Source organism: Amycolatopsis sp. NPDC004625, assembly GCF_040609695.1.
Lineage (GTDB): Bacteria > Actinomycetota > Actinomycetes > Mycobacteriales > Pseudonocardiaceae > Amycolatopsis.
The window spans coordinates 1-42,089 of record NZ_JBEXKX010000065.1 but is presented as its reverse complement, the minus strand read 5'-3'; the positions used below and the strand labels follow the sequence as shown (position 1 = coordinate 42,089).

Genomic DNA, 42,089 nt, shown 5'->3' with positions numbered 1-42,089 from the left:
CATCGACGACCGGGTCACCGTCGAACACCTGCTGACGCACACCTCCGGCATCGGCGACTACTGCGACAGTGAGTGGTAACGCGGGTTAGAACGCGCCTTACCACTCACGACCGCTTCAGTCCGCGATCAGCACCGGCTTCCGGAAGCCGGCCCCCAGCTCCCGCTGCCGCCGCACGAACCACCTGCCCGGCGCGATCCCCGTTGCCCCGTGCTCGGGATGCACCAACCACGCCGGTGCCGTGTTCTCGAACGCCGCGATCGCCAGCCGTTCGGGGTCGCCCAGCCACGTCGTCATCCGGCACGTACCCGGGTCCGCGACCAGCGTGTGCGGGTTGTTGCCCGCCTCGCCGCGAACCAGCTCGCGGCCTTCCGGCGGCAGCTCCCACCAGTCGTGGAGCACCCAGCCGAGCCACGCCAGCGGCAGCACGACCAGGTCACCCTGGGCCTGGAGCCCGTCGATCACCGGCACCGTCACCTGGCGGTCCAGGTGCTCGAGGACGTCGAGTCCGGTCCGGTCCAGCAATTCTGCAAGAAACATGTGATCACCTGTCCAAGCTCAAGTCCGGCGCTGCAGGCGCGCGTACTGGGCCCCGGTGAGCCCGTACGACCAGCCGGCCGCGTCGAGGGGATGGTCGAATCCGGCGGGGACACGCAGCCCGTAGCGACGGCGGGTGCCGTCGCGCTCCGCCGAGCCGTTCACCGCCAGCAGCAGCCGCGAAGGCGGGTGTCCCGGCAGGTCGTAAAGCTGCAGCTCACAGCCCGGGTTCCCGGGATCGGGTGCTTGGCTCAGGACCCGCAGCCCGGCCTGCTCGATGTATGCGGCCCAGCCCAAGTGCTCGATCGCGCACCGGCGCACCTCGGCGTTCACCGAACCGTTGATCCGGTCCGCGGTGGGGTCTTCGATCACCCAGGACGGCACTCGCGTGCCGTGCCAGGCGTGCACGCCCCAGCCGTCGGGGTAGACCATCGCGAGCCCGGTTTCGCAGTGCAGCCGGTGTTCGCCGTCGGTGCGGATGGCCAGCGGTCGTTCGGAGACGACGCAGACGCCGTCGCGCGGCCACCACCAGCCGCAGGAGCGGACGAGGGTCGCCCACAGCTCCAGCTCCGGGTCACCCGAGTCCGGCGTCACCCAGTAGGCGTCCTGCTGGCCGTACCAGTACAGGCCGAGTGACTGCCGGATGCCGGACCGGACCAGGGTGGTGATGGCTTCCTTGATGGTCTGCCGCGCCTCGGGAGAGACATCGCGCTGACGTTTCCGCAGCGCGGCCGCGCGGGTCGCCATGCGGGCTGCCACCGGTTCCGCGAAAAGGTCCGGTGACGATCGCAGCGGTGGCACGGCAGCGTTCGGGGAAGGGACCCACACGAACCGCGGGGGTGGCTCGGCGAGCAGGGCGTAGAGCCGGGTGATGGCGGCTTCGGCCGCGGAGCGATCCGCGGGCTCGGTGCTCAGGGCATGGCTGTGCCACCGGGAAACATCAAAGGATCGGCGGTCCGGCCGCCGGGAGGCGCTCAACGCGCGAGGGCGCGCACGCCCTTTCGAATCGACATGCTTCGATCATGACAGGCCCTTCGCCGATCACGCAACCCTGGACCTGAAGCCCCTTCCCCGCCTAAAGTTCGTCGTGCCCGTGGTCCGTACCGCGGTTCCGCCGTCGCACTCGTCTTCCCCCGAAGGAAGTGTCCATGGACGGCAGGTTCACCCGGCGGCAGCTGATCAAGGGCGGGCTCGCGGTGGCGGCGGTGCCGCTGCTCCCGGCCGTCGCCTCGGCGGCGCCCCGCACCGATGTCCCCACGCTGCCGTGGCCGGCGGCGAACGACATCGTCGCGAACACCACCATCCCCACGTTCCCGGACCGCAGTTTCCCGATCACCGGTTACGGCGCGAAGAACGACGGCAAGACCGACAACACCGCGGCCATCGCGAAAGCGATCGACGCCTGCGCCGCGGCCGGCGGCGGTCACGTGGTCGTGCCGGGCGGCGGCAGTTTCCTCACCGGGGCCATCGCGCTCAAGAGCAACGTCGACCTGCACCTGGAAAAGGGCGCGGTCCTCAAGTTCGGTGGCGACGCCTCGAAGTTCCCGAACGTCCTGACGCGCTACGAAGGCATCGAGTGCGTCAACCACTCGCCGATGATCTACGCCTACGGGCAGAAGAACATCGGCCTCACCGGCAGCGGCACGCTCGACGCGGCGGCGACGTCGTCGTGGAACAAGGGCAGCGACCGCGCCTACCTGGAAACGCTGGTGGCCAAGGGAACCCCGCCGGAGAAGCGGGTCGTGCCGGGCTCGGGGCACAGCATGCGCTCGGCGTTCGTCGAGCCGTACGCCTGCGAAAACGTGCTGATCCAGGGCGTCACGCTGAAGAACTCCATGTTCTGGCAGCTGCACCCGACGTTGTGCCGCAACGTCACGGTCGACGGCGTCAGCACCGACCCCAGCACCGCGCACAGCAACACCGACGGCTGTGACCCCGAGTCGTGCGACCACGTCGTCATCGCCAACTGCACCCTCGGCGCGCACGACGACAACATCGCCATCAAGTCCGGCCGCGACGCCGACGGGCGCCGGGTGAACGTGCCGTGCCAGAACCTCGTCGTGGTGAACTGCGTGATGAACGGCAACTGGGGCGCGATCACCTGCGGCAGCGAGCAGACCGGCGGGATCCGCAACGTCTACGCCTACCAGCTCACCGTGAAGGGTGACACGAAGTTCGCGCTGTACGTGAAATCCAACACGCTGCGTGGCGGGTTCTCCGAGAACATCAACCTCGACAGCGTTTCCGGCACCTTCGCGCGCAACTTCGTGTACGTGACGTCCACCTACAACAGCCAGACCGGCAGCGACGTCCCGTCGTTCGGGCCGTTCACGATCAGCAACTGCTCGAGCACGAAGATCGCCGGCAAGACGTTCGACGTCAGTGGCCTTTCCGGCGCCCACGTGCACGGCCTGGCCGTGACGAACTCCACGTTCAAAGGCGTGGCCGACACGGCGAACACGCTGAAATACGTGGACAACGCCCGCTTCACGAATGTGACGGTGAACGGGAAGCCGATCTGAACCTGCGGGATCGGACGCGCTGCGGCAGGCTTACTACCAACGAGTAGGAAGCCTGCCGTTCGTCCTTTCCGGAGGTAGCCGTGGACGTCCCAGAAGTGCCCTCGAAGGTGGACCCGGACGCCCTGACCGCCGTCCTCGACGGTCGCTGGGCCGAACTGCGCCGCGGGGTGCGGGCGCAGATGGCCGGCGCGCAGTTCCGGGACCCGGTGGACCTCGGCATCGAGGCGCACCGCGCCCAGGTGCTCGACCAGCTGCGCGCGCTCGCCGAAACCGACCGCCCCGGCCTGGGTTTCGACCCGGCGTACGGCGGCGGTGGCGACGTCGGCGGCTCGGTGACGTCGTTCGAGCTGCTCGGCTACGGTGACCTGTCGCTCATGGTGAAGGCCGGCGTCCAGTGGGGCCTGTTCGGCGGTGCCGTCCAGCTCCTCGGCACGCAGCGCCACCACGAGCGGTACCTGCCCGCGATCATCGACCTCGGCCTGCTGGGCTGCTTCGCGATGACCGAGCACGGCCACGGCTCCGACGTCCAGCACCTGCGCACCACGGCCACCTTCGCCGACGGCGGGTTCGTCATCCACACGCCGGACGCCATGGCGCAGAAGGAATACATCGGCAACGCGGCCCGGGACGGCCGGATGGCGGTGGTGTTCGCGCAGCTGGTCACCGACGGGGAAGGCCGGGGTGTCCACGCGTTCATGGTGCCGATCCGCGACGAGAGCGGCGCACCGATGCCCGGCGTGTCCATCGAGGACTGCGGGCCGAAGGCGGGCCTCAACGGTGTCGACAACGGACGGCTGAGCTTCGACCACGTCCGGGTTCCGCGCGAAGCCTTGCTGAACCGCTTCGGTGACGTCGCCGAGGACGGGACGTACTCGAGCCCGATCGAAAGCGACAGCCGCCGGTTCTTCACGATGCTGGGCACGCTGATCCGCGGCCGGGTGAGCGTCGGCGGCAGCGCGGGGAGCGCGACCAAGCGTGCGCTGGCCCTGGCCGTCCGCTACGGCGAGAAGCGGCGGCAGTTCATGACGCCGGACGGCGACGAGGTCGTCATCCTCGACTACCTCGGGCACCAGCGGAAACTGCTGCCGGCGCTGGCGAAGACGTACGCGCTGCACTTCGCGCAGGAGGAGCTGGTGTCGAAGCTGCACGACATCGACTCCTCGGCGCCCGAGGAGGAGCAGCGCGAGCTGGAGTCGCGGGCGGCCGGGCTGAAGGCGCTGAACACCTGGCACGCGACGGCGACGATCCAGGCCGCGCGCGAGGCGTGCGGCGGCTCCGGGTACCTCGCCGAGAACATCCTGCCGGGCCTGAAGGCCGACACCGACGTCTTCACGACGTTCGAAGGCGACAACACGGTGCTGCTGCAGCTGGTCGCGAAGGGCCTGCTGACCAGCTACAAGCAGGACTTCGAGGACCTTTCGCCGCTGGCCACGGCCCGGTTCGTCACCGACCAGGTGGTCAGCGCGATCCTGGAGCGGACCTCGGTGCGCAAGGCGCTCGAGTCGCTCACCGAAGGGTCCGATTCGGACGTCTTCTTCCGCCGCGAGTGGCAGCTGAAGTTGTTCGAGGACCGCGAAGAGCACGTCGTCGAAGGCGTGGCGAAGCGCCTGCGCAGGGCGGCCGACGACCCGTTCGGCGTGTTCAACGCGGCGCAGGACCACGTGCTGCGCGCCGGCCGCGTCCACGTCGAGCGGCTGGTGCTGGAGGCGTTCGCCGCGGCCGCCGAGCGCTGCGAAGACCCGGACGCCCGCACGCTGCTCGAGCGCGTCTGCGACCTGTACGCGCTGTCGGCGATCGAAGAGGACCTGGCGTGGTTCCTGGGCCACGGACGTTTGACGGCGTCGCGCGCGAAGGCCGTCACGTCGGCGGTCAACCGGCTCTGCGCGGAGCTGCGCCCGCACGCCCGGACGCTGGTGGACGCGTTCGCGATCCCGGAGCAGTTCCTCGCGGCGCCGATGCTGGCGTCCTGATCGGCCGTTTTGGGCGTTTTCCCTGGTGGGGTGCGGGAGAGCGGTTCGCGTACGTCGTCTAGCGTTGCGCGTCCGCTCCCCGCTCTCCCCGAAGGAAGTCCCCATGGGTGCACGCCGTGAAAGACGCCTGCTCGAAACCGCCGCGCCGATGATGCAACCGGGCGAAACGCCCGAAGTGGTCGCCATGGCCAAGGTGGGTTCGCTGCGGAAGGTGCTCGGCCGGCACTTCGCGCTCGCCGCCGCGACCGCGGTGCTGAGCGGCGGCACGATGTTCTCGATCACCACCCAGCGCGAGCTCTACCTGCTCCTGACCGACCGCCAGCTGCTGTTCTTCGAGGCCGACGCCTACACCGGCGGCCCGGGCAAGCCCCTGTTCGGCGTCCCGCGGACGCACGTGGCGATCACCGAGCCGCGCGGCGGCGTCCTGCTGAAGTTCGAGCTGTACATCCACGGCTGGGACCAGGCGATGACGTTGTCGATGCCGCCGTTCCCGCCGTCGCTGCGGAAGAAGGGTCGGCAGCTGGTCGCCGGCCTGCCCCGCCTGCAGGCGGAGTGACCCGGGTGGGTGGCCGGTATCGGGGACCGGCCACCCACCCGGGAGCCGTCACGGCCGCCGGTGCTCGCGGTCGTCGTCGGTGATGTCGAACTGCTCCTTGCGCACCTTGCCGGAGACGGTCTGCTCGTCGGTGACCGTCTCGGTCCGCAGCCGTGCCCGCTCGACCGGCACGGTTTCCTTGCGCACGACCGGCTTCTCGGCGTGCAGGACGACCTCCTGCTCGGCCTCGCCGATCTCCACCCGGCCGTCGGCCCGGGTGACCGGCTCCCGCTCGATGCGCACCTCTTCGTGCCGCACCGGCACGGTGACCTGCTGCTCTTCGGTGACGACGTACTTGCGCAGCCGCACGTGCCCGGTCTCGACCTGCTCGGTCCCGACGTTCAGCCGTTCTTCGGAGCGCGTCATGCTGCGGTCGTCACGCTTCTCGCGCCCGCCCATGGCGGCCTTGCCCTTGTCCATCCGCCCGTCGGCCGAGGTGCGCGGCACCGGCAGGCCGTAGTGCTGGTAGAGCTGGGTGCTCTCCTCGGGCGAAAGGTGCCCGTCGGCGTCGATGCGCGGCGCGTCGGAGACGCTGTCCTTGCCGACCTGGACGTGCACGCCGTCCCGGTCGGTGTGCGCACCGGAGAGCGGGACGAAGCTTTCCTTGGTGCCGAACAGCCCGGTCCTGACGGTGATCCACTCCGGCTGGTGCGTCGCGTCGGCGAGGTAGACGTTGCCGACCTTCCCCAGCTTGTTGCCTTCGGGATCGACCACGGCGCTGTCGATGAGTTCCTGCGGCTGCATGGTGCTGGCCATCGCGGTCCTGCTCCTTCCACGCGGGGGTTCCTGGTGCGGCCCACGTTCGGCCGTCCCGCGCCGGGCGGCAACCGTCGTGGTGTTCCCGTGGGTGACCCCTGAACGTGATCGTTTGAAGCGCCCGCGGCTGGCCAGGCCCGGGCCGGTGTCCTGGTGGAACCCGGTGCCCCCGGCGTGACCGGCCGCGGCGGCGGTGGCGCGAAGGTGTGGACCTGGATTCCGGGTGACCGGCGTCACTCGCGGTGCTGTCACAACGCCGTCGCCCGGGTCGTCAAGGGGGTGAAGCAGCCGAGGAAAGGGGAACACCATGGAAGCGCGGCTCAACATGTTCGAGAACGAGATCACCGCCAAGTTCGTCAAGCGCCTGATCGCGGCCTCCCGCCCGGTCGAGGAGTCGTCGCTGCCGCACGCGACGCAGGAGCTGGTGAAGATCCGCGCGAGCCAGATCAACGGCTGCGGGATGTGCCTGGACATGCACACGAAGGACGCGGCGGCGGCCGGCGAGACGGCGGTCCGCCTGGCGATGGTGGCGGCGTGGCGCGAAGCGGTGGTGTTCACCGAGGCCGAGCGCGCGGCCCTGGCGCTGGCGGAGGAAGGAACCCGCCTGGCGGACACGCACACGGGTGTCACCGACGAAACGTGGGCGGCGGTGCGCAAGCACTACGACGACGAGCAGATCGGCGCGCTGGTCGCCCTGGTGGCGACGATCAACGCGTGGAACCGGCTGAACGTGATCGCCCGCAACCCGGCGGGCGAGTACCAGCCGGGGATGTTCGGCTGAGTCCGGCGGCGATCACGGTGAAAACCGCCCGGAGGCGCGGCCCCTCATCCGAAACCCGAGTGGGGGGCCGCGCTTCTTTCGGCAGAAAACGCTAGGCGTACATGGCCAGCCAGATCGCGATGTAATGCGAAACAGCGGCCAGCACCGTGCAGGCGTGGAAGTACTCGTGGTACCCGAAAGTCTCGGGCCAGTGATTGGGCCACTTGACGGCGTAGAACACCGCTCCGAGCGTGTAGAACAACCCGCCCACGCACAGCAGCACCAGAGCCGCGATCCCGGCGTGCGAAGCCAGCTCGGGGAAGACGAACACCGCAACCCAGCCCAGGGCGATGTAGATCGGCACCCCCAGCCACCGGGGAGCGTGCGGCCACAGCATCTTCAACGCCACTCCGGCAATCGCCCCGCCCCAGACGATCGACAGGATCACGTACCCGGTCGGCTTCGACATCGCCAGCAACGTGAACGGCGTGTACGTCCCGGCGATGAACAAGAAGATCATCGAGTGATCGGCGCGCTTCATCCACTTGTACGCCCGCGGGCTCCAAAGGCGCCGGTGGTACAACGCGCTGACCCCGAACAGCCCCAGCACGGTCAGCCCGTACACCGACGTCGCCAGGGCGGCCACCGGCGACACGGTGGACGCAGCCAGGCTGATCAGCGCGGCAGCGGCCGCCACCGCGCCGAAGAACGTCCAGAAGTGGATGTGCCCGCGCAGCCGCGGGCGGAGGTCCACCACCGGCTCGGGTTCCGTCGTCACGCTCACCCGTCCAGGTTACGGGACCGTAGGTTCTCCGGCAGCGGTCGAGTCACACGCCTCACACCGGGTGCGTACGCTGGCTCGACGTGAGTGTTCGCTCCTTCTTGTCCGACGTCGTGTACAGCGCCTACGGTAGGCGCCTCATCCAGCAGGCCGCCGGCCGGCATCCGCGGCACATCGCCATCATGCTCGACGGGAACCGCCGGTGGGCCCGTGAAGCGGGCTTCACGGACGTTTCGGACGGTCACCGGGCCGGCGCGAAGAAGATCGCGGACTTCCTGAGCTGGTGCCAGGAAGCCGACGTCGAGGTCGTCACCATGTGGCTGCTGTCCACCGACAACCTCAACCGCGACCCCGACGAGCTCACGCCGCTGCTGAAGATCATCACCGACGTCACCGACGAGCTCGCCGCGCCCGGGACGCCGTGGCAGCTGCGGATCGTCGGCGCGCTCGACCTGCTGCCCGCCGACGTCGCGAAGCGGCTCAGCGAGGCCGCCGCCCGGACCGAGGGCCGGACCGGGACCGAGGTCAACATCGCCGTCGGGTACGGCGGGCGGCAGGAAATCGCCGACGCCGTGCGCAAGCTGCTGCGCCAGCACGCCGACGAGGGGACGTCCATTCAGGAACTGGCGAAGATCCTCGACGTCGACCACATCTCCGAGCACCTCTACACCTCGGGCCAGCCGGACCCGGACCTCATCATCCGCACCTCCGGTGAGCAGCGGCTTTCCGGCTTCCTGCTGTGGCAGTCCGCGCACTCGGAGTTCTGGTTCACCGAGGCGTACTGGCCCGCGTTCCGGCGGGTCGACTTCCTGCGTGCGATGCGCGACTACGCCTGGCGGCACCGCCGGTTCGGCTCCTAGCGGACCGGAAAACCGCTGCTCACGACCCCTGGGTGGCACTCGGAGTTGATTTCGGACGACCGACGGTGAGATGACGATCTGGCGAATCACCGTGTTGGCTCCCTGCGCGCCGCCGGATTCGTGGGTACCTTCCGAGGTGAGGGCACGCGTTCCGTGCGGGTCCTCGCGGGAGGCCCTGGTCGTGGCGGTGATCGAGGGGGCGGCTCAGCCGCCCACGAGACGCTCGAGGGGGCCGGCACCCGGCCCTCGTGGCCGCGCCACCTGACCCCGGTCAGGAGGAGTGGTCCAGCCAGGGAGGTGCCCGGCCCAGCGAGTGCGGGCGTGAGGTGCACACGCCCTCGAGGGAGATGCCGTCGTGACTGCGCAGCGTTTGCCCCGCAAGGCCTCTGGCCACTCTTCGACCGGTGCCGTTCCCGGCCCGGAGAAAGCGCCCGAATCCCAGCCGCACATGTACGTGCTCGACACGTCGGTCCTCCTTTCGGACCCGTGGGCCGTCACTCGGTTCGCCGAGCACGCCGTCGTGCTTCCGCTGGTCGTCATCAGTGAACTGGAGGCGAAGCGCCACCACCCGGAGCTGGGCTGGTTCGCCAGGGAATCCCTGCGCATGCTCGACGACCTGCGCCGGCAGTACGGCCGGCTCGACGCGCCGCTCCCCATCGGGGACCACGGCGGCACGCTGCAGGTGGAGCTGAACCACTCGGACCCGTCGGTGCTCCCCTCCGGGTTCCGGACCGACTCCAACGACCACCGCATCCTCGCCTGCGCGCTCAACCTCGCGGCCGAGAACCAGGCGGTCACGCTGGTGACGAAGGACATCCCGCTGCGGGTCAAGGCCGGGGCCGTCGGCCTCGAGGCGGACGAGTACCGCGCGCAGGAAGTGACGCCGTCGGGCTGGACGGGCATGGCGGACGTCGACGTCCAGCAGGAAGTGCTGGACGCGCTGTTCGGCGGCAGCACCGTCGACCCGGTCGAGTGGGGCATGGACGAGCTCGCCGAACTGCCCTGCCACACCGGGCTGCGGCTGCTCGCGGGCAGCTCCAGCGCACTCGGGCGGATCACGGCGGACAAGCGCATCCGGCTGGTCCGGGGCGATCGCGAGGCGTTCGGCCTGCACGGCCGCAGCGCCGAGCAGCGCGTCGCGCTCGACCTGCTGCTCGACTCCGACGTCGGCATCGTCTCGCTGGGCGGCCGGGCCGGAACGGGCAAGTCGGCGCTCGCGCTGTGCGCCGGCCTCGAGGCGGTGATGGAACGCCGTCAGCACCGCAAGGTCGTGGTGTTCCGGCCGGTCTACGCGGTCGGCGGCCAGGACCTCGGCTACCTGCCCGGGTCCGAGAGCGAGAAGATGCAGCCGTGGGCGCAGGCGGTGTTCGACACCCTCGGCGCGCTGGTCAGCCAGGAGGTCCTCGACGAGGTCTTCGACCGCGGCATGCTCGAGGTGCTCCCGCTGACCCACATCCGCGGCCGGTCGCTGCACGACACGTTCGTGATCGTCGACGAGGCGCAGTCGCTGGAGCGCAACGTCCTGCTCACGGTGCTCTCGCGGCTCGGCACGGCGTCCCGGGTGGTGCTCACGCACGACGTCGCCCAGCGTGACAACCTGCGCGTCGGACGGCACGACGGCGTCTCGGCGGTGATCGAGAAGCTGAAGGGCCACCCGCTGTTCGCGCACGTCACGCTGACGCGCTCGGAGCGGTCGCCGATCGCCGCCCTGGTCACCGAAATGCTGGAGGACCACGGCTGATCCTGCGCTCCCGGCTGCCCGGCAAACGTTTCCGCGTTTGCCGGGCAGCCGGTGAAAAACCCGCTCGGCCGCTATGCGGTCGATCCGGGCCTGGGCATAGTGGGCCGGATGGGGCCGGAAAATCTCTCTCGTCGTGAGCTTCTCGTCCGCAGTGGTGCCGTCGCCGCCGCGCTGACCGTGGCCGGGACGGGGGTGGCTGAGGCGGACGCCGGACGCGACGGCGTGGTGCTGCGGCAGGGCACGAACATGTCGGCCGCGCTGTCGCCGGACGGCCGGTGGATCGCGGTCGACCTGGTCACCGGGATCTGGGTGCTGCCCGCCGCCGGCGGCCGCGCCCGCCGGCTCACCGACGACCTGCAGGACGCCACGCTCCCCGGCTGGTCGCCGGACGGGCGCCGGATCGTGTTCCAGTCCTACCGCGACGGCAACTTCCACCTCTACGTCATCGACGCCGCCGGCGGGACGCCCCGCAAGCTCACCAGCGGGCAGTTCGACCACCGGGAGCCCGTGTTCTCGCCGGACGGCACCAAGATCGCCTTCAGCAGCGACCGGGACGGCAGCTACGGCATCCACCTGCTGGACATCGCCTCCGGAGCGATCAGCACGGTGGTGTCCACCGCCGACGAAGAGGCGTCGCCGCGGTGGTCGCCCGACGGCACCATGATCGTCTTCACCGTGAACGACACCGCCGTCGACGTCGTCACCCCGGCCACCGGCGCCCGCACGCGCCTGGTCACCGCGACCGGCGCCGACAAGGTCTACGGCCCCGCGTTCGGTCCCGGCGGGCAGCCTTCCTACCTGCGGCTGCGCGGTGCCGAAGCCGACCTCATGCTCGGCGACCGGCAGCTGACCCAGGGCGAGGACGTCTTCGGCTTCGCCGCGAACTGGTCCGGGAACGACGTGCTCTACACCGCCGACGGGCACATCCGGCGCCGGGACCAGGCCGGCGCGGTGAAGGACATCCCGTTCGAGGCGAGTGTGTCCACGGCGACCCGCGACTACCGAAGACGGGTCCGTGACCTGGACTCGGCCGCGCCGAAGCCCGTCCGGGGCATCGCGAGTCCGGTGGTTTCGAGGGACGGCAAGCAGATCGCGTTCCGCGCCCTCAACGCGATCTACGTCGTCGCGGCGAGCGGAGGCCGGCCGCAGCGGCTGATCGGCGACGGTTACTTCACCTCCGACCCGGACTTCCACCCGGACGGGACGAAACTGCTCTACACGAGCGACCGGCTCGGCACCGCCGCCCTGTGGCTGCGTGACCTCGGAACCGGCGAGGACACCGTCCTCACGCAGCTGCCGGGCGCCCAGGTCGCGCCGCGGTGGTCGCCGCACGGCGGCCGGGTGGCGTACGCCGACCAGGACGGCGCCACCTGGGTCCACGACGTGGCCACGGACACGGCCCAGCAGGTGACGCCGCCGCTGTTCATGCCGGGCCGGCCCACCTGGTCGCCCGACGGGTCGGTCCTCGCGCTGGCCGCGGTCAAGCCGTACTCGCGGCGCTACCGCGAAGGCACCAGCCAGATCCTCACGGTCGGCCTGCGGACCGGCGAACTCCGCTACGCCGAGCCGATGCCGTTCCGGTCGCTCGCCACCCGCGGCGACGACGGTCCACTGTGGTCACCCGACGGCCGGTACCTCGCGTTCACGGTCGAAAGCGTCGCCTGGATCGCCCCGGTCGACGGCACCGGACGGCTGATCGGCGCGCCGCGGCAGGTCACCCACGACGTCACGGACTCCCTGGCGTGGCAAGGGAACGACACGCTCGTGTACCTGTCGAAGGGGCAGCTCAAGGCGCAGAAGATCACCGGCGGCGAACCGCGCACGATCCGGCTCGACTTCACCTGGGCCCGCCCGCGCCCGCCGCGTCCGACCGTCATCCACGTCGGCGCGGCGTGGGACGGCGTCGCCCGGACGCTGCAGCGCAACGTCGACATCGTCGTCGACGGCGGCCGGATCGCCGACGTCCGGCCGCACCGGCACGCCCCCGGGACGGTCGACGCGCGCGACCTGACCGCCATGCCCGGGCTCGTCGACATCCACAACCACTGGCACCTGCGCGGCCGGCAGTGGGGTGACCGGCAGGGCCGGCTGTGGCTGTCCTACGGCATCACCACGACCCGCTCGCCCGGCGACCCGGCGTACCAGATGCTGGAGACGCGCGAGGCCCTGGAGTCCGGGAACCGCGTCGGGCCAAGGTATTCCGGCACCGGGGAAGCCGTCGACGGCTCGCGGATCTACTACAACTTCATGCGGCCGACGCTGTCGCCCGCGCAGCTGGACCTCGAGCTGTCCCGTGCGGTCGAGCTCGAGTACGACCTGATCAAGACCTACGTCCGGCTTCCGGTGGGCACCCAGCAGGCGGTGGTCCGGGCCGCGCACCGGGCGGGCATCCCGCTGTCGTCGCACTACCTGTACCCGGCGGCGGACATCGGCATGGACGCGATGGAGCACACCGGCGCCACCAACCGGCTCGGGTACTCGCACACCGTCAGCCGGACCGGCCGGTCGTACCAGGACGCGGTCGCGTTGTTCGTCCGCTCGGGGATGTCGATCACGCCGACGTTGTTCACCTCGCGGGCGTTGTACGCGGACGACAAGTCCCTCGTGACCGACGAGCGCACCGAGGTCCTGTTCCCGCCGTGGGAGTACCAGCTGCTCAGGACGACGGCGGACACCGTGGGCCACCCGGAGAACGCCTACCTGCGCCGAGTCCTCGCCGGGAACGTCGACATGGTGCTGCGCATCCACCGCGCGGGCGGGTTCGTGGTCACCGGCACGGATTCCCCGCTGGACAACGTGGCCGTGTCCACCCACCAGAACCTGCGGGCCATGGTCGCGTTCGGGTTCACGCCGTACGAGGCGCTCACCACCGCCACCCGCAACCCGGCGCGGTGGCTGGGGCTCGAGGACCGGATCGGCGTGCTCAAGCGGGGTGCGTACGCCGATCTGTCGCTCGTCGCCGGCAATCCGTTGCTGGACGTCAAGGCGGCCGCGAACGTCCGCAGCGTCCTGGTCGGCGGGGTGCTGCGGACGGTCGGCGAGCTGCTGGCGCCCTACCGGAACCAGCCGGGCGCGCGGGCGGCCACCAAGGTGGCGCCCGCGGCCCGGTCCGCGGAGAAACGGCACTGGTGGCACGTCCCGGAGTGGTCGGAACACATCTGCTGCGCGGGCTGAGCAGCCTGCCGCAGTGGTCGTGAGTGGTAAGGCGAGTTCTAACGCGCCTTACCACTCACGAGCCGTTACCAGCCCGAGGGGAGGGGACGGCCTTCGGCGAAACCGGCGGCCGACTGGACGCCCAGCAGCGCGCGCTGGTGGAACTCCTCCAGGGTCCGCGCGCCCGCGTAGGTGCAGGACGAGCGCACGCCGGAGCCGATCGAATCGAGGAGGTCCTCGACGCCCGGGCGCTGCGGGTCCAGCGACATCCGCGACGACGAGATGCCCTCCTCGAACAGCGCCTTCCGCGCGCGGTCGAAGACGTTGTCCGTGCGCGTCCGCGCGCCCACGGCACGCTTCGACGCCATCCCGAACGACTCCTTGTACGGCCGGCCCTGCTCGTCGAACCGCAGGTCACCGGGGGATTCGTAGGTGCCGGCGAACCACGAGCCGACCATCGCCGCGGACGCGCCCGCGGCCAGCGCCAGCGCGACGTCACGGGGGTGGCGCACCCCGCCGTCGGCCCAGACGTGCTTGCCCAGCTCGCGCGCGGCGGCCGCGCAGTCGGCGACCGCGGAGAACTGCGGGCGGCCGACGCCGGTCATCATCCGGGTCGTGCACATCGCGCCCGGCCCGACGCCGACCTTGACGACGTCGGCGCCGGCTTCGATCAGGTCGCGCGTGCCCTCGGCCGTGACCACGTTCCCGGCGACCACCGGGACCTGCGGCGACACCGACCGGACGGCCCGCAGCGCGGTGATCATCTTCTCCTGGTGCCCGTGCGCGGTGTCGACGACCAGCACGTCGACGCCCGCCTTCAGGACCGATTCGGCCTTCGCCGCGACATCGCCGTTGACGCCGATCGCGGCGGCGACGCGCAGCTTGCCGTCGCCGTCGACGGCCGGGGTGTAGATGTCCGCGCGCAGCGCCCCGACGGCGGTCAGGACGCCCGCCAGGCGGCCGTCGGCGTCCAGGCCCAGCGCCAGGGGGGCGCCGTGGCTGTGCAGCCGCTCGAAGACCTCGCGCGCCGGCGTGTCCAGCGGCACCGCGACGCTCGCGGGCTGCGCGACGTCGGCGAGCCGCGCGAAGCGGTCGACGCCCGCGCAGGCCGCTTCGTCGACGATGCCGACCGGGCGGCCTTCGCCGTCGACGACCACGACAGCGCCGTGGGCGCGCTTGTGGACCAGGTTGAGGGCGTCGGCGACCGCGTCACCGCCGGTCAGCACCAGCGGCGTGTCCCACACCGTGTGCCGGCTCTTCACCCAGCCCACGATCTCGGTGACGGCGTCGGTGTCGACGTCCTGGGGCAGCACGACCAGCCCACCGCGGCGGGCGACGGTCTCGGCCATCCGGCGGCCGGCGACCGCGGTCATGTTCGCGACCACGATCGGGATGGTCGCGCCGGTGCCGTCCGCGGTGGCGAGGTCGACGTCGAAGCGGGACTCCACGTCCGAACGGTTCGGCAGCAGGAACACGTCGTCGTAGGTCAGGTCGTGGGCGGGCCGGTGGCCGTCGAGGAAACGCACGAGTCACCAGACTACCTGCCGGGCCCGTGGCAGGATCGAGGGCATGAGCCGCCGCGACCGGGACGCCGAGGGACGGGCACGCAACGCACGGCCGCGCGACGGCCTCGGCCGGCCGCTGCCGTACGGCGCGGACGGCGTCGAACGGCAGCCCGAAGGCATCGCGCGCACCCCGGCGCAAACGCTTGCGGAGGCTCAATGGCTGCTCGACGACGGCAAGCCGTTCCACGCCCACGAGGTCTTCGAGGACGCGTGGAAGACGACCGACGGCCCGGACCGCGAGCTGTGGCGCGGCCTCGCGCAGCTGGCGGTCGGGCTGACGCACGCGGCCCGCGGCAACAACGTCGGCGCGGTGTCCCTGCTGGAGCGCGGCGCGGCGAACATCGAGCCGTTCCGGACCGAGCCGCCGCACGGGATCGACGTCACCGGGCTGCAGGAGTGGGCGCGCTCGCTGGCGGAAGAGGCGAAGCGGCGGGTCCGGGTGTCGCCGAGCCCGCCGCGGCTGACGCGGCTGACGTACTGACGTGCCGGCGGCGAGGTTGCGGCCCGGCAGCACGTCTCAAGGCCGGTCCCAGCCGTCCGACGCGGCCTTCTCGGCGCCGATCGTCGTGCCTTCGCCGTGTCCCGTGTGGACCTTCGTCGCGTCCGGGAGGGTGAACAGCTTCTCGCGGATGGACCGCACGATCGTCGGGTAGTCCGAATAGGACCGGCCGGTGGCGCCCGGGCCGCCGTGGAACAGCGTGTCGCCGGTGAACAGGACGCCCAGCTCCGCCGCGTACAGGCAGACCGCGCCCGGTGCATGGCCCGGCGTGTGGATGACCTGCAGGGCCGTGCCCGCGATGGTGAGCACCTCGCCGTCGGCCAGGTCGCCGTCCGGGGCGCGGTCCGGGTGCGTGAGGTCCCAGACGACCCGGTCGGCCGGGTGCAGCAGGATCGGCGCGCCGGTCGCCGCGGCGAGCCCGGGGGCGGCGTTGACGTGGTCGTTGTGCGCGTGGGTGCAGACGATCGCGGCCAGTTTCCGTTCGCCCACGACGTTTTCGATCGCCTTCGCGTCATGGGCCGCGTCGATCACGATCACTTCCGCGTCGTCGCCCACGACCCACACGTTGGTGTCGACGTCCCAGCTGCCCCCGTCGAGCTCGAAGACGCCGGAGGTCACCAGGTTCTGCACGATCGCCGTCATGCGCCCGACCTTAGTGGTCATTCGACGGGTAGCTGACATACCGTCGGTATGCTACCGTCGAGTCATCTTACCGTGAGTAAGTTCGAGAGGTGACGCGATGACGCTGCTGGCGGAGCCGCTGAAGCTGCGGTGCGGGACGGTGCTGCCGAACCGCCTGGCCAAGTCGGCGCTGAGCGAGCAGCTCGGCGACCGCCGCAACGCCCCCACCCGGGACCTCCACGAGCTGTACCGGACGTGGGCCCGCGGCGGCGCGGGCGTCCTGGTCACCGGGAACGTCATGGTCGACCCGGCCGCGCTCGGCGAGCCGCGCAACGTGGCGGCGGCCGCGGACCCGGCCGGCTTCCGGGCCTGGGCGCGGGCGGTCGAGGGCACGGACGCGCAGCTGTGGGTGCAGCTGAACCACCCCGGGCGGCAGAGCCCGCGGTACCTCTCGCGCGAGCCGGTGGCGCCGTCCGCCGTGCCGTTCGGCAACCGGGGCATCCGGACCGCCTTCGCGCCGCCGCGCGCCCTGACCGGCGACGAGATCGAGGCGATCATCGAGCGCTTCGCGGTGGCCGCGCGGACGTTCGTCGACGCCGGCTTCCACGGCGTCCAGATCCACGGCGCGCACGGCTACCTCGTGTCCCAGTTCCTTTCGCCGCTGACGAACCGGCGCACGGACGCGTGGGGCGGCGACGCGGCGCGCCGCCGCCGGTTCCTGCTGGAGGTCGTCCGCCGGGTCCGCGCGGCCGTCGGCGACGACGTGCCGGTGGCGGTGAAGCTCAACAGCGCCGACTTCCAGCGAGGCGGCTTCACCGAGGACGAGTCCCTGGAGGTCGTGCGCGAGCTCGGCGAAGCCGGGCTGGACCTGCTGGAGGTGTCCGGCGGCACGTACGAGAAGGCCGCGATGATGGGCTCCGGACGCGCGAGCACCCAGGCGCGCGAAGCGTACTTCCTGGACTACGCGGCGAAAGCGCGTTCGGTTTCCGACGTGGCTCTGATGGTCACCGGCGGCTTCGCGACCCTGGGCGGGATGGAGGAGGCGCTGCGCTCGGGCGCCCTGGACGTCATCGGGCTCGGCCGGCCGCTCGTCGTCGACCCGGCGTTGCCGTCCCGGCTGCTCGGCGGCGAGGACGTCCGGGCCGAGCGGCTCTGCCCGAAGACCGGCATCCGGCTGGCCGACAGCCTGCTGGAAATCCAGTGGCACACCCGGCAGATGCACCGGATCGCCACGGGCAAACCGGCCGACCGCCGCGGCGCGCTCCCGACGCTGGTGCAGGCCGGGCTGACCGACGGCCTCAACGCGTTCCGCCGCGCCCGCGGCTAAGCGGGTTCGACCCGCGCGAGCCGTCGGTCGTACAGGAACGCGCCGGCGGCCAGCGCCGTGAAGAACAGGCCGATGAAGACGCAGTTCAGCGCCACCTGGCCGTAGCCGAGGGTGCCCGCGTCGACGAACGGGTACGGGTAGAAGCCGGTGATCGCGCCGCGGGGGAGGGTGAACGCGAGCCAGGCGAGCGGGTACAGCAGCGACCACCAGACCGTGCGCCAGCTCAGCACGCCCCGCGGGGCGGCGAGCAGCCAGCCGAGCACGAACAGGATCGGCGTCACCTTGTGCAGCATCGTGTCGGCGAACAGCGAGAGGCCGTGCAGTTCGTAGAGGCCGGCCAGGGCGACCTGGTAGACGATGCCGGTCACGATGATGCCGACCAGCGCGTCCAGCCAGAGGACGGTGAACAGGCGGCCGCGGGCCACGCCCAGCGCGACCAGCGCCGAGGTGAGCGTGACCAGCAGGTTCGAGTCGATCGTGAAGAAGCAGAGCAGGTTCGCGACCCGCCCGTCCGGGGCACTCGCGGTGACGGCGACCTGGGTGCCGAGGCCGGTCAGGGCGACCAGCGCGGTGACCGCGAACCAGGCGCGGGTGAGCTTCTCGCTGCGCATCGGGGGAGCTTAACTCCACTGTGGACCGACTGCGCCCCGGCGCCGTCCGCACCGGGGCGCCCGGTCGTCAGGCCGTGAGCAGCGAGTCCCGGAGGGCGGTGAACGCCTCGTACTCCGCCTTCTGCTCGACCGGCAGCTGGTAGGCGGCGGCGAGGAGCTTGTTCACGGAGGGGAGGATGCTGAGCCGGAACGTCCGGCCGTCAGTCGTCTTGATGACGAACCGGCCCTGCAGGTCACGCTTCTTCACCGACGCGCGGTTGGCGTCGGTGATCGTCAGCGGCGTGCCCGCCGTGACGGTGCCGTTCTTCTCCTCGAGCGGGACGAGGACGAGATCGGTCTGCCCGGGCTTGAAGCCCAGCGCGAAGTTGGCGACGCTGGTGGTGCGGAAGACCAGGTAGTTCTTCTGCCGGATCTCCACGGCGTACACCTTGGTGTAGCCCGCTCCGCCGTCGACGGCGCCGTCGAAAGCGGCGTGGATGGCCGCCTTCATCTGTTCCTTGCTGACCACTGCTTGCTCCTGCCGTGACCGCTCGGGAAGTGAGCGGAATCCCTGTGAAGGAGCGCACTTTAGGGAATCTTCGGCACCGGCCGTGTCGGGAAAATTCTCGTCACGGCGCGTCGAATTCGTCGAACGGCAGCCCGGGCCCGGTCTCCCTCCACTGTGGCCGGTGGGCCGAGCGGGCACCAGCTACTTTCGTCGGTCAGCTCCCTTCCGACCGGTCGCCGTGCAGCAGGCCGCGGACCGTGTCGATCGTGTCGGCCTCCGCCGGGTCCTTGTCCGGGCGGTAGCGGACCACCCGCGCGAACCGCAGCGCCAGGCCACCGGGGTAGCGCGTCGAAAGCTGGGCGCTGTCCAGCTCGATCTCCACCACGACCTCCGGCCGCACGTACACCGTCCAGTCGTCGCGGTGGGTTTCGATCTCCTGGAACGTCCTCGTCTGCCACGCCAGCAGTTCGTCGGTCATGCCCTTGAACGTCTTGCCCACCATGATCGGCGGGCCGCCGTCCGGGTCGCGGGCGCCCAGGTGCAGGTTGGACAGCGTGCCGGTGCGCCGGCCGTGCCCCCACTCCGCGCCGAGCACCACCAGGTCGATCGTGTGCACCGGTTTGACCTTCAGCCACGCCCGCCCGCGCCGCCCGGCCGCGTACGGCGACGCGAGGTCCTTGACCATCACCCCTTCGTGGCCCGCTTCCATCGCCGCCTCCAGCACGGCTTCCGCCCGCGAAGTGCCGACCTCGCCGGGGATCACGTGCGCCCCGGCGACCTTGCGCAGCGCCGCGTTGCGTTCCGACAGCGGCGCGTCCAGCAGGTCGACGCCGTCGAGGTGCAGGCAGTCGAAGAAGTACGGCCGCAGCAGCAGGGCCTTGACCTGTTCTTCGCGGGTGCTGCCGAACCGGCTCTGCGTGTCCTGGAACGGCCGCGGCCGCCCGGCGTCGGTCAGCGCCAGCGTCTCGCCGTCGAGGACAACCGACTCGCACGGCAGCGCCCGCACGAGTTCCACCAGCTCCTGCACGCTGGCGGTGATCTCGCGCAGCGTCCGCGTCCAGATGTGCACCTCGTCGCCCTGGCGGTGCACCTGGATCCGTGCACCGTCCATTTTGTACTCGACGATCGCCTCGGCGTGCTCGGCGACGGCCTCGTCGAGCGACTCCGCCGGGGACGCCAGCATCGGCTTGACCGGTGTGCCCAGGGTGAGCCGGAACTCCGCCAGCACCGCCTGCCCGCCGGTCAGCGCCGCGACCGCGGTGACGCCGAGCTTCCCGGACAGCATGAAGGCCCGCCGCACGTCCGCGGCCGGCACCTCGGCCGCCGCCGCGACGGCGTCGACCATCACGCCTTCCAGCGCGCCCTGCCGCAGTTCGCCGGTGACCAGCCGGAACAGGAACCGCTGCTCCTCCTCGGTCAGCCGCACGAACAGCGCGCGCAGCACCTCCTGCCGCCGCGCGTTCGACCCCGTGCCCGCCGCCACGCCCGCGGCCGCGGTCAGGGCCGCGTCGACCTCGGTGACCGTGGCGACGGGCTCCTCGGCCGGTGACGCGCCCAGCGCGGCCAGGGTGCGCCAGCCCGCACCCAGCCTGTCCTGGGCCGTCTGCCCGGTGAGGTAGGCGACCACGGCGGGCAGCTCGGCGATCTCCGCCGCGCGCAGCACCGCGGCCAGGACGGCGATCTTCGCCTTCCTGGACCGGGTCGCCGCCAGCTCGGCGGACGCGCGGACCAACTCGTTCAGCAGCACCCGGACATCATGACCCGGACCACCGACAATTTCCGAACGGCTAGACGAGTAATGCGTAAGTCTGGGTGGTGGCCGGAGACGGACAAAGGGTGTCCAAGATCCGTTTGTGACGACAGACCTGAACACCCTTCTCACCGTGCTCTACGTCAAGATCGACGACCACCTCGCGGGTAGGCGCCGGGTGGGCCGGCCACCGAAGCTGACCGACGCGGAGCTGGTCACCCTGGCCGTGGCCCAGACGCTGCTGGGGTTCACCTCCGAGGCCCGCCAGCTGCGGTACCTGCCTGCCCGCATGCCTGGAGCGTTCCGCTACCTGCCCGGCCAGTCCGGCTTCAACCGCCGCCTGCGTGCCGCATTGCCGCTGGTCAAGCACGTGATGCGCTAGTTCGCTGCCGATACCGACCTGTGGACCGACACCACCTGGATCGCCGACTCCACCCCGGTCGAGTGCGGCCGGTCCCGGCCGACGGTCAAGCGTTCGGAGCTGGCCGGGTGGGCCAAGTACGGTTTCTGCCGCTCCCACTCGCGCTGGTTCTTGGGACTGCGGCTGCACCTGGTCTGCACTCCGGCCGGGCTGCCGGTCGCCTGGGCGTTGGCTGACCCGAAGGTCGACGAGCGACAGGTGCTCATGGCCATCTGCAACAACGAACCCCGCCTGCTCGCCGACCGGCCCGGTCTGCTGATCATCGCCGACAAGGGCTACGTCTCCCGCGAACTCGACCACTACCTCACCGAACGCGGAGTTCGGCTGATTCGCCCGTCCTGCCGCAACCGCCGACCTCATCCCGGTGAGCCGCTGCTCAAGTCCATCCGCCAGCTCATCGAATCGGTCAACGACACCCTCAAAGGCCAGCTCAACCTGGAACAACACGGCGGACGCACCATCGAAGGCGTCGGCGTCCGCATCGCCCAACGCCTCATCGCGTTGATCGCCGCCATCTGGCACAACGGCGCCACCGGCCAACCCGTCACCCGATCCCGGACCACCGACAATTTCCGAACGGCTAGCTGTCCGCCCTGGTGCAGAGGGGGTCGAGCAGCCCGTCCTTGGCCACGCAGGGCGTGTACCCGGCGTCCTGGAGCTCCGCCCGCGCGGCCGGGCTCGCCAGGTAGTCCAGGAACCGCTTCAGCACGCTCTCGCCGTCCGGTACGCCCTTCGTGTAGAGGTATTCGACGGTCCAGAACCCGTAGCCGGCGTCGATGGCCGTGACGTCGGGGTAGCGGCCGTCGAGCTGCACGACGCCGACCTGCGGGTTCCGGGCGGCTGCCGTTTTGGCCGCCGGGACGTCGGCGTACCCGATCGCGCCCGGTACCGCGGCGACCTCGGTGAGCACCTCGGCGGTCGTGCCTCGCTCGCAGCGGGTGGTCGCCGCGGCCGGGTCGCGTTCGGGCCGCCGGCAGGAGTCCGACGTCAGCCGGTCCTCCGCGCCGCCCAGCACCTTCTGCTCGAACGTCTTGCGCGTGCCCGACTCCTGCCCGCGCCCGACGATCCCGATCGGCACCGACGGCCCCGGCCGCAGCTGGTCCCAGTTGCGCACCCGGCCGCTGAAGATGTCCTTGACCTGCTGGGTCGTCAACCGGTCGACACCGGCGGCGCGGTTGACGACCAGGCTGTAGACGACCACCGCTACGGCCTTCGCTTCGAGATCGGGGCCCGCTTCACCCGACCGGCCGTCCGAGAGCACCGCCAGCCCGTCCTTGCCCGCCGCGTCGAGCGGGGCGAGCGCGCGGACGCCGGTGACGCTGCCGGTCGCGCGGGTCGTGATGGCCGCGTCGTCGCACTGGGCGTGGTACTCGGCGGCGATGTTGTCCATGATCGGGACGAACGCGCTCGACCCCTCGACCGACAGCTTCCCGGCGGCGCACTGCGCGGTCCCGCCGGACGGCCGCGACCACGACACGAGCAGCGTCGCCAGCAGCGCGCCGGTCAGCAGCACCCCGACCGCCGTCGTGACGATCGGCCAGGTGATCCGGCGCTGCTTGCGCTCGTCCTTGATCCGGCCCGCGGCGAGCCGGGCGTGGTGGTCGATCTCCTTGCTGATCTCGCCGTCGCCGTCGCCGGGCTCGCGCAGTACGACGACCAGCTTGAACTTTTCCTTGCGCTTCAGCGAAAGCCGGGCGAACCGGACGCCGTGCCACTCGGGTGCTTCCGCCGGGGGTTCGGCCGCGGCCAGCCCGGCCAGCCGCTTCGGCAGCAGCGCGCGCACCCGGGACAGCTTCACGCCTTCGACCGGTCGCTGCGGGGTGTCGCGCGTGAAGAACTCGAGGCCGTCGCGGACGTGCTGGCGCAGGCCGTCGTCGGTGGCGTCGGACACCCGCGCGTCCCAGACGATCCGGCTGCCGAACGTGAACGACAGCGGGATTTCGAAGTCGTCCGGCGCGATGTCGAACCCGCCGGTGTTGTGGATCCGGATGACGACGATGCTCATCCGGTCGAGCAGCCGGGCCATCTGCGCCAGCTGCGGAGCCGCCTGCGCCGAGCCGTTTTCACCGTCGTGCAGGTCGATCGGGGACAGGCCGATCTTGGAGTTGTAGAGCACCCGGAACGCCAGCCGGCGCCGCCGGATGAAGTAGCGGTCGACGAACGGCGCGGCCATCGCGACCAGCGCGGCGAGGCCCAGTACGAGACTGCCCGAGTCCGAGCTGAGGATCTCGGCGAGTGACTGCATCGTCGCGCCGACGCCCACCGTGCCGCTCCTCTGCCCCCGGACTCCCCAGGACAAGCAGCGTAGGCAGCGGAAACCCGGTGCGGGACGGCTATCGGCGAGTGTTCACCGGTCGTTCACCGGCGGCGATCCAGCTGGCCAGCAGGCCGAGCGCGCGCTCGCTCTCCGAACCGGGTTCGGCGTGGTAGATCACCATGCCCTGGTCGGGGTCGTCGGGCAGGCGCAGCGTCTGGTACCGCAGCCGCAGTTCGCCGACGACGGGGTTGGCGAACAGCTTCCACCCCTGCGCCTTCTCCTGGACCGCGTGTTCGGCCCACAGCTGCCGGAACTCCGCGCTGGCCGCCGAAAGCTCGCCGACCAGCCGGGCGAGCTGCGGGTCGCCGGGGTGCCGCCCGCTCTCCGCGCGCAGGTTGGCGACCAGTTCGCGGCACACCGCGTCCCACTCCGGGTGCAGCTGCTTCGCGCGTTCGTCGGTGAAGACGAGCTTCGGCATGCTGCGCTCTTCGAGGCGGCCGAAGTCGAACGCGACCGCGCCGCCGAGCGCGTTCCAGGCCAGCACCTCCAGGTACCGGCCGAAGACGAACGCCGGCGCCTGGACGGCGTCGAGCAGCTGCTGCAGCTCGGGCCGGATCCGCTGCGGCGCGGGCCGGTCCCGCCGGTCCGGCGCGGCGAGGTTGTGCAGGTAGGCCTCTTCGCCGGCGTCGAGGCGCAGCGCACGGGCCAGCGAGCCGAGGACGGCGTCCGAGACGTTCTTCGCGCGGCCCTGCTCCAGCCGCGTGTAGTAGTCGACGCTGATCCCGGCCAGCTGCGCCAGTTCTTCGCGACGCAGCCCCTTGACCCGCCGGTGCGTGACCCCCTGGGACAGCCCGAGGTCGGCCGGGTCGAGCGTGGCCCGGCGCGCCTTCAGGAACGCGCCGAGCTCGGCCGCGTCGCTCATCACTTCCCGCCGCGGGCCATGCGCAGCACGTCGAGGGCCTCGTCGAGCTGCTCTTCGGTGAGCTTGCCGTCCTTGACGAACCCGCGCTCGATGACGACTTCCCGGATCGTCTTCAGTTCCTTCAGCGCCTGCTTCGCGACCGCGGCCGCGGCTTCGTAGCCGATGTACTTGTTCAACGGCGTCACGATGGACGGCGAGCCCTCGGCGTAGGTCCGCGTGCGGTCGGTGTTCACCGTGATGCCCGCGAAGACCTTGTCCGCCAGCAGCCGGGAAACGGCCGCGAGCAGCCGCGCCGATTCGAGCACGTTCCGGGCGATCACCGGCAGGTTGACGTTGAGCTGGAAGTTGCCCGCGGCGCCGGCGAACGCGACGGCCGCGTCGTTGCCGATCACCTGCGCGACCACCTGCAGCGTCGCCTCCGGGATGACCGGGTTCACCTTGCCCGGCATGATCGACGAGCCCGGCTGCAGGTCCGGCAGCGCCAGCTCGGCCAGCCCGGTCCGCGGGCCGGACCCCAGCCAGCGCAGGTCGTTCGCGATCTTGTTGAGCGACACGGCGATCGTGCGCAGGTGCCCGGAGGTTTCGACGACGCTGTCCTGCGTCGCCTGCGCCTCGAAGTGGTCGCGCGCCTCGGTCAGCGGCAGCCCGGTGACGATGGCGAGCTCGGTCGCGACGGCCTCGCCGAAGCCGTCCGGCGCGTTGAGCCCCGACCCGACGGCCGTGCCGCCGATCGGCAGCTCGCCCAGCCGCGGCAGGCCCGACTTCAGCCGTTCGACGCCGTAGCGGATCTGCGACGCCCACGCGCCGGCCTCCTGGCCGAGGGTGATCGGCACGGCGTCCATCAGGTGCGTGCGGCCGGACTTCACGACGTCGGCCCACTCGGCGGCGCGGACCTCGATGGCGCCGGCGAGGTATTCGAGCGCGGGGATGACGTCCTTGGTGACGGCTTCGGTCGCGGCCACGTGGATGGTCGTCGGGAAGGTGTCGTTCGACGACTGCGACGCGTTGACGTGGTCGTTCGGGTGCACGTCCCGGCCGAGGGCGCGCGAGGCGAGGGTCGCGATGACCTCGTTGGCGTTCATGTTCGACGACGTCCCCGAGCCGGTCTGGAAGACGTCGATCGGGAAGTGGGCGTCGTGGGCGCCTTCGGCGACCTCGTCGGCGGCCGCGGCGATGGCGTTCGCGACGTCGGCGTCGAGCACGCCCAGCTTCAGGTTCACCCGCGCGGCGGCGGCTTTGAGCAGGCCGAGCGCGCGGATCTGGGCCCGTTCCAGGCCCCGGCCGGAGATGGGGAAGTTCTCGACGGCCCGCTGGGTCTGCGCACGGTAGAGCGCTTCGGCGGGCACGCGGACCTCGCCCATCGTGTCGTGTTCGATCCGGTATTCCTGCTCAGCCATGACACCGATTCTGGACCTGTTCGCGCCGCCCCGCGTGGTGGCGTCGCCCACCCTCGGCGCCTCGCGACGCTAGGATCGGGTGTGTTCTCGATCACCGCCATCCACCACTGGCTGGAGCGAGCATGACTGACGTTGCTGGGGAGCCGTACGACCTCGTGATCATCGGCGCGGGCCCGACCGGCCTGTTCGCCGCCTACTACGCCGGGTTCCGCGGCCTTTCGATGGCGGTGGTCGACTCGCTGCCCGAGCCGGGCGGGCAGGTCACCGCGATGTACCCGGAGAAGATGATCTACGACGTCGGCGGGTTCGCCGAGGTCCGCGGCCGGGATCTGGTCGAGGGCCTGGTGAAGCAGGCCGCGCCGTTCAAGCCGAAGTACCTGCTGGGCCGTAAGGCCGAAAAGCTCGAGCCGACGGCCGACGGCGTCGAGCTGACCCTTGACGGCGGTGAAACGCTGCGCGCCCGCGCGGTGCTGATCACCGCGGGCATCGGCGAGTTCACCCCGCGCCCGCTGCCCGCCGGCGACGGCTGGCTCGGCCGCGGCATGGTGCACTTCGTCCCCTCGCTGGCCGTGCACGCGGGGCAGCACGTCGTGGTCGTCGGCGGCGGCGACTCGGCGTTCGACTGGATCCTCGCGCTGCACCCGGTCGCGGCGAGCGTGACGCTGGTGCACCGGCGCGCGAAGTTCCGCGCCGCCGAGTCGATCGTCCGGCAGGCGCGCGAGCTCGGCACCCGGATCATCACCGACGCCGAGGTCACGCGGTTCGTCGAAGCGCCGGACGGCACGCTCGAAGCCGTCGACGTCTCGGTCAAGGGCGCCGGCGACGAGCGGCTCCCGGCCAACGCCGTCGTCGCGGCGCTCGGGTTCACCGCCGACCTCGGCCCGATCGAGAGCTGGGGCCTGGAGATCGACCACCGCGCGATCGCGGTCGACTCGACGATGGCGACCGCGCGCGAACGCGTCTACGCGGCGGGCGATGTCGCCGCGTACCCGGGGAAGGTGAAGCTGATCGCGACCGGCTTCGGCGAGGCCGCGACGGCGGTCAACAACATCGCCGTCGCCCTCGATCCCGACGCCCACCTGTTCCCGGGGCATTCGAGCAACGCCGAGTAGCTCAGGCCTTCGTCTTCTCGGCGATCCAGGGCGCGTAGGCGACGACGGAGGTGTAGATCGACGGCGCCGTCGCGCATTCCGGGTCGTTGTTGCCCGGACGGCTGGTGACGCCGGCGAGCAGCCACTGGTCGCCGTCGCGCACGATCTCGGGGCCGCCGGAGTCGCCGAAGCACGCTCCCGCCTTGCCTCCCGGGTTGTCGGTGCACAGCTCGGCCGTGCCGTCGAACACCGAGGTGCACTTCGTGCCTTCGACGATGTGCGTGTCGAGCTGCTGCAGCGTCGTGGGGATCGCGCCGCAGTTCAGCTTCGGGCAGGTCTGGCCCCAGCCGAGGATCCGGGTCGCGGTGCCCGGTGCCGCGGCCGCCGCGAGCCCGATCGGGGCCGCGGTGACCGGCGCCGCCAGCCGCAGCAGCGCGATGTCCCCGCCCGGTGTTTCGGTGTTGAACGCCGGGTTGATGATGACTTCGGCGGGCTTGGCGACCTCCCCGCCCTGACCCGAGTCGTTCGTCCCCACCCGCAGGGAGAGGTCCGCCGGGGTCTTGCCGAACGCGCAGTGCGCCGCCGTGACCACCCAGGTGGGCGTGAGCAGCGCACCGGCGCAGAACAGCTTGCCGGACGAGGTGTGCAGCGAGACCGTGAACGGATACGGCTGGTCCGCGGCGACACCCCCGACGATGCCGGGGGCGGCCGCGGCCGTGCCGGGGACCAGGACGGCGAGGATCAGGACCAGCAGGGCCGGCAGTCGCCTGGTCACGGAACTCCTTACGGCAGCGGGGGTACGACGTCGTCGTCGGGCGCGTCCAGGTGGCCGTCGAAGTTGACCGAGGAGTACGCCCGCAGCTTGTTCAGCCGGTGGTAGCCGTCGATCATTCTGACGGTCCCGGACTTGGACCGCATCACGATGGACTGCGTCGTCGCCCCGCCCTCGCGGTAGTGGACGCCGCGCAGCAGGTCGCCGTCGGTGACGCCGGTGGCGCAGAAGAAGACGTTGTCGCCGCGCACCAGGTCGTCGTTCAGCAGGATCCGGTCGAGGTCGTGCCCGGCGGCGATGGCCTTCTCGCGTTCGGCGTCGTCCTTCGGCCACAGCCGGCCCTGCAGCTCGCCGCCGAGGCACTTCATCGCGCAGGCCGCGATGATGCCCTCGGGCGTGCCGCCGATGCCGACCAGCATGTCGACGCCGGTGGTCGGGCGGGCCGCGGCGATCGCGCCCGCGACGTCGCCGTCGGAGATGAACCGGATCCGCGCGCCGGCGTCGCGGATCTCCTTGATGATCTGTTCGTGCCGCGGGCGGTCCAGGACGCACACGGTGACGTCGCTGACGCTGCTGTGCTTGGCCTTGGCGACCCGGCGGATGTTCTCCGCGATCGGCGCGCCGAGCTCCACCCGGCCCGCCGCGTCCGGCCCGACGGCCAGCTTTTCCATGTAGAACACGGCGGACGGGTCGAACATCGCGCCGCGCTCGGCGACCGCGAGCACCGCGAGGGCGTTCGGCATGCCCTTGGCCATCAGCGTGGTGCCGTCGACCGGGTCGACCGCGACGTCGCAGTCCGGCCCGTCGCCGTTGCCGACCTCTTCGCCGTTGAACAGCATCGGGGCTTCGTCCTTCTCGCCCTCGCCGATCACCACGACCCCGCGCATCGACACCGTCGAGACGAGCTGGCGCATCGCGTCGACGGCCGCGCCGTCCCCGCCGATCTTGTCGCCACGCCCGACCCAGCGCCCGGCGGCCATGGCGGCGGCTTCGGTGACCCGGACCAGCTCCATCGCGAGGTTGCGGTCGGGCGCTTCACGACGACTCTCTGCGGTGGACATCATTGCCTCCCGGATCGTGGAACTGGCGGGTCAACAGTCTGTCAGATACCCGCCGTGTTTCCCGATACCGTCGGCATGGCGAACCTCACTGCTCGGAGTCGTCCTCCACGGACGCCAGAGCAGCCTCGATGCGCTCGCGCGCGCCTTCGAGATGGCGCTCACAGACCTTCGCGAGCTTCTCGCCCTTCTCCCACAACGCGAGCGACTGCTCGAGCGACAGCCCGCCCGCTTCGAGCTCGCGGACGACCTCGACGAGCCGGTCGCGAGCCTGCTCGTAGCCGAGCTCCTCGCCGGTTGTTTCACTCACGCTCGGTGTTCTCCGACCTTCCGGGCCTGCACGCTGTTCGCGCACACTACCGCGCTGGCCATGGCGTGGTCGTACCCGACGAAGGCCAGGGCGAACTCCTGCCCGTCACCGTCCGCGATCGCCTCTTCGAGGTTCTCCTGCGCCCCGGCCACCCGCCTGCGGTGCCCGGCGCCCTCGGCGAACCACCAGCGCGAGCCGACCTGCATCGACGTCGCTTCGGACAGCCGCCGCAGCTGTGGGCCCAGGTCGCGGCGGGCGGCGTTGCCGCAGCCGGCGAGCAGGGCCGTCCAGCACTCGGCGGCGGCCCGGTCGGTGCGCACCGCCTGGTCCAGCAGCGGATGCGCGCCCAGCCGGCGGGCGGCGTCCACGGTGAGCGGGAGGAACGTCACTCTCACTCCTGGGCCCCTTCCGCCACCGCCTTGATCGCGCCGTCGCCCACGCGCACGCGCAGCTGGGCACCGGCCTCGACTTCGGAGACGGCGCGGAGTACCTGGAGGTTGCCTTCGGCGTCGACGAACTGCACGACCGCGTACCCGCGCGCCAGCGTCGCCGCCGGGCCGAGCGCGGTCAGCCGGGCCCGCGCGCTCGCGATCTCGGCCTGGTCCTTGGCCAGCAGCGTCAGCATGGCGCGGCGGGCGCGTTCGCGGTGGACGTCGACGTCGTCCTGCCGCCGCTGGACCGGGCCCAGCGGGTCGGCCAGGGACGGGCGGCTGCGGATCTGGTTGAGCAGCCGCGCCTGCGTGTCGACCCAGCCGTGCAGCGCGCGGCGGCCGCGGTCCCGCATCTGGCGGACGCGCTCGGTCTCCTCGCGCAGGTCGGGCACGATCCGCTTGCCGGCGTCGGTCGGCGTCGAACAGCGCAGGTCGGCGACGTAGTCGAGCAGCGGGGTGTCCGGCTCGTGCCCGATGGCGCTGACCACCGGCGTGCCCGCGGCCGACACCGCGCGGCAGAGCGCTTCGTCGGAGAACGGCAGCAGGTCCTCGACGCTGCCGCCGCCGCGGGCGATGACGATGACGTCGACTTCGGGGTCGGCGTCGAAGATCCGCAGCGCGCGCATGACCTGCGGCACCGCCTGCGAGCCCTGCACGGCCGTGTTGAGCACCTTGATCCGCACGTGCGGCCAGCGTCCCTGCGCGTTGGCCAGGACGTCCCGCTCGGCCGCCGACGCGCGGCCGGTGATCAGCCCGACGCCCTTCGGCAGGAACGGGATCGGCCGCTTGCGCTGGGCCGAGAAGAGCCCTTCGGCGGTCAGGAGCTTCTTGAGCCGTTCGATCCGGGCCAGCAGCTCGCCGATGCCGACGGCGCGGATCTGGTCGGCGCGCAGGCTGATCGTGCCGCGGCCGAAGAAGTACGACGGCTTCGCGTGCACGACGACGCTGGCGCCCTCCCGCAGCGGCGGTTCCATCTCGCGGATCAGCCAGTTCGGGCAGGTGACCGACATCGACACGTCGGCCGAAGGGTCACGCAGCGTCAGGAAGGCGGTCTGGGTGTTGGGACGGGAACTGACCTGGGTGACCTGGCCCTCGACCCAGACGGCGCCGAGCCGGTGGATCCAGTCGCCGATCTTGCGCGCGACGGTCCGGACCGGCCACGGCGCTTCCGCGGTGCTCGCGGGCGCTGGTGCGGACTCGGTGCTCACCGGTCTTCCGCGCCGTCTTCCCTGTCCTGTTCCGCCTTGCGGGCGTTGGCGATCCGGCGGGACAGCATGCCGGTGAACGACGAGCGGTCGGCGTGGGCGCGCTCGTACTCGAGGATGGTCTCGAGCTGGTCGATCGAGAGCTGGCGCAGCCGCGCCCGCAGCTGCGGGAGGGTGAGCTGGTCGTAACCGGTCAGCCCGGCCGGCCCCTCGTACCCGGCGGCACTGGTGCGGGGCGTCTCGCTCTTGACCTTCTTGTCGACCTTCGGCGTGCCGGGCTTCGGCGTCTTCGGCGGTTCGGCTTCGCTGTCGTTCTCGCCGTCGGCGTGGTCCTCGGCGAGCGCGCGCTCTTCGTCGGCCCAGGGATCGCCGAGCTCCGCCTCGAGCTCGGCGGCCGACGGCACGCGGCCGTTGATCTCCGAACGCGGTTCGGGCACGTCGGCGACCGGGGCGAGGTTCGGCCGCGCGGGCGGGACGTCGGGCGCGGCGTCCTCGTCGAACGTCGCCCAGCTCGGGGTGTCTTCGACCGGGCGCAGGCTCGACAGCGCGCTGTCGCCCTTGATCGCCAGCTCGGTGACGTGCTGCTGGACGCGCATGGACGCCTGCAGCACCTGGCTGACCACGGTCACCGGGAGCCCGGCGAGCTGCCGGGGAAGCTCACGAACCCGCTCGGCGGTGGAGACGGCGAGGCCCGCGGCGACCCGGAGGGGGAGCGGGAATGGCTTCATGGGTCCAGCGTGCCGTATGACCGCCGCTCCTGCCCAACCGAATGGGTGCAGTGCGTGACCGGCGGCACAGCCCGGGAGAGGGACGAAGCTCACCCGAAAGGGACTTCGAGTTCGTCTCGGGGCTGCCCGTACCCTGGGTGGCATGAGTGCAGCGAGTCCCGGAATCGAGCCCGCGGGTACCCCCACGATCACCGGAACCGCCTCCGGCAAGCGGGTGCTGCTCGCCAAACCCCGTGGTTACTGCGCGGGTGTCGACCGCGCGGTGATCGCCGTCGAGAAGGCCCTGGAGGTCTACGGCGCCCCGGTGTACGTCCGCAAGGAGATCGTCCACAACAAGCACGTGGTCGAGACGCTGCGCGAGCGCGGCGCGATCTTCGTCGACGAGACGTCCGAGGTGCCCGAGGGCGCGCTGGTGGTGTTCTCCGCCCACGGCGTCTCGCCGATGGTGCACGCGGAGGCGGCCGAGCGGAACCTGCGCACGATCGACGCGACCTGCCCCCTGGTGACGAAGGTGCACAAGGAGGTCAACCGGTTCGCGAACGACGACTACGACATCCTGCTGATCGGCCACGAAGGCCACGAAGAGGTCGAGGGCACGGCCGGCGAGGCGCCGGACAAGGTCCAGCTGGTCGACAAGGCCGAGGACGTCGACAAGGTCGAGGTGCGCGACCCGTCGAAGGTGATCTGGCTGTCCCAGACGACGCTGTCGGTCGACGAGACGATGGAGCGCGTCGACCAGCTCCGCGAGCGCTTCCCGGGCTTGGCGGACCCGCCGAGCGACGACATCTGCTACGCGACGACGAACCGCCAGGTCGCGGTCAAGGCGATGGCCGCGGAGTGCGACCTGGTGCTGGTGGTCGGGTCGACGAACTCGTCCAACTCGAAGCGCCTGGTCGAGGTGGCCCTGAAGGCCGGCGCACGCGCGTCGTACCTGGTCGACTTCGCGCACGAGGTCGACGAAGCCTGGCTCGACGGCGTGACGACGGTGGGGGTGACCTCAGGCGCATCGGTGCCGGACGTCCTGGTCATGGAACTGCTGGACTGGCTGGCCGAGCGCGGCTACGCCGACGTCGACGAGGTCACGACGGCCAACGAGAAGATCTCGTTCGCCCCACCCAAGGAACTGCGGAAGGTCTGATGCCCTCCCGATCACGCGTGTGGCCCCGCTGATCACGCGTGATGCCTCTTCGCACACACGGCGGTCACCTCCTCGAGGTGACCGCCGTGTGTCGTTCAGCGTTCTTCGTCGTCCCAGGGACGGTTGCGCCGTGGGGGCGCGGTGCGTCCGCCGGACGGCCGGCGGGGCGGCGGGGTGTCCCGTCCGTCCTCGGCGGGCGGCCGCGGACGCCGCCGCGGAGCGTCGCCGCCGCGTGGCTCGCGACGGCGGGGGTCGCCGTCTTCGGGGCGGGGCGTGCGCCGGGTGGCCGGCGGCGGCTTGCGCGTGCCGCGGTCGGCGGGCGCGCCGGCCCGGGGAGCACGGCGTTCCCCGTCGGCGGGCGGACGCGGGCGTCGCGGCGGTTCGCCGTCCCGGCCCCGCCGCGCACCGGCGGGCAGGGGTGTCTGCCCGGTCCGGTTCGACCCGGCCGGCCGCGGACGTGCGGCCGCGCGCGGCTTCTCGTCGTCCTCGCTGGTCTTCTTGAGCTTCTTCGGGGCGTCCGGATCGCGCTCGCGGACGATGCGGACGATGCCGATCAGCAGCGTGATGCCGGTGGTGATGGCCATCATGGGGAAGCTGTTGATCAGCGGAGTGCCGATGCTGAGCGCCTTCGACAGCATGTCGTCGCCCTGCGACCCCGAGGTCAGCAGGATGACGCCGGGCACGGTGACGGCCAGCACCAGCGGCGGCATCACCATGGGCCCGAACAGCCCCCGGCGCTTCACCACGCAGACCGCGATCACGGCCCCGGCGATGAAGCAGACGATGAAGACCACCGGGATGGTCGTCTGGCTCGGCTTGCCGAGCAGGGCGCCGACAACCGCCAGGCCGAGCCCGACCAGGACGGCGGCCCACCAGGGCAGTCCCCGCCTCGAACCGACGACAGGACGCTCATCCCACGGCACGGGGACGTCGTCGGCATCTGGATCGCTCTGGCGATCGCGAATCGCGGTCACAAGCGAACACCGTATCTCGTGGTTGTGAAGATCTTGCCAGCACCGCCGCCGACATGGGCCGACAGCCACCTGCCGGGCCCCTTCGGCGGCCCGTGGCGGAGGCTGGTGAACGTGCTCGCGGTTGGCGTGCCGGGCCCGCTCGGCGGGCGCCCCTCGCGGTCGGCAAGCCATCCGACGGCAGGACGAAACCGCTGGTCACGCCGCTCGCGGCGCGGTTGGCGGGGTCAGCCGACCGGGTTGCAATCGCGTACTTGCGCCGTCGATGCGCGGACGGTGGGCGACCGCGACCACGACCACCGCGACCGCGACCACCGCGACCGCGACCGCGACCGCCGCGACCGGCGACTGCGACCGCGACCGCCGCGGCCGTCCTGCGGCTGTCTGGCCTTCGCCTACCCCTCAGCTCGCCGCCAGCTCGTCCCCCTTCCGCACCGCCGGCAAAGCCGCCGGGCTCCCCGACGCCTCCGACAGCGGCGCCACCGTCGCCCGGAACGTCTCCAGCGCCTCCAGCTCCCGCCGTCGCGCCGACAGGAACCGCTGCAGGTGCGTGCTCGACAGGTTCAACGCCTCCACCGCACCCCCCGCCGCCCGGTGGGCCGCCGCTGCTCCGGTCCGGACCCGCTCCACGTCCGCCTCCAGCGTGCGGTCGCTCGCCGCGAACAACGCCGCCGAAGCCAGCACGCCGAAACCCGTCGGGCCGCACAGGAACACCCGGCGGTCGATCAGCCAGCGCAGCAGCTCCGGGTCCGTGTCCAGGGCCGCGACCACCGCCGCGTCGGAGGGGACGAACATGATCGTCCCGTAGATCGCGTCCGCCCAGCGCTGGTAGCCCTTGCCCGCCAGCTCCGCCGCCCGCGACCGGATCTGGCGGACGTGCGCGCGCAGGGCGTCCAGGCGCTCGTCCGGGTCGTCGGTCTCCACCGCCTCGGACCACGTCGCCATGCTCGCCTTCGCGTCCACCGGGACCGTGCGGTCGCCGCCCACCCGCAGCACCATGTCCGGTTTCGCCGAGCCGCCGCCGCCCAGGTCCGTCTGCAGCGTGAAGTGCAGGTCCTCGCGCAGCCCGAGGGCGCGCGCCGTCTCCACCAGCACCTGCTCGCCCAGCTCGCCGCGGCCGCTGATCGAGGCGAACGCGACCTCGTAGCGCCGCAGCGCCAGCTGCTGCTGGTCCGCCTTGGCCCGCTCGGCCGCCACCAGCCGGGCCGCCGCGTCCGCCCGGCGCATCCCGTCCTGATATAGCCGCCACAGCAGGGCGACGGCGAACAGCAGCAGGACCGCCAGCACGATCGCCGCCGTGGTCAGCACGGTCGCCACTTCGCCTCCTCCGTCCGGATCCCGAGCCCCGGAATCGAGCTCGCAGACATCATGGCGGACAGCACCGACAAAAACCGCACCCGAACCGTCGCTCTGGGTAGCTGACCTGCGAACACATCGATTCCCCGCAGGGCGTGTCCGATCCGGCACGCTCGTGTTAGTACACACGTTCGAGTGAGACGGCGGCGTGCCTGCGGGATTTCGTCGGAGCCGGGTCGTACCTTGGCCCCCGTGAGATTCCTGCACACCTCCGACTGGCACGTCGGCCGCACGTTCCACGGCGCCGACCTGCTCGCGGAACAGGAAGCGGTGCTCGGGCACCTCGCCGACCTCGTGGCCGGCGAGGCGATCGACGCCGTCCTGGTGGCGGGCGACATCTACGACCGCGCGGTGCCCTCCGCCGAAGCCGTGCGGGTGGCCACGAAAGCCGTCGCCCGGATCCGCGCCGCCGGCGCGCACCTGGTCGTCACGCCGGGGAACCACGACTCGGCGCCCCGCCTCGGCGCCTTCGCGGAGTTCGCCGCGGCGGGCGGCCTGCACCTGCGCACCACCGTCGCCGGGCTGGCCGAACCGGTGCTGTTCGAAGACACCCACGGCCCGGTCGCCGTCTACGGAATCCCTTACCTGGAGCCGGAACCGGCGCGCCACGCCCTCGGCGTGCCCGAAGCGCGCGGCCACACCGGCGTGCTCACCGAGGCCATGCGCCGGATCCGCGCGGACCTCGAAACCCGGCCGGGCGCGCGGTCGGTCGTGCTCGCGCACGCGTTCGTCACCGGCGGCGAGCCGACCGACAGCGAGCGGACCATCGCGGTCGGCGGGGTCGAGCAGGTGCCCGGCTCGGTCTTCGACGGCGTCGGTTACGTCGCCCTCGGCCACCTCCACGGCCCGCAGACGCTCGCCGAGCACCTGCGCTACTCCGGCAGCCCGCTGGCGTACTCGTTTTCCGAGGCGCGCCAACGCAAATCCGTCTGGCTGGTCGACTTCGACGAGCACGGCCTGCACGAGGTCCGGCGGCACGAACTGCCCGTGCCGAGAGCCCTCGCCACCCTCGAAGGCGCCATCGAAGACCTCCTCGCGGACCCGGAACACGACCGCTACCTCGGCCACTTCCTGTCGGTCACGGTCACCGACCGGGTGCGCCCGGTCGACGCGATGCGGCGGTTGCGCGAGCGGTTCCCGTACGCGGTGCACCTGGAGTGGGAGCCCGCGGGCGGACACGCCGGCGCCCCGCTGCGCTACGCCGACGCCGTCCGCGGCCGGTCCGACATCGAGGTCTCGCGCGGCTTCCTCGACGACTGCCGCGGTGCCCCGCCGACCGCGCGCGAAGAGCGGCTCCTGTTCCAGGCCCTGGAAGCGGCCGACCGGGAGGCCCTCGCGAAATGAGGCTGCACAGGCTGGAGGTCGAAGCCTTCGGGCCCTACTGCGCACGCGAGGTGGTCGACTTCGACGTGCTCGGCGCCGACGGCCTCTTCCTCCTGCACGGCGAAACCGGCGCGGGCAAGACGACGCTGCTCGACGCGATCGCGTTCGCGTTGTTCGGCGTGGTCCCGGGCGCCCGCAACGAAGCCAAGCGGCTGCGCTGCGACCTCGCCGAGCCCGACCAGATCACCGAGGTCGCCCTCGAACTCACCGTGCAGGGCCACCGGCTGAAGATCGTCCGCAACCCGGAGTACCAGCGGCCGAAGCGCCGCGGCGAAGGTACGACCACCCAGCAGGCGCGGGTGTCGCTGAGCTGGATCGGCACCGCGCCCGCCGGGCTCGCGCCGGACGGGCTGATCCGGATCGAGGAGGTCGCCCGCACGGTCGAGCGGCTGCTCGGGATGACCGCGGCCCAGTTCTTCCAGGTGGTCCTGCTGCCGCAGGGCGAGTTCGCCCGCTTCCTGCGGTCGGACACCGCCGAGCGCGAGAAGCTCCTGGAGCGGCTGTTCGGCACCGAGCGCTTCGCCGACGTCGAACGCTGGTTCGCCGACCTGCGCGCCGAGCGCGGCCGTCAGCTGGAAACCCGGCAGCGGGACGTGCGCGAGCTGCTGGCCCGGTACGCGCAGGAGGCGCAGCAGGAGGTGCCCGAGCAGGGCGTGGCCGAGTGGGTCGACGCCGTGCTCACCGAAGCACACGAGCGAGTCGCACAGGTGACGGCGGAGGAGGACCGAGCTCGGTCGGCTGCGCAGCGGGCGGACGCGTACCTGCAGGAGGAACGCGCGGGCGCGGAGAAGATCCGCCGCGTCCGCACCGCCCACCTGCGTCTGCTCGAGATCACCGAACAGGCCCCGCAGCGCGCCGAGTGGGCGCAGGAGGTCGCGGCGGCGCGCCGGGCGGCCGGGGTCGCCGTCGAAGCGGACCTGCTGGACCGGCGGGCCGCGGAGCTGACCGAAGCCGAGCAGGCGGAGAAGGCCCGTGGCGCCCGGCTGCGGGAGTCGGGCACGCGGGCGACCGGCGACCTCAAGGCGCGGGCGGCCACCGCGCGCGAGGAGGCGGGCGCGGTCGCGGAACTGGTCGCCGAGGCCGAGCAGCAGGAGCTCGACGTCATGCGACGTGACGACCGCAAGCTCGCCGCCGTCACGGCGCAGCAGCAGGCCGAGGAACTGACGGCCGAGCTGGCCGCGCTCCCCGGCCAGCTGGCGAAACTGCGCGCGGACGCGCTGAGCGCGGCCGAAGCCGAAGCGAAGCTCGACGGCGCCAAGGCGAAGGTCGACGAGCTGCGGGCCTTCGCCAAGGACGCGGCCGAGCTGCCCGAGGCCCAGGCGAAGGTCCAGCGGGGCGAGGCGAAGCTGCGCGAGGTCGTCGACACCCACCAGGCGGCCCGCCAGCGCCGGCTGGACCTGCGGGAGCGGCGGCTCGACGGGATGGCGGCCGAGCTGGCCGCCGCGTTGCCCGACGGCGCGCCGTGCCCGGTGTGCGGGTCGGCCGACCACCCGGCCAAGGCGAACCGGGACGTCGAGCTGGTCGATCCGGCCGAGGAGCGCGCCGCCGAGGAAGCCGAGCAGGCGGCGGACGCGATGCGGCAGCGGGTCGTCGTCGCGCTGGAAGAGGCGAAGGCCCGGCTGGCCGGGCTGATCGAGCGGCTTGCCGGGCGCACGGCCGAGTCGACCACCGCGGAACTGGCCGAAGCACGCGCAACGGTCGCCGTGCTGACCGAGAAAGCGGCTCTGAAGACGAAGCTGGGCCGGCAGGTCGTCCTGCTGGAGCGCGACCTGGAAGCGCGGGCAGAGCGCCTCCGCCGGGCCGAACAGGCGGCGACCGAAGCCACGACCGACGTCCGGGCCCTGGAGGAACGGCTGGCCGAGCGCGAGCGCCGCCTGGTCGCCGGCCGGGGCGAGTTCGCGGACGTCGGCGCCCGGCGCCGGCACCTCCTCGGCCTGGCCGAGGCCCTCGAAGCCGTCGCGGAGGCGCGGACGGCGGTCGTGGGCGCCCGGGAACGGGTCACCCAGCAGAAAACGCTGGTCGAGGCGGCCGTGCAGGCGAAGGGGTTCGCGTCCCTGAAGAAGGCCAGGGCCGCGATGCTGCCGGACGAGCAGATCGAGAAGCTCGAACAGGGCATCGCCGAGGCCGAGGCGGCCGCCGCGGGCGCGCGGGCGCTGCTGGCCGAACCGGACCTGTTCGGGATCTCGCCGGACGACGTCGCGGACGTCGGCCGCGCGGCCGACGCGGCGCAGCTGGCCCGGGCGCGCGCCGACTCCGCGTACGCGGCGCTGCGGGTCGCCACCGCCCAGCACGAGGAGCTGACCCGGCTCGCCGCCCGGCTGCGCGAGACGCTCGCCGGGCTCGCCCCGGCCGAAGCGGAGTACGCCGAGCTGCGGGCGCTCGCCGACGTCGTCAACGGGCGCGGGCAGAACAGCCGCAAGATGTCACTGCGTTCGTACGTGCTGGCGGCGCGGCTCGAAGAAGTCGCCGTCGCGGCCACGCACCGGCTGCGCACGATGAGCCAGGGCCGCTACTCCTTCGTGCACTCGGACGCGGCCGGCGCGCGCGGCACCCGGGGCGGCCTCGGCATCGACGTCCTGGACGACTACTCGGGCACCATCCGCCCGGCGAAGACGCTGTCCGGCGGCGAGTCGTTCCTCGCGTCGCTGGCCCTCGCGCTCGGGCTGGCCGACGTCGTCGCGGGGGAGACCGGCGGCGCGCTCCTGGACACCCTGTTCGTCGACGAGGGCTTCGGCACGCTGGACGCCGAAACCCTCGACGTCGTGATGAACATCCTCGACGAGCTGCGCGCCGGCGGCCGGGTGGTCGGGCTGGTGTCGCACGTCGAGGAGCTGCGGCAGCGGATCCCGACCCGGCTGCGCGTCCGCAAGTCCCGCACCGGCTCGACGCTGGAGGTGCGCGCCGGCTGATCGCCCGGCCAAGATGGAGCCATGACCGACCAGCCGCCGAACGGCCTGCCCCGCTACCGCGTGCTCACCGGCCCGGACGACGCGAAGTTCTGCCACCGGGTCAGCGAAGCCCTGGACCTCGGCTACCGCCTGTACGGCTCACCGGCGGCGACCTTCGACGGCGACCAGGTCATCGTCGCCCAGGCCGTCCTCTGGCCGGGCGGACAGGGCTAGCCGGAGGTACCTCCCGGCGTAGGAACACCACGGCGTCCACGCGCGCGCCCGCTCGCCCAGCGACTCCGGCGGGATCTCCAGCGCCTCGGCGCCGCGGCGGACCTCGGGATCGCCGCAGAGCAGGACGTCCGGCGCGCCGAGGACACGCATCACGACGTAGTCCGCCGTCGACGGGTCGACGTAGTCCAGCAGCTCCGCGCGCAGTTCGGCCGCCTCCCGGCCGACGTGGACGTCCAGCCGCCCTTCGGCCAGGGCGGCGGCCACGCCGGTGACGGTTTCGCCGAGCCCGGCCGTTGCGACCTGGGCCGCGGTCGGGAACAGCCGCGTCACGCCCCACTCGCCCGGCACCTCCTCGCCCGGCGGCACCTCGTCGAGCAGGGCGCGAAGCAGCAGCTCCTCGCCGTCGACGGCGCCGGGCACCCGCATCCCCGGCGCGGCCGCGACGAGCGGCGCCAGCGCCGGGTCGGCACCGAGGACGCGGGTGACCGCCGCGGGGTCGGCGTCGAGGTCGAGCAGCCGGCGCACGCGGCTGACCGCGCTGCCGAGGTCACGCAGGTCGGTGAGCATCAGCTCGCAGCGCACGTGGTCCGGCGACGGCGTCAGCCGCACGACGCCGGTGCCGTGGGCGAGCCGCAGCGTGCGCGCGTAGGACTCCGAGGTGACTTCCTCGACGCCTGGGATCGCGTTGTCGGCGAAGAAGCGAAGCAGCCCCGGAGCGTCGAAGGGCGGCCGGAACGGCAACCGCAGGCTGAGCCGGGTCCCGGTCACGTCGCTCTGCCGCCCTCGTCGTGAAGCAGCGAAGGCGCGAAGCTGCGAAGGCGTCGTCGCGAACACCTCGCGGATCGTTTCGTTGAACTGCCGCACACTGGAGAAGCCCGCCGCGAAGGCCACGTCCGTCAGGGGCAGCTCGGACAGTTCGATGAGCAGCCGCGCCGAGTGCGCGCGGTGCGCCCGGGCCAGCGCGAGCGGGCCGGCACCCAGCTCGGCGGTGAGGACCCGGCCGAGCTGGCGTTCCGAGTACCCGAGCCGGCGGGCCAGGCCGGGGACGCCTTCGCGCTCCACGGTCCCGTCCGAGATCAGGCGCATCGCCCGCGCGGCCAGGTCGGCGCGCACGTTCCAGTCCGGCGAGCCGGGCACGGCGTCCGGCAGGCAGCGGCGGCAGGCGCGGAAGCCGTTGGCCTGCGCGGCGGCCGACGTCGGGAAGAAGCGGACGTTCTGCGCCTTGGGCGTCGACGCCGGGCAGGACGGGCGGCAGTAGATCCCGGTGGTGCGGACGGCCATGATGAACTGGCCGTCGAAGCGCGAGTCGCGGGCGGTGACCACGCGGTAGCAGCGTTCGGCGTCGCGCCAGAGTGTTTCGGTGACCATGCCTCCGAGCATGTCAGCAGGTCAGCGCCATCGCTGGCGGAAATCCGCCACGGCGTTGGGTGCGTGGGTCCCGACCGGGGCGGGCACGTAGACTGCGGGGTCGTGAGCCTCACCCTCGGTATCGTCGGCCTGCCCAACGTCGGCAAGTCCACCCTGTTCAACGCGCTGACCCGCAACGACGTGCTCGCCGCGAACTACCCGTTCGCGACGATCGAGCCGAACGTCGGTGTCGTGCCGCTGCCGGACCCCCGGCTGGACAAGCTGGCCGAGCTGTACAAGTCGGAGAAGACGGTCCCCGCCGTGGTGTCCTTTGTGGACATCGCGGGCATCGTGAAGGGCGCGTCCGAGGGCGCCGGGCTGGGCAACAAGTTCCTGGCGAACATCCGCGAGGCCAACGCGATCTGCCAGGTCATCCGCGTGTTCGACGACCCGGATGTGATCCACGTCGACGGCCGGATCGACCCGTCGAGCGACATCGAGACGATCAACACCGAGCTGATCCTCGCCGACCTGCAGACCCTGGACAAGGCGCTGCCGCGGCTGGAGAAGGAAGCGCGGACGAAGAAGGAGAACAAGCCCGCGCTGGACAACGCCCAGAAGGCGAAGGAGATCCTCGACGCCGGGCGCACGCTGTTCCAGGCGCAGAAGGAAGTCGACTTCGACGCCCTGCGCGAGCTGAGCCTGCTCACGACGAAGCCGTTCCTGTACGTCTTCAACGCGGACGAGTCCGTGCTGACCGACGAGTCCCGCCGCGAGGAGCTGACCAAGCTGGTCGCCCCGGCGGACGCGGTGTTCCTCGACGCAAAGGTCGAGGCGGAGCTGCTGGAGCTGGACGACGAGGAATCGGTACGCGAGCTGCTCGAGTCGGTCGGCCAGCCGGAGCCGGGCCTGTATTCGCTGGCCCGCGCGGGCTTCCACACACTCGGCCTGCAGACGTACCTGACGGCGGGCCCCAAGGAATCCCGCGCCTGGACAATCCCCCAGGGAGCAACGGCCCCCCAGGCGGCGGGCGTGATCCACACGGACTTCGAGCGCGGCTTCATCAAGGCGGAAATCGTCTCGTACAACGACCTGATGGAGGCGGGCACAATGGCAGCAGCCCGCGCGGCAGGCAAGGTCCGCATGGAGGGCAAGGACTACGTAATGGCCGACGGCGACGTAGTCGAGTTCCGCTTCAACGTGTGAGCCGCCCGGGCAGCGGTCCCGCCGCGCAGCAGGCTTGTCCCAGCAAAGGAGCTGGGTGGTCATCCCGTCGCCTGAGGCCGTGAAATCACTTTGAGCCGGGCCCGCAACATGCAGACCAGGTCAGGGGTGGCAGCGTGAGGTTGCGGGCCCGGCTCAAAGTGATAGGCCTCGTTCAGGCGACGGGATGACCACCCAGCGGCCCACCTCTCCAAGGCGGGGGGACAGCGGGTCCCAGGGTCATCCCGGAGCCTGCCTGTCCGGCGAGGACATTCTTTTGTCTTTTGCCCGTGGCTCAGCTTTGCGGTGGGTCTGCTCTGCCGTGGCTATGTGGCGGGTCCGACCTCCCCCGCCCCTCCGGTGGGATTTTCAGGCGGCGGTCGGGTTTGTCAAGGCGGGAAAGTGCTGCGGACCGGGGTGGGGGTGCACAACTGGAAGCCGGGC

Annotated in this window: 36 protein-coding genes and 1 pseudogene; 16 read left to right on the top strand and 21 right to left on the bottom strand. The window is 71.7% G+C overall.

The features are described from left to right. Positions 1 to 115 precede the first annotated feature (115 nt). Both ABZW17_RS41730 and ABZW17_RS41725 read right to left on the bottom strand, forming a co-directional pair. Positions 116 to 538 carry a hypothetical protein gene (locus ABZW17_RS41730; RefSeq protein WP_354826958.1) on the bottom strand — a complete coding sequence of 141 codons (423 nt, stop codon included), beginning with the start codon at positions 536 to 538 and terminating at the stop codon, positions 116 to 118. 18 nt (positions 539 to 556) lie between these two features. Continuing rightward, positions 557 to 1,282 (bottom strand): DUF6745 domain-containing protein, encoded by a 726-nt coding sequence (locus ABZW17_RS41725; protein WP_354826956.1) that lies wholly within the window; start codon positions 1,280 to 1,282, stop codon positions 557 to 559. A gap of 401 nt (positions 1,283 to 1,683) precedes the next feature. Here ABZW17_RS41725 and ABZW17_RS41720 point away from each other — a divergent pair, with 401 nt between their 5' ends. The 3 genes from ABZW17_RS41720 to ABZW17_RS41710 all read left to right on the top strand — a co-directional run bounded on the left by ABZW17_RS41720 (position 1,684) and on the right by ABZW17_RS41710 (position 5,583). Next, positions 1,684 to 3,057: a glycosyl hydrolase family 28 protein gene (locus ABZW17_RS41720; protein WP_354826954.1), complete on the top strand. Its 1,374-nt coding sequence runs from the start codon at positions 1,684 to 1,686 to the stop codon at positions 3,055 to 3,057. A gap of 80 nt (positions 3,058 to 3,137) precedes the next feature. Further along, entirely contained in the window at positions 3,138 to 5,027 is a 1,890-nt protein-coding gene (locus tag ABZW17_RS41715) for an acyl-CoA dehydrogenase (RefSeq protein WP_354826951.1), read from the top strand. A gap of 103 nt (positions 5,028 to 5,130) precedes the next feature. Next, entirely contained in the window at positions 5,131 to 5,583 is a 453-nt protein-coding gene (locus ABZW17_RS41710; RefSeq protein ID WP_354826949.1) for a hypothetical protein, read from the top strand. Positions 5,584 to 5,631: 48 nt separating this feature from the next. Here ABZW17_RS41710 and ABZW17_RS41705 read toward each other — a convergent pair whose 3' ends face one another. Beyond that, the gene (locus ABZW17_RS41705; protein WP_354826946.1) at positions 5,632 to 6,378 is read right to left on the bottom strand and encodes a PRC and DUF2382 domain-containing protein; all 747 of its coding nucleotides are present in this window, start codon (positions 6,376 to 6,378) and stop codon (positions 5,632 to 5,634) included. 307 nt (positions 6,379 to 6,685) lie between these two features. Here ABZW17_RS41705 and ABZW17_RS41700 point away from each other — a divergent pair, with 307 nt between their 5' ends. Continuing rightward, complete coding sequence (locus ABZW17_RS41700) at positions 6,686 to 7,159, top strand: carboxymuconolactone decarboxylase family protein (RefSeq protein ID WP_354826943.1); 474 nt, start codon at positions 6,686 to 6,688, stop codon at positions 7,157 to 7,159. 91 nt (positions 7,160 to 7,250) lie between these two features. Here the strand turns inward: ABZW17_RS41700 and ABZW17_RS41695 are convergent, their stop codons facing one another. After that, entirely contained in the window at positions 7,251 to 7,892 is a 642-nt protein-coding gene (locus ABZW17_RS41695) for a hemolysin III family protein (protein WP_354826960.1), read from the bottom strand. A 110-nt stretch (positions 7,893 to 8,002) separates the two neighbouring features. Here ABZW17_RS41695 and ABZW17_RS41690 point away from each other — a divergent pair, with 110 nt between their 5' ends. From ABZW17_RS41690 to ABZW17_RS41680, 3 genes are all read left to right on the top strand, one after another. After that, entirely contained in the window at positions 8,003 to 8,779 is a 777-nt protein-coding gene (locus ABZW17_RS41690; protein WP_354826941.1) for an isoprenyl transferase, read from the top strand. A gap of 448 nt (positions 8,780 to 9,227) precedes the next feature. Beyond that, positions 9,228 to 10,520, top strand: coding sequence for a PhoH family protein (locus ABZW17_RS41685; protein ID WP_354826939.1), 1,293 nt, complete (start codon positions 9,228 to 9,230; stop codon positions 10,518 to 10,520). Between the two features lie 108 nt (positions 10,521 to 10,628). Next, positions 10,629 to 13,694, top strand: coding sequence for an amidohydrolase family protein (locus ABZW17_RS41680; RefSeq protein ID WP_354826937.1), 3,066 nt, complete (start codon positions 10,629 to 10,631; stop codon positions 13,692 to 13,694). Between the two features lie 65 nt (positions 13,695 to 13,759). Here ABZW17_RS41680 and ABZW17_RS41675 read toward each other — a convergent pair whose 3' ends face one another. After that, positions 13,760 to 15,199, bottom strand: coding sequence for a GuaB1 family IMP dehydrogenase-related protein (locus ABZW17_RS41675; protein ID WP_354826935.1), 1,440 nt, complete (start codon positions 15,197 to 15,199; stop codon positions 13,760 to 13,762). Positions 15,200 to 15,242: 43 nt separating this feature from the next. Here ABZW17_RS41675 and ABZW17_RS41670 point away from each other — a divergent pair, with 43 nt between their 5' ends. After that, positions 15,243 to 15,719 carry a DUF309 domain-containing protein gene (locus ABZW17_RS41670; RefSeq protein ID WP_354826933.1) on the top strand — a complete coding sequence of 159 codons (477 nt, stop codon included), beginning with the start codon at positions 15,243 to 15,245 and terminating at the stop codon, positions 15,717 to 15,719. 36 nt (positions 15,720 to 15,755) lie between these two features. Here ABZW17_RS41670 and ABZW17_RS41665 read toward each other — a convergent pair whose 3' ends face one another. Further along, positions 15,756 to 16,379, bottom strand: coding sequence for an MBL fold metallo-hydrolase (locus tag ABZW17_RS41665; protein ID WP_354826931.1), 624 nt, complete (start codon positions 16,377 to 16,379; stop codon positions 15,756 to 15,758). Between the two features lie 97 nt (positions 16,380 to 16,476). Between ABZW17_RS41665 and ABZW17_RS41660 the strand changes: the two genes are divergently transcribed. Next, entirely contained in the window at positions 16,477 to 17,685 is a 1,209-nt protein-coding gene (locus ABZW17_RS41660; protein ID WP_354826928.1) for an NADH:flavin oxidoreductase/NADH oxidase family protein, read from the top strand. Here ABZW17_RS41660 and ABZW17_RS41655 read toward each other — a convergent pair. The 3 genes from ABZW17_RS41655 to ABZW17_RS41645 form a co-directional block, all read right to left on the bottom strand. Further along, positions 17,682 to 18,296 (bottom strand): Pr6Pr family membrane protein, encoded by a 615-nt coding sequence (locus ABZW17_RS41655; RefSeq protein WP_354826925.1) that lies wholly within the window; start codon positions 18,294 to 18,296, stop codon positions 17,682 to 17,684. The genes ABZW17_RS41660 and ABZW17_RS41655 overlap by 4 nt on opposite strands. Before the next feature lie 67 nt (positions 18,297 to 18,363). Continuing rightward, the gene (locus tag ABZW17_RS41650) at positions 18,364 to 18,804 is read right to left on the bottom strand and encodes a hypothetical protein (RefSeq protein ID WP_354826923.1); all 441 of its coding nucleotides are present in this window, start codon (positions 18,802 to 18,804) and stop codon (positions 18,364 to 18,366) included. A gap of 193 nt (positions 18,805 to 18,997) precedes the next feature. Further along, positions 18,998 to 20,530 carry an ATP-dependent DNA ligase gene (locus tag ABZW17_RS41645; protein ID WP_354826920.1) on the bottom strand — a complete coding sequence of 511 codons (1,533 nt, stop codon included), beginning with the start codon at positions 20,528 to 20,530 and terminating at the stop codon, positions 18,998 to 19,000. A gap of 106 nt (positions 20,531 to 20,636) precedes the next feature. Here ABZW17_RS41645 and ABZW17_RS41640 point away from each other — a divergent pair. Continuing rightward, positions 20,637 to 21,479: pseudogene (locus ABZW17_RS41640) on the top strand (IS982 family transposase); the annotation flags it as partial. A 55-nt stretch (positions 21,480 to 21,534) separates the two neighbouring features. Here ABZW17_RS41640 and ABZW17_RS41635 read toward each other — a convergent pair. From ABZW17_RS41635 to ABZW17_RS41625, 3 genes are all read right to left on the bottom strand, one after another. Next, positions 21,535 to 23,217 (bottom strand): substrate-binding domain-containing protein, encoded by a 1,683-nt coding sequence (locus tag ABZW17_RS41635; protein ID WP_354826917.1) that lies wholly within the window; start codon positions 23,215 to 23,217, stop codon positions 21,535 to 21,537. A gap of 70 nt (positions 23,218 to 23,287) precedes the next feature. Beyond that, positions 23,288 to 24,133, bottom strand: a complete 846-nt coding sequence (locus ABZW17_RS41630) for a helix-turn-helix transcriptional regulator (protein WP_354826914.1) — start codon at positions 24,131 to 24,133, stop codon at positions 23,288 to 23,290. Beyond that, on the bottom strand, positions 24,133 to 25,530 hold the full coding sequence (locus tag ABZW17_RS41625; protein WP_354826911.1) for a class II fumarate hydratase: 1,398 nt from the start codon (positions 25,528 to 25,530) through the stop codon (positions 24,133 to 24,135). The genes ABZW17_RS41630 and ABZW17_RS41625 overlap by 1 nt, the downstream gene beginning before the upstream one ends. 122 nt (positions 25,531 to 25,652) lie before the next feature. On the opposite strand from ABZW17_RS41625, the gene ABZW17_RS41620 reads away from it, so the two are divergent. Then, the gene (locus ABZW17_RS41620) at positions 25,653 to 26,642 is read left to right on the top strand and encodes an NAD(P)/FAD-dependent oxidoreductase (protein WP_354826909.1); all 990 of its coding nucleotides are present in this window, start codon (positions 25,653 to 25,655) and stop codon (positions 26,640 to 26,642) included. A gap of 1 nt (position 26,643) precedes the next feature. Here ABZW17_RS41620 and ABZW17_RS41615 read toward each other — a convergent pair whose 3' ends face one another. From ABZW17_RS41615 to ABZW17_RS41590, 6 genes are all read right to left on the bottom strand, one after another. Further along, positions 26,644 to 27,396 (bottom strand): serine protease, encoded by a 753-nt coding sequence (locus ABZW17_RS41615; protein WP_354826906.1) that lies wholly within the window; start codon positions 27,394 to 27,396, stop codon positions 26,644 to 26,646. Positions 27,397 to 27,404: 8 nt separating this feature from the next. Next, entirely contained in the window at positions 27,405 to 28,454 is a 1,050-nt protein-coding gene (gene glpX, locus ABZW17_RS41610; RefSeq protein ID WP_354826904.1) for a class II fructose-bisphosphatase, read from the bottom strand. An 85-nt stretch (positions 28,455 to 28,539) separates the two neighbouring features. Beyond that, a complete protein-coding gene (locus ABZW17_RS41605) occupies positions 28,540 to 28,761 on the bottom strand; it encodes an exodeoxyribonuclease VII small subunit (protein WP_043786198.1) in 222 nt (73 codons plus the stop codon). Further along, positions 28,758 to 29,156 (bottom strand): hypothetical protein, encoded by a 399-nt coding sequence (locus ABZW17_RS41600; RefSeq protein ID WP_354826901.1) that lies wholly within the window; start codon positions 29,154 to 29,156, stop codon positions 28,758 to 28,760. The genes ABZW17_RS41605 and ABZW17_RS41600 overlap by 4 nt, the downstream gene beginning before the upstream one ends. After that, positions 29,153 to 30,400, bottom strand: coding sequence for an exodeoxyribonuclease VII large subunit (xseA, locus tag ABZW17_RS41595; protein ID WP_354826898.1), 1,248 nt, complete (start codon positions 30,398 to 30,400; stop codon positions 29,153 to 29,155). The genes ABZW17_RS41600 and xseA overlap by 4 nt, the downstream gene beginning before the upstream one ends. After that, positions 30,397 to 31,125 (bottom strand): lipid droplet-associated protein, encoded by a 729-nt coding sequence (locus tag ABZW17_RS41590; RefSeq protein WP_354826895.1) that lies wholly within the window; start codon positions 31,123 to 31,125, stop codon positions 30,397 to 30,399. Before ABZW17_RS41590 ends, xseA begins: the two co-directional genes overlap by 4 nt. 142 nt (positions 31,126 to 31,267) lie before the next feature. Here ABZW17_RS41590 and ABZW17_RS41585 point away from each other — a divergent pair, with 142 nt between their 5' ends. Then, the gene (locus ABZW17_RS41585) at positions 31,268 to 32,263 is read left to right on the top strand and encodes a 4-hydroxy-3-methylbut-2-enyl diphosphate reductase (protein ID WP_354826892.1); all 996 of its coding nucleotides are present in this window, start codon (positions 31,268 to 31,270) and stop codon (positions 32,261 to 32,263) included. 95 nt (positions 32,264 to 32,358) lie between these two features. Here ABZW17_RS41585 and ABZW17_RS41580 read toward each other — a convergent pair whose 3' ends face one another. Both ABZW17_RS41580 and ABZW17_RS41575 read right to left on the bottom strand, forming a co-directional pair. Next, positions 32,359 to 33,237: a DUF6542 domain-containing protein gene (locus tag ABZW17_RS41580; protein ID WP_354826889.1), complete on the bottom strand. Its 879-nt coding sequence runs from the start codon at positions 33,235 to 33,237 to the stop codon at positions 32,359 to 32,361. A gap of 399 nt (positions 33,238 to 33,636) precedes the next feature. Further along, positions 33,637 to 34,551 carry a DNA recombination protein RmuC gene (locus tag ABZW17_RS41575; protein ID WP_354826886.1) on the bottom strand — a complete coding sequence of 305 codons (915 nt, stop codon included), beginning with the start codon at positions 34,549 to 34,551 and terminating at the stop codon, positions 33,637 to 33,639. A gap of 231 nt (positions 34,552 to 34,782) precedes the next feature. On the opposite strand from ABZW17_RS41575, the gene ABZW17_RS41570 reads away from it, so the two are divergent. Genes ABZW17_RS41570 through ABZW17_RS41560 form a run of 3 tightly spaced genes read left to right on the top strand, consistent with a single transcriptional unit; the run spans position 34,783 to position 39,095 of the window. After that, positions 34,783 to 35,934: an exonuclease SbcCD subunit D gene (locus ABZW17_RS41570; RefSeq protein WP_354826883.1), complete on the top strand. Its 1,152-nt coding sequence runs from the start codon at positions 34,783 to 34,785 to the stop codon at positions 35,932 to 35,934. Next, positions 35,931 to 38,882 carry an SMC family ATPase gene (locus tag ABZW17_RS41565; RefSeq protein ID WP_354826881.1) on the top strand — a complete coding sequence of 984 codons (2,952 nt, stop codon included), beginning with the start codon at positions 35,931 to 35,933 and terminating at the stop codon, positions 38,880 to 38,882. Before ABZW17_RS41570 ends, ABZW17_RS41565 begins: the two co-directional genes overlap by 4 nt. A 21-nt stretch (positions 38,883 to 38,903) precedes the next feature. Further along, complete coding sequence (locus tag ABZW17_RS41560) at positions 38,904 to 39,095, top strand: DUF1737 domain-containing protein (RefSeq protein WP_354826878.1); 192 nt, start codon at positions 38,904 to 38,906, stop codon at positions 39,093 to 39,095. Here ABZW17_RS41560 and ABZW17_RS41555 read toward each other — a convergent pair. Then, positions 39,021 to 40,475, bottom strand: a complete 1,455-nt coding sequence (locus tag ABZW17_RS41555) for an AlkA N-terminal domain-containing protein (protein ID WP_354826876.1) — start codon at positions 40,473 to 40,475, stop codon at positions 39,021 to 39,023. The two genes, ABZW17_RS41560 and ABZW17_RS41555, sit on opposite strands and share 75 nt — an antisense overlap. A 90-nt stretch (positions 40,476 to 40,565) precedes the next feature. Between ABZW17_RS41555 and ychF the strand changes: the two genes are divergently transcribed. Next, complete coding sequence (gene ychF / locus ABZW17_RS41550; protein ID WP_354826875.1) at positions 40,566 to 41,648, top strand: redox-regulated ATPase YchF; 1,083 nt, start codon at positions 40,566 to 40,568, stop codon at positions 41,646 to 41,648. Positions 41,649 to 42,089 lie beyond the last annotated feature (441 nt).

Coding starts and splice junctions, on each gene's coding strand:
- ABZW17_RS41560 (WP_354826878.1), top strand. CDS start 38,904: ATGACCGACCAGCCGCCGAACGGCCTGCCCCGCTACCGCGTGCTCACC.
- ABZW17_RS41705 (WP_354826946.1), bottom strand. CDS start 6,378: ATGGCCAGCACCATGCAGCCGCAGGAACTCATCGACAGCGCCGTGGTC.
- ABZW17_RS41725 (WP_354826956.1), bottom strand. CDS start 1,282: ATGGCGACCCGCGCGGCCGCGCTGCGGAAACGTCAGCGCGATGTCTCT.
- ABZW17_RS41630 (WP_354826914.1), bottom strand. CDS start 24,133: ATGAGCGACGCGGCCGAGCTCGGCGCGTTCCTGAAGGCGCGCCGGGCC.
- ABZW17_RS41730 (WP_354826958.1), bottom strand. CDS start 538: ATGTTTCTTGCAGAATTGCTGGACCGGACCGGACTCGACGTCCTCGAG.
- ABZW17_RS41680 (WP_354826937.1), top strand. CDS start 10,629: ATGGGGCCGGAAAATCTCTCTCGTCGTGAGCTTCTCGTCCGCAGTGGT.
- ABZW17_RS41625 (WP_354826911.1), bottom strand. CDS start 25,530: ATGGCTGAGCAGGAATACCGGATCGAACACGACACGATGGGCGAGGTC.
- ABZW17_RS41665 (WP_354826931.1), bottom strand. CDS start 16,379: ATGACGGCGATCGTGCAGAACCTGGTGACCTCCGGCGTCTTCGAGCTC.
- ABZW17_RS41585 (WP_354826892.1), top strand. CDS start 31,268: ATGAGTGCAGCGAGTCCCGGAATCGAGCCCGCGGGTACCCCCACGATC.
- ABZW17_RS41670 (WP_354826933.1), top strand. CDS start 15,243: ATGAGCCGCCGCGACCGGGACGCCGAGGGACGGGCACGCAACGCACGG.
- ABZW17_RS41555 (WP_354826876.1), bottom strand. CDS start 40,475: ATGCTCGGAGGCATGGTCACCGAAACACTCTGGCGCGACGCCGAACGC.
- ABZW17_RS41710 (WP_354826949.1), top strand. CDS start 5,131: ATGGGTGCACGCCGTGAAAGACGCCTGCTCGAAACCGCCGCGCCGATG.
- ABZW17_RS41565 (WP_354826881.1), top strand. CDS start 35,931: ATGAGGCTGCACAGGCTGGAGGTCGAAGCCTTCGGGCCCTACTGCGCA.
- ABZW17_RS41685 (WP_354826939.1), top strand. CDS start 9,228: ATGTACGTGCTCGACACGTCGGTCCTCCTTTCGGACCCGTGGGCCGTC.
- glpX (WP_354826904.1), bottom strand. CDS start 28,454: ATGTCCACCGCAGAGAGTCGTCGTGAAGCGCCCGACCGCAACCTCGCG.
- ABZW17_RS41620 (WP_354826909.1), top strand. CDS start 25,653: ATGACTGACGTTGCTGGGGAGCCGTACGACCTCGTGATCATCGGCGCG.
- ABZW17_RS41720 (WP_354826954.1), top strand. CDS start 1,684: ATGGACGGCAGGTTCACCCGGCGGCAGCTGATCAAGGGCGGGCTCGCG.
- ABZW17_RS41700 (WP_354826943.1), top strand. CDS start 6,686: ATGGAAGCGCGGCTCAACATGTTCGAGAACGAGATCACCGCCAAGTTC.
- ABZW17_RS41655 (WP_354826925.1), bottom strand. CDS start 18,296: ATGCGCAGCGAGAAGCTCACCCGCGCCTGGTTCGCGGTCACCGCGCTG.
- ABZW17_RS41590 (WP_354826895.1), bottom strand. CDS start 31,125: ATGAAGCCATTCCCGCTCCCCCTCCGGGTCGCCGCGGGCCTCGCCGTC.
- ABZW17_RS41660 (WP_354826928.1), top strand. CDS start 16,477: ATGACGCTGCTGGCGGAGCCGCTGAAGCTGCGGTGCGGGACGGTGCTG.